Consider the following 56624-nt stretch of genomic DNA (forward strand, 5'->3'; position numbering starts at 1 on the left):
GCAGGCGGCCGCGCGCGGCGACCTGCAGAACATCCGCTCGGTCGCGGGCTTCCAGCGCCGTCTCAACGACGTCACCTGCTCGGGCTGCCACCAGACCCGCGGCATCGGCGGCTTTCACTTTCCGGGCGTCGATTGGCTGGCGGACAAGCCGTCGAATTCCGCCATCGTGCCGGCCTCGCCACACTTTCTCGGTGACCAGCCTCGCCGCCGCGACATCCTGACTGCGTTCGCCGCAGGCAAACGCCCTGATTTCTCACGCGGATTTGCCAGCCGGCCGCAGACCCGCGGCAGCCGGGAGCTCGCCGGGAGCGAGTATCAGGACGGCTGGGGCGCGCATTGTTCCCTGCAGGAGGCGGGATCGGGAACGCGGGATGAGAGTTTTACGTCATGGAGCTGTGCTAACGGTCTCACCTGTCAGGCCGCCGCGGCCTCGCGCCGCATCGGCATGTGCTTCATCAAGACGCGTTAGCGCATGATCCGGAAAAGTGTGTAGCGGTTTTCCGACAAGATCATGCGCAAAACGACAAAGCGATTTGGATGATTCATGACGAATACTGGCGACGCCAACAAGGAGCGCAATCGCGAGATTGCGCGCAATGAGGAAGTCAAGCAGATCACCGGCAGCGCCCGCGTCAGCATCTGGGCAATCGCGATGGCCGTGATCGTCGGCGGCATCCTGTTCACGCTCGGCTGGCTGTCGTTGAGGTAGTTTCCCTTCGCCTCTCCCCGCGTGCGGGGAGAGGGGAAAGAAGGAGTCTTCACTTCGCGTAGTTCGTCATCCGCTTGCCCGGCAGCAGCTCGTACGCCGGCTTCCAGCCAGGTAGCGCGGCCATGCGGCCGAGCCAGGCGTGGATGGATGGATGGCTCGCCGCGAAATCGAAGCCGTGCTCGTCGCTCGGATAATGCAGATAGGCCATCATCGAGATATCAGCGACCGTCGGCTTTGCGCCGATCGCGAATTCGTTGTGCTGGAGATGTCCGTCGAGGATGCCAAGGAAGTCCTCGAGCCGGCGGCGAAAGTGCTTCAGCACCTGCGGATCGTTCTTCTCGGTGAAGGCGCGCATGAAGCGATAGGTCGCCATGTAGCCGGTGAGCTTGTGGTTGTCCCAGAACAGCCAGCGCAACAGCTCGAACTTCTCGTCCTCCGTGTCGGCGCCGAAACGCCCATATTGCTCGGCGAGCTTCAAGAGCAGCGGTGCGGTCTGCGTCATCTTCACGCCGTCGACTTCGAGCACCGGAATCTCGCCCATCTCGTTGACGGCCTTGCGCCATTCCGCCGTGCGCGTGACGCCGCCGCCGAAATCGGTCCAGACCGGCTCGAACCTCTCGCCGCAAAGCGTCAGCATCAGCGCCAGCTTGTAACTGTTGCCGGATTCGGGGAAGTAGTGCAGGCGGTAGCTGGGCATGGGACCTCGCGGCGTTGTTTTGCCGGTAGCTTATAGCGAGATCGCCCGGCATCGTCATTGCGAGTATGTAGCGCTAGCGCCCTCCTATCCCACCGCCCCCGATCCGCGCAGCTGCTTGATCGCCGCTTCGTCGTATCCCGCCTCGCGCAAAATCTCGTCACTGTGCTCGCCGACGGCGGGCGGCTTGCGCGGCTGGACCTTCTTGGTGCCGTCGATCCAGATCGGGCTGGAGATGGTCAGCATGGTGTCGTTCTCGAACGGCACCAGCACCTCGTTGTCGAGCATCTGCTTGTCGTTGGGGATGTCGTCCAGGATGGCGACGACGCCGAACACGAGGCCGTTGCCGTCGAGAATCTTGCGCCATTCGGCAAGATCCCTGGTCGCGAAGGTCTCGTCGAAGATCTTGATCAGCTCCACCGAGCGGGCGTGACGGTCGGGTTTGGTGGCGAAGCGCGGATCGGTGATGAGGTCTTCGCGCCCCAGGCACTTCGCCAGTGTCGGAAACTGCTTCTCTTCGCTCAGCAGCGACAGGATCAGCCAGCGGCCGTCCTTGCATTGATAGTGGTTGGCGACAGCGTTCAGCGCGCGCTCGCGCGGACGCCGCTCGCCGAACTTGGCGCCGCAGAGCTTTGCCTGCGCCAGCACGCTCGCGGCCCACACCCCGTTCGCCATCAGATTGGAGGCGACGTGGGAGCCCTTGCCGGTCTTCTCGCGCTGATAGAGCGCGGTGACGATGGCGCCGTAGAACGCCATGGCGCAGGGATGGTCGCCCATGCCGGCGACCGAGCGGGCCGGCGTGGTGTCGGTGTCGGCGCGGACCAGGTCCATCAGGCCGGAGCGCGCCCAATAGGCATTGCTGTCGAAGCCGGGCTTGTTGGCCTCTTCGCCCTTCTCGCCATAGCCGGTGAAGGAGGCGTAGATCAGCCGGTCGTTGAGATGGGCGAGGTGATCGTGGGTGATGCCGAGCTTGGCGCGCACCGGCGGCGGCATGTTGGTGATGAAGACGTCGGCCTCTGCGACCAGCTTGTAGAGCACGGCCTGCGCTTCCGGCTTGGCGAGGTCGAGCGCGATGCTCTTCTTGTTGCGGGCCTCCAGCAGCCAGGCGAAATTGTGCTCGCCGGTGGGATAGCCAGGCAGGTTCGGCAGATTGCGGTAGGGATCGCCGGCGCCGGGCGGCTCGATCTTGATGACATCGGCGCCGAAATCCGACAGCACGGTCGCGGCCGCGGGCGCTGCGATAAAGCTTGCGCAGTCCAAAACCTTCAGGCCCGCAAAAATGCCTTTTTCCATCGCGGCGTTGCTCCCTCGCTCTTGTCGTTTCCCGCGCGCTGGAATTGGCGCGGGCAGGTGATGGAGCAATTAGACTGATGTTTTGCCGGGATGCAACGGCGCCCGGCGCAGGGCCCATTGCGGCGGTCGGCGTGCGTCCGGTGGGCGCTAATTCCATCCCCGTCACCCTGAGGTGGCCGCTTCTTCAGCGGCCCTCGAAGGGCGACGGCCCGGCTGCATCGGGGCCGTTCATCCTTCGAGGCTCCCGGCGCGATGCCTGGCATCGCGCCACTCGCGCCTCAGGATGACGGAACTGCTATTGCGATACTGTGAGATCCGAATCCGGACTTGCCGCTCACTCCTCCCCCGCAAGCAACGCCGCGTTGCCGCCCGCCGCGGCCGTGTTGATCGTCACGGTCTGCTCGGTCGCGAAGCGGGCGAGGTAGTGCGGGCCGCCGGCCTTGGGGCCGGTTCCGGACAGGCCGTTGCCGCCGAACGGCTGCACGCCGACGACGGCGCCGATCATGTTGCGGTTGACGTAGATGTTGCCGACCTGCACGCGGTCGATGATGGCTTCGATGGTGTCGTCGATGCGGGAATGGACGCCGAGGGTGAGCCCGTAACCGGAGCGCTCGATCGCCTGCAGCACGCGTTCGAGGTTTTCGGCGCGGTAGCGCACGACGTGGAGGATCGGGCCGAACACCTCCTCGGTGAGCTGGCCGGCGTCCCTGAGCTCGAAGATGTGCGGTGCCACGAAGCAGCCTCGCGGCGCATGGCCGGCAAAGTGCAGCCGCGCCTCACTCTTCATCCGCGCAATATGGGCAACGAGGCGCTGCTTGGCCTCCGCGTCGATCACAGGGCCGACATGGGTCGCGGCGTCACAGGGATCGCCGATTTTCAACTCGCGCGCGGCGCCCGCGATCATCTCGATCATGCGGTCGGCGACGTCCTCCTGCACGAACAAGAGCCGCAGCGCCGAGCAACGCTGGCCGGCGGAGCGGAACGCCGAGGTGACGACGTCGTCGGCGACCTGCTCGGGCAGCGCGGTTGCATCCGCGATCATGGCATTGATGCCGCCGGTCTCCGCGATCAGCGGCACGATCGGCCCATCCTTGGCGGCGAGCGTCCGGTTGATGCTGCGGGCGACCTCGGTCGAGCCGGTGAAGACGACGCCGGCGATATCGGCGTGCGCGGTCAGTGCGGCACCGATGCGGCCGTCGCCGACAACGAGATGCAGCGCATCTTTCGGGATGCCGGCTTCGTGCAGCAGGGCGACGGCCTCGCGCGCGATGCGCGGGGTCTGCTCGGCGGGCTTTGCCACCACGCTGTTGCCAGCCATCAGCGCCGCCGTGACCTGGCCGAGGAAGATCGCCAGCGGAAAATTCCACGGCGAGATCGCGACGAAGACGCCGCGGCCGCGCATCGCGAGCGCGTTGCTCTCACCGGTCGGGCCCGGCATCGCGGCATCACCGCCAAACAGCTTGCGGCCTTGCGCAGCATAATAGCGGCAGAAATCGGCGGCCTCGCGCAGCTCCGATAGCGAATCGTCGAGCGTCTTGCCGCCCTCGCTTTGCAGCAGCGCGATGAAACGGGCGCTGCGGCTCTCCAGGAGATGCGCGGCTTGCTCCAGCGCCGCCGCGCGCGTGGCCGCCGGCGTCCGGCTCCAGGCGGCGAAGCCAGCGCGTACCGCGGCCACCGCCGCATTCGCCTGATCCGGAGTGGCGTCCGCAATCGGCTCGAGATCGGTCGCCTCGGCTTTGACGTCAGCGAGCAAATGATCGAGCGCGACGCGCGCACCGAATTCGACGCCGCGCGAATTGCGCCGCTCCGGCGCGAAAAGATCGGCCGGCAACGGGATTTTCGGATGCGCTGCCGCTTGCGGTCGGACGATGGCGTCCGCCGGACGCTGCAATAGCGCCGTAACAGGCACGCGATAATCCGCGGCCTGCGCCACGAACGACGAGTTGGCGCCGTTCTCCAGCAGGCGCCGCACCAGATAGGCGAGCAGGTCGCGATGGCTGCCGACCGGCGCGTAGGTGCGGTAAGCGATTTCGGGGTGATCCTTGGCAAGCTGCTCGTACAGCGCTTCGCCCATGCCGTGCAGGCGCTGGAATTCGAACCCGCCGCTCTTCCCGGCAAGCTCCAGCACGGTCGCGACCGTCAGCGCATTGTGGGTGGCGAATTGCGGGAAGATGCGCGGCCGCAAGCTCAAAAGCTTTGTCGCGCAGGCGACGTAGTTCAGATCCGTCATCGCCTTGCGCGTGAACACGGGATAGCCGTCGAGCCCGCGCTCCTGCGCGCGCTTGATCTCGGTGTCCCAATAGGCGCCCTTGACGAGGCGGACCATCAGCCTGCGGTCATGCGCGCGCGCGAGCGCATCGACATAGTCGATCATCGCGCTGGCGCGCTTCTGATAGGCCTGGATCGCGAGGCCAAATCCGTCCCAGCCGGCCAGCGAGGGATCGGCGAGCGTTGCCGCGATCACGTCGAGCGACAGCTCCAGCCGGTCGGCCTCCTCGGCATCGACGGTGAAGTTGAGGTCATGTGCCTTGGCGCGCTGCGCGAGATCGAGCAGCAGCGGCACCAGTTCGGCCATCACGCGCTCGTGGCTGATTGCCTCGAAGCGCGGATGCAGCGCCGAGAGCTTGACCGAGATGCCGGGCCGGTCGGGCAGGGGATGGGGACCCGCAGCCTTGCCGATCGTCTCGATCGCACTCGCATAGGCATCGAAGTAACGCTTGGCATCCGCCGCCGTGCGCGCGCCTTCGCCGAGCATGTCGAAGGAATAGCGCGGCTTCTGGCCGGAGCGCGGCTTGCCCCGCTCCAGCGCCTGCTCGATGGTCTCGCCCAGCACGAAATGATTGCCCATCAGCCGCATCGCCTGGCGCGTGGCGGTGCGCACCGCAGGCGCCCCCAGCCGCTTCACCAGACGGCCGATCGTGCCGTCGGGCGTCTCGCCGGGCTGGATCACCCGCGCTGACAGGCCGAGCGCCCAGGCCGAGGCGTTGACCAGGAACGCCGTGGACTTGGTCTCGTGGTGGATGAAGTCGCCCTCGCCGAGCTTGTCCTCGATGAACTGGTCGGCAGTGCGCGCATCCGGCACGCGCAGCAGTGCCTCCGCCAGCACCATCAGCGCGAGCCCTTCCTTGGTCGAGAGCGCAAACTCCCGCAGCATGTCCTCGACCCCACCGAGCCGGTCGTCGCGCTTGCGGATCGCCTCGATCAGCCGCGTCGCAGTGCGGTCGATCCGGGCTTCCTGTGGCGGGGACAGATGCGACGCCGGCAACAGCCGCGCGGCGATCTCGGCATCATCGGGCGCGTAGGCGGCGGTGAAGGGCGGTGGGATGTTCGGCATGGCGTGTCCTGTGGCTCAATCCAGGATAAGGCTCGCATGACCGTAGTTCGATAGACAATCTAGCCGATTTGCCTTAGAAAATGAAGATCAGAAGCGATCTGACCTGATAAACTATGGAACTCGATCGAATCGACCGGAAGATCCTCTCGATTTTGCAGGAGGATGGGCGCATCGCCAATGTCGAGCTTGCCGAGCGCATCGGGCTGTCGCCGACCTCGATCGGTGAGCGGCTGAAGCGCTTGCAGCGGGAGGGCTTTGTCGAAGGCTATGGCGCGCGGCTCAACCCGCATCGGCTCGGCCTCGGTTTGTTAGTGTTCGTCGAGGTGCTGCTCGACAAGACCACGCCGGACAATTTCGAACGTTTTGCGCGCGCGGTGAAACTCGCGCCCGAGGTGCTGGAGTGTCACATGGTTGCCGGGGGCTTCGACTATCTTGTGAAGGCGCGGCTAGCCGACATGGCGGCGTATCGACGCTTCCTCGGCGAGACCCTGCTGTCGATGCCGGGCGTGCGCGAGACGCGGACCTATGCGGTGATGGAGGAGATCAAGCGCGACGCACCGTTACCGGTGGGCTGACGAAGTGCCGTCGCGATTGTCATTGCTGAGGCGTTGAACGAGGGTCCTCGCGGGAAATAGCTCTCCGTGTGCAGTCGCAACGCCTGTCGTCGAATGCACTGGCCGTCTTCTAAAATTTTCTTGGCCCGGCTCCCGGAAGGGTCCGGGAGGCAGCAAAAGCTGGCGGGCTTATACTTTGAGGTTCTCTGCGGAGGTCTTGCCCCGGTTTGCGATCTCTTCGTATTCCACCGTCTGTCCTTCGTTCAGGGACGACAGACCGGCTTTCTGCACTGCCGAGATATGCACGAACACATCCTTGCCGCCCGACGCAGGCTGGATAAATCCATAACCCTTCGTCGGGTTGAACCACTTGACCGTACCTTTAGCCATCACGACTTCTCCGCGGGTCTTCCTCCGAGATCTCGAACCGCCAGTCCCCGCCAACCGGCCGGTTCGGTCCTAACAGGATACGCGGAATGTGGCCGGCTTGGTAGCTCAAACCACATCGGCCTTTTGCCGAATTCCGCTCAACTTCGCGGCGTTTTTGCCGGTTTTGCCCGTTTCGCGGTCAAATGGCCGGAGCGCGGCGGATGTACTGTAGACAGGAGGAGCGAGCAGCCACTCTTCCTTACCCTCCCCCTCCAGGGGAGGGTAAAGAGAAAACGCTCCGGTCCTTCAATACGTCGCGGCCAGGTAATCGACGATCTTGCCGACATCGGCATCGTCGATCGGTGCACCATAGACCTTGATCATCTTGGTCACCTCGGCCTGCCAGAAGCCTTTCTTGTCCTTCATCGGCGGCTGCGTCTTGATGTAGTCGGCCGAGTGGCAGGCGCTGCAATTGCCCTGGACCACTTCAAGATTGGGCCCGGGCTTGAATGCGGCGACCTCGTCCGGAAGCTGGTAGTTGACGGGGGCCGCGGTCACGGCGCTGAGACCGGTGGCGAGGGCGAGCGTGATAGCGAGGAGAACGGTACGCTGCATGGTCATTCTCCTTCAGGCCACGGTGACGCGGACGGTTTCGACGACGTTGCGTAGATAACCCGCCGGGTTCCAGCGCGGCGTATCCGGCTGCGTCTCGCCGCCATTGCCGGTGGCACGCACCTTGAGCTCAACGCTGCCTGCCGCGAGCTTCACCGGCAGCTTCCATTCACGGAACGAATATTTGCCGAGATCCTTGCCGAGCTTGGCGCTCGTCCAAATCTTGCCGCCGTCGGTGGAGACCTGGACCTCCTTGATGCCCTTGCCGCCGTCGAAGGCGATGCCGCGTAGCGTCGTCGCGCCCGCCTTGAGCTTGGCGCCATCAGGCACGCTGGTGATGAATGAGCGGATGGTGAAGCGGTTGATCGGGATCGTCGCCTTCGGCGTAGTGCCGGGCTCGATCGCGTTATCAGGCGTATCCGGAATGCGATAGGCCGACTTCATCCAGAAGCCTTCATAGACGTTGTCGATGACGGTGATCTCGTTGAGGTGCTTGACCCAGTAGGTGCCATAATAGCCCGGCACGATCAGGCGCAGCGGGAAGCCGTTGAGGAACGGCAAATCTTCGCCGTTCATGCCATAGGCCAGCATCACCTCGCCGTCTCTGGCGTGATCGATGTCGAGTGCCTTGACGAAGTCAGGCGTCTTGTCGCTGACCGGCCCGTCCATGCCGTTGAAGGTGACCTGCCTGGCGCCGCTCTGCACACCGGCCATCTCCAGCACCGCTTTCAGCGGCACGCCGCGCCAGCGCGCATTGCCCATCGCTCCGTTGGCGAGCTGGCCGCCGGCAACGCGCGGCTCGAAGAAGCCGCGGCTGTTGCCGGAGCACTGGTTGACGGCGACGATCTCGGTCGCCTTCATCTTCCTGATGTCTTTCAGCGAAAGTTTTTGCGGCTTGTCGACCTTGCCCTTGACCTCGAGCGTGAACTTGTCGGGGTCGAGATTGTAGGGCAGGTCCGAGAGGTGATAGCGCACGAAGAACGCATTGTTTGGCGTGATCGGGCCGTCGTTGAAGATCGCGAACGGCGTCTCGAGCTGCGGCGGCCGGCTGGTGAGCCCAATCATCGCTCGCTTCTGCGGATATTTCACCAGCGGCCGTTCGCCATTGGCGAAGGGCAGGGTCACGGTATCGAGTGCCAGTGCCCTGGTGGAATTCAGTGTGGCGGCGAGTGTGGCAAGCCCCGCTCCTTTGAGCAGGTCGCGTCGATCGAACATCTGGTCCCCTCCCGGAGCTTTTCGTTGGCTTGTGGTCATCACCGCGAGCCGCGCTCATCTGTCGCAACGATTGGAACGAAGTCAATTCGTGCTTTCGCAGCAGGCCCATGCCGCTGCGTTGCAGCACGCCGGTGTTACGTGGACGATTTTGGTTGTCTCAATGTCGCCGCGCGCTCGCTGCACCTCTCCCGCTTGCGGGAGAGGTCGCGACCCGGGCGATGCGAAGCATCGTCGCGCGCGCGGGTGAAGGCTTTCTCCTGTAGGGGAGTGTCCCATTGCGGAGACACCCTCTCCCCAACCCTCCCTCGCAAGCGGGGGAGGGAGCTCACCGCCTGCGTCGCTCACAAATCACGCTGCGACGCGCTCGCTGCGATCGACCAGCGCCGCCAGCTCCCGCGCGTCCGCGACGACCCGCACCGCCATCGGCTCGTCGCGGCCGCGGATCGCGACCTCCTGTTGCGGCAGCGTATCGTCGGTGAGGCCCGCCGTGCTGCGGATTTCGTCCGAGACGATCGCCTCGCAGGCCAGCGTCTTGGTCATGTCCTGCAGGCGGGCGGCAACGTTGACGGCATCGCCCAGCGCCGTGAAGACGATGTGATCGCGATAGCCGATGTCGCCGATGATGACCTCGCCGCCGTGAATGCCGATGCCGAAGCGGATCGGCTGGCGCAGATCATGGCTCAACAGCTGGTTCAGTTCGTCGATATGCGTGGCGATGCCGCTGGCAGCCTTCAGCGCCTGCCGGCAGGCGGTTTGCGGATCGGCCGTGAGCCCGAACAGCGCCAGCATGCCGTCGCCGACGAACTGGTTCGGCTGGCCGCCATTCTCGATCACGGCCTGCGAGACCGCGCCGAGGAAGCGGTTGACGATGAACACGGTGTCGAACGGCAGCCGCTTCTCGGCGAGCTGGGTCGAGCCGCGCATGTCCACGAACAGGCTGACGAGATAGCGCTCCTGGCCGATCCGCGCCGGCGCCGAGGCCTGCGCGTTGGCCGACGACGTTTGCGGGGTGAACAGCTGGAAGAAGGAGAGATCCGACGTCGGCCGCAGCTGGCAGGCCAGCCTGATCGAGGGGTCGTTGGTGCCGACGCGGGTCAGCACGAAGGCCTCGCGCTGCGACGGCTCGGGCAGGACGCCATGATCGCCGATGACACGGATGCGGCAGGTCGAGCAGCGGGCGCGGCCGCCGCAGACGCTGGCATGCGGCAGATTATGGCGCAGGCTCGCTTCCAGCACGGAGAGGCCCTTGGGAACCCGCACCGTCCTGCCATTGCCGTAGGACAGCGCGATCATGCCGCCGCGCCGCTCGCGCCAGGCCCGCACGCCGCGTGCCGCCAGCGCCAGGCCAAGCAGCCCAAAATAGGTGATGGTGAAGGCGCCGGTGATGCGATCGAGCGTGTTGCCTTCCGCGACCGTGCCGACCTGGCGTCGGGTGAGATTGTGCGTGCGCCATTCCCCGTCATCGGCCTCGATCGCGACGCTGCGGCCGCCCTGGTAGATGCCGAGCAGCGACAGCGTCGGGACCAGCACCGCGGCGGCGAGCAGATAGGGCGCGGCGCGCGTGAAGAACGGCTTGAGGCGGAGCCAGAAATAGATTCCGATGCAGCCGTGCACCCAGGCAATGAGCAGCAGGATCGTCATCTGCCAGAGCCGGCCGGGCGCCGCGACGAAGAACAGATAGAGCTCCTGCGGATAGAGCTTCTGGTGATCGTACAGCGTATAGCCGAGCCGCACCCCGACCACGTGCGCCATGACCAGTGCTGGGATGCTGAGGCCCAGCACGAGCTGCAGCGGCTCGATCGTCCGCCAGCGGAACTGCCGGCGCTGGTACAGCGCGTAGATGCCGAGCCCCATATGCGTGAGCGCGGCGGTGTAGAACACGATCGAGACGGGGAGAAACTGCCAGAAGGCGGTGTGGTAGTAGACCCCAGCCTCCATGGCCTCAACCGAGATATTGCCGAGCGCGTGGTTGAGGAAATGGCTGATCACATAACAGAACAGGATCACGCCGCAGACGAGCCGCACCTGCCGCACGCTGGTCCCGCGGACGAGTTCGGAGATGGATGCAGCAGCGGTGGCCATGATTCGGTTGTATCAGTTCACCAAGGAGAACAGCCAGCGTAGCGTTTAATTCCCGATGTGGACAGGTTGCGGGATCACATGCGCGGTAAGGTTACGAAATCGTAGGGTGGGCAAAGGCGCGCCCTTGCGCGCCGTGCCCACCGTTTTTCTATCATATCCTGATGGTGGGCACGCTTCGCTTTGCCCACCCTAAGGCGTCCGCGTTGAGGCTGGATCGCCGCTTGCCCATCCCCCCGCATTGACTCCCCCTCCCAGGTTGGCGAAAAGCGCGGCCGTGACGACAGCCCCTGACATCACTATGCCCTCTGGCGGCGCCTCGCGTCGTACCCTTGTCATGGCCGTAGCGATCATCGCCGCAATGACGCTGCTGCGCATCGTCTACGCCTCCGCGATCGAGCTGCGCACCGACGAAGCCTATTATTGGACCTGGTCGAAGGAGGGGGCGCTGAGCTTCCTCGATCATCCCCCGGGCATCGCCTGGCTGATCCGTTTCGGAACCGCGATCTTCGGCGACACCACGCTCGGGGTCCGCTTCGGCGGCATCGTCGCGATGCTCGTCACGCAGCTGCTGCTCGCCGATATTGTCCGCCGCCTCACCCATGATGTGCGCGCCGTATTGTTCGCGGTGCTGATGCCGGAAGCCGCGCTCTATTACGGCCTGCTGATGGCCAAGGTCGCGCCCGATGTCGCCATGATCCCGTTCGCGGTGGCGATGATGTGGTCGCTGGTGCGGCTGGCGCAGAGCGGCGGCGGACGCTGGTGGCTTGCGGCCGGTCTGTTCGCCGGCCTCTCGATGCTGTCGAAATTCACCGCGATCATGTTCGCGCCGGCGGTTGCCGCATTTCTGCTGGTGCCGGATTGGCGCTGGCGCTGGCTGCGCAGCCCATACCCTTATCTCGCGGTGCTGGTCGCAATCGCCGTGTTCTCGCCGGTGCTGATCTGGAACGCGCAGCACGACTGGGCCTCGTTTCGCTTCCAGGGCGTGCGCGCCACCGCCAATTACGGCATCTCGCTGCGGACCATCGGTGACTTCATCGGCCTGCAATTCGGTCTGGTCGGCTTCGTCATGCTGCCGGTGGTGCTGACCGGCCTGGTGCTGACGGCATGGCGCGGCTATCGCACGCGCGAGCCCGTTGGAATTCTCTTGTCGACGGCGGTGCTGGTGCCGTTCGCCTATTTCCTCTTTAAGTCGACCACGCTTCGGGTCGGCGACACCTGGCCGATGTTCATGTGGCCGGTCGGTTTCGCGGCTGCGGCCGTGAACCTCACGGCGATGATGAAGGAGGATTGGTCGCCACGCATGCTGAGGTCGTCGCTGTTCTGGGCTAAGACCGCTGTCGTCTCCGGCATCGCCTTCGTCGTGATCGTGTTCCTCTATTACGTCGCCGCGCCCTGGAATCTGCTCGGCAAGATCGACCCGATCGGCGCGGAAGCCGGCTACGAGCAGGTCGCCGCGCGCGCGCAGGCCGCGCTCGACGAAACCGGCGCGACCTGGATCGCGACCACGGACTACCGCACCTACGCCATGATGCGCTGGCTGTTCCGGGGCCGCGTGCCCGTCATCGAGATCAACGAACGCGGCCGCTTCCAGGATTTCCGCGATCCCGGCATGGACCGGATCAAGGGCCATGCCGGCATCTATGTCGGCCGCGAGCCGGACAATCGGTCTTCGCTGTGGGAGAACATCCCGGCCAAGCGCGAGCATCTCGGCGAAGTCGAGCGCCGCTGGCGCGGTGTTCTCGCGGATACCTATGTGATCGAAAAGCTCACCGATTGGACGCCGGAGTTGTCACCGCCGAAGGATTCGCCGCTGTTTTGGTGGAAGGTGCTGGCGGGGGAGTTTGAAAAGCGAGTGCGCACAGCGCGAGCGGTGTGGGGTGATTTCTCCACACGGGCAGTATCGTAGGGTGGGCAAAGCGAAGCGTGCCCACGCATCTTTGCGATCGAGAGAGATGGTGGGCACGGCGCAAGCGCGCCTTTGCCCACCCTACGATTCCGGTCTTGCGGAGAGAGCCCTCACCCGTCTTGCCGCTACTCCTCCTCGTCCTTCTTCCGCAGCAGATCCGTCGCGAGGACCGACAGCTTCGGCGGCGGCAATGCCGCAAACGGCAGCGGCCTTGTGACGGCGATTGCCGCCAGTCCCAGCCGTGCCGTCAGCAATCCGTTCAGCACGCCTTCGCCCAAGCGCTGCGACAGCTTTGCCGCGATACCGTGGCCGAGCATCTGCTGCACCAGACTGTCGCTCGCGGCCATGCCGCCGGTGATGGCGAGATGGGCGATGACGTGGCGGAGCAGGCGGATCATGCCGAGCGCGCCGGGGCGGCCGCCGTAGAGATAAGCGAGCTGGCGGATCAGGCGCAGTGCGGCGACGAACACGAACAGCACATCGATCGCGGCACGGGGCGAGACCGCGGTCACGATCGAAACCTTTTGCGCCGCCGACGATACCAGCCGCCGTGCCTCCGCATCCAGCGGCGACATCAGCTCGCGCTCGGCGAGGCGGATCATGTCGGCGCCGTCGATGATCTCGCCGGTGTGACTCTCCAGCGTCGCGCGGGCGCGTGCGAGCTGCGGATTCTGGTGCGCGAGCTTGAGCAGATCCTGGACGATGACGCGGCTTTCCTTGCGGTCGTCGCTGGCGAGCACCGCGGCGGCGCGCGCATGCAACTGCTCGATCGTCGCCAGCCGCGCCAGGCCGAGTGCCTCGCGGCCGATCACCACCGCAAGCGCCAGCGCGGTGACGAGCGCAAAGGCGAGACCGAAGTAGCCGAGCGTTTCGCTGCGCGCGAACAGGTCCTCGATCAGATGCACCACGCCGAGCCCGGTGCCGAGCAGCGTCAGCCCGGCGAGGCCTGACCAGAACAGCGTACCCCAGGGAAATCCGCGCCGCGTCGGCCGCGCGGCCTCGATCGGCACCGGCAGTGCCTGCGGATCGTGCTCCGGCGTGATCTGGATCGTGGCGCGGCCAAGCCGTGCCGTCTCGTCGGCTTCGGTGACGACGACGCCGGGATCGTCGAGCCGGAACGTCGCCGGCCGCCGTGGCTTCGATCGGTCGTTCATGCGAGCTTGTCTCCGATCAGGAACTGCAAGGCACGGTCGAGGCGAATGTGAGGCAGCGTCGGCGGCTCGGTGCCTTCGCGGTCGAGTGTGGGCGGACGGAAGCGCAGGAAGCGGAAATCGCTTGTCCCGGCGGTCTCGGTTGCGAGGCCGCGGAACGCGGCATTACCGTTGAACAGCGGCTCGGGATCCAGTGGCAAATCGCCCGGAAAGGTCGCTACTTCCGTGTTGCCGTCGAAGAATTCACCGCCGGCGCTCTCGCCCGCGGCCGGTGTTCCCAGGATCGACGGCAATTTGTCGCGGCCGCGCGCGACTTGAGCTTCTCGTGTGGCACGCACCGCGGCGAGCGCCACCACGTCGATCGCCGCGCCGGTATTTTCCGCGCGCGCAACGGCGCCCGAGACCGCGCGGCGCAGCACGGCCTCGAGCCGGTCGTGGCTGGAATGGTGCAGATGGTCGGCCTTGGTCGCCGCAAACAGGATGCGGTCGATGCGCGGGCGGAACAGGCTGGAGAGAAACGTGCTGCGGCCGATGTTGAAGCAATCGAGAATGCCAGCGAGGGCGGCTTCGAGATCGTGCAGCGCCTCGGGTCCGGAGTTGAACGCGGACAGTGCGTCGGCCAGCACGATCTGGCGATCGAGCCGGGCAAAATGATCCGTGAAGAACGGCCGCACCACGACGTCCTTGTAGGCCTCGAAGCGGCGCACCATCATCGCCCACAGCGATCCCTCCGGCGCCTGCCCGCCGATTGGCACGTCGAGCGGCGCGAAGGTCAGTGCCGGGGAGCCTGCGAGATTGCCGGGCATCAGGAAGCGGCCGGGCGGCAACAGGCTCATCGCAAAGCGCTCGTCGCGGCAGGCGCGCAAATAATCGGTGAAGAGGCTTGCGGCCGTCAGCGTCGCCTGCTCGTCCTCGCGTGCGTCGGGCTTGAGCGTTGCCAGATGCGCGTGCCATTCGCTGGCGAGATGCGCGCGCGGCGCCTCGCGCGACAGCGCAAGGCTCTCCGCCGACCATTGCTCAAAGCTCTTCTGCAGCAGCGGCAGGTCGAGCAACCACTCGCCGGGATAGTCGACGATGTCGAGGGTCAGCGTGCGATCGGCGCCGTTCGGGCGCTGATAGTCGATGACGAGCCTGAGCTCGCTGATGTCGACGGTCGAGTTCGGCCAGCGTCGCTCCTCGACCAGCGCGCGCAGATGGCTCTCATATGCAAAACGCGGCACGGCATCGTCGGGCTGCGGCGCCAGATGCGCGCGCGCGATCCGGCCCGAGGCGTAAGCGTCGAACACCGGAAACCGGCCGCCGCGGGTGAGGCCGTGGATCAGCGCGGTGATGAACACGGTCTTGCCGGCCCGCGACAGGCCGGTAACGCCTAACCGCACCGTCGGGTTGAAGAAGTGCTCGCCATAGTCGATCAGCGCCTGCGCGGACAAGCGCGCTTCTTCGACCATATCCTGGAAACTGAATGCCATATGAACGTTAATGGATCGGGGGCGGCGGGACTGTGTGACCGATCACAAAAGTGGCAATTGCGTGAAGAAAATCAAGCTCCATACTTCCACCGTCTTTGTCGGAAAATCAGCCGTTTGAACGACGCGCCGATCCCGAAAGACCCATACAAGAGGACATTGCCTCATCTTGCGGATTGCCATGACCGTCTTCCAACTGAAAGAGTTCGCATCCACCTCCGTCCACGCCGCAGCCGACGTGATCGGCTGGAATTACGACCGCGCCGAGCTGATCGCCGACGGCGTCATCCACGCGATCGGCGTCCTCTTCGGCATCATCGCCGCGACCGTGCTGGTGGTGCTGACGGTTGTCTATGCCAATACGATCGACATCGTCGGCGTCTCGATCTATGTCGCCGGCCTGCTCTCGATGCTGGTGCTGTCGGCAACTTATAATCTCTGGCCGGTGTCGCCGGCCAAATGGCTGCTGCGGAGGTTCGACCACTCCGCGATCTATCTGCTGATCGCGGCGACCTATACGCCGTTCATCCTCGAGGTGAAGGACAGCGGATTCGCGCTGGTGCTGCTCGCCGGCGTCTGGTGTGTCGCCATCCTCGGCATCGTGCTGAAGCTCTTCTACCCCGGCCGGTTCGACCGCGTCTCGGTCGGCATCTATCTCGCGATGGGCTGGAGCGGTGTGATGCTCTACGACGCCGTGGTCCGGGCGCTGCCCGCGCTGGTGCTGGGCTTCATCCTTGCGGGCGGACTGCTCTACAGCTTTGGCGTGATCTTCCATGCCTGGCGGCGGCTGCGCTTTCAGAATGCGATCTGGCACGGCTTTGTGTTGGCCGGCGCGGCGTGCCATTATACTGCGGTGCTCGACCTCATGTTGAGCTGAGCAAGACCCAAAGGGGTCTTCCAGGAAGCGGTATAAGACAAGAGGAGACGTCGCATGCAGGTGACCGGCAAGGTCGTGGTCGTCACGGGCGGCGCAAACGGCATCGGCAAGGCGCTGTGCGAGGCGTTTTACAATGCGGGCGCAGCCAAGGTCGTCGTCGCGGATATGGACGCCGCCAATGCGAGGGCGGTCGCGGCCATGGTGGATGGCGCGGCTTTCAAATGCGATGTCGCGCAGGAGAAAGACATCTCGCACGTCATCGAGGAGACCGAGCGGCAGTTCGGCCCCATCGCCCTGTTCTGCTCCAATGCCGGCATCGGCGGCGGCTTCGATCCGATGTCGGTCAATGCCGGCGGCGCCTCGGATGAACCGTGGCAGCGCAGCTGGGCGATCCACGTCATGGCCCATGTCTATGCGGCGCGGCATCTGATCCCGCGCATGAAGGCGCGCGGTGGCGGCTATTTCCTCAACACCATCTCGGCCGCGGGCCTGCTGTCCCAAGTCGGCAGCCCCGCTTATTCCACCACCAAGCACGCCGCGGTCGGCTTTGCCGAGAATCTCGCGATCTCGCACAAGGCTGACAACATCAAGGTCTCGATCCTCTGCCCGCAGGGCGTCGACACCAACATGCTGCGCTCGATCCCGAAGGGCCCGCAATCCGGCGACGGCGATCTCACGCCGGAGCAGGTGGCGAAAGACGTGCTCGCCGGCCTCGAGCAGGAGACGTTCCTGATCCTGCCGCATCCGCAAGTGCTCGGCTATATGCGCAAGAAGACCGAGAATTACGATCGCTGGCTCGGCGGCATGGCCAAGATCCAGGCGAAGATGCGGGAGGAGTTCGGGAAGTAGCCGTGAGGTCGGTGCGATTGAGGCACACTCGCGCCAAATCGCTGTCGTCCCTGCGAAAGCAGGGACCCATAACCACAGGGAGAAGTTTGGCGAAGACTGGTAGATGTTCTTGCGCGCGGTACTGACACCTGCGCTTTACGGATAAATCACGCGGTATGGGTCCCTGCGTTCGCAGGGACGACACCGGTGGTTACCGAGGCAACGTCTCATCCTCCCCCCGGCTTGCCCGCAACGCCAGGGCATAGAGCAACATCCCGTCGCGCACGGTGCGCTGCTCCGCCGCCGTCAACGCCGCTAGCGCGCCGCGGACCTGCTGCCGGCCGAACGCGTGCAGCGCCTCCAGCGTGCGCCGGCCCTTCGCCGTCAGCGACAATAGCTTGCTGCGGGCATCATTCTCATCCGGCGTCTCCCTGAGCTCGCCGCAGTCGATCAGCTTGCGCACCAGGCGGCTGACGCTGGACTTCTCCAGCCGCAGGAAATCGCCGAGCTCGGCTGAGGTCATCGGACCGCGGATGCCGATCTCCAGGATGGTGTGCACGGCCGACGGCGGATAGTCCGAGGCCGCCACCGTCGCATCCATGAAGCCGAGCTCGCGCACCATCAACCGCGAGGCGGCGCGAATGTCGTCGATCAGCGCAAGCTCGGCCATCTTGACTCCCGGCATATAGTTGTATCATACAACTATATGCGCGCAGCGGCGCGCGCAAGCGTTTTGGAGTGAGCCATGAGCGGAGCTTTGCCGTCAGGTCAGCGGATGCGGGGCAAGGTCTGCCTCGTCACGGGCGGCGGCAGCGGCATCGGCCGCGCCACGGCGTTGCTGATGGCGACCGAAGGCGCCGAGGCGATGATCGTCGCGGGTCGGCGCGAGGCCGAGATCGAGGCGACCGCCGCTTCATGCCGCGAACTCGGTGCCGAGGCGATCCCGCTCAAGACCGACATCACGCGCGAGGACGACGTCGCGCGCCTCGTCGGCACCGCCATTGAACGTTGCGGCCGGCTCGACGTCGCCTTCAACAATGCCGGCTTCCAGGAGCGCCGCGCGCCGCTGGAAGAGCAGGGCACTGATATTTACGACAGCGTGTTCGACACCAATGTCCGCGCGCTGTTCCTGTGCCTGCGCCATCAGCTGCCGGCGATGCTGGCGCAGGGCCGCGGCAGCATCGTCGTCAACGCTTCCGTCAGCGGCGTGCGCAATCCCAACCCCGGCTTCTCGCTCTATTCGGCCTCCAAGGCCGCCGCGATCTCGCTGACGCGCTCGGCCGCGCTGGAGAACGCCCCGCGCGGCATCCGCATCAACGCTATCGCGCCGGGCCGCGTCGTTACCGACATGATGCTGCGCGCCGGCGTCGGCGATGTCGCAACCGTCAGCGCCGGCCTGCCGCTGCGGCGGATGGGGAATCCGGAGGAGGTGGCGGAGGCCGTGGTGTGGCTGTCGTCGGATGCGTCGTCCTATGTGGTCGGGCACGTGCTCGCGGCGGACGGGGGGTTTTTGGCGTCGTAGTTTTTGGACGGTGGCGCAACAAAGTCAGGTATGGGTCCCTGCGCCCCGTGCGCAATTGCGCACTAGGCAGGGACGACAAGATCAGTGCTTCTGCCCGTACAGCACTGGCACCGCCGAATCCACGATGACCTCGACCAGGCTCGTCCCCTCGAATGCCATCCCGCGCTTGAGCGCCTCGCCGAGCTCCGCTGCCCTCGTCACCCGCACCGCGTGACACCCCATGCCTTCGGCGATCTTCACGAAATCGATCCCCGGCAGCTCCAGCCCGGGCACGTTGCGCACCTGCATGACCTGGCTGAACGAGCGCATCGCGCCGTAGCCGGAATTGTTGATGACGATGATGGTCAGCGGCAGCTTGCGCTGCGCGGCGGTCCACAGCGCCTGGATCGAGTACATCGCCGAGCCATCGCCGATCAGGCACACGGTGCGCTGCTTCGGCTTGCCCAGCGCCATGCCGACGGCGGCGGGCAGGGAGTAGCCGAGGCCGCCGCTCGCCATGGTGTAAAAACTGTCCTGGCCGCGCATCGGCATGAATTTCTGCATCGCCGGCCGGTGCGAGGGAACCTCCTCGACCAGCGACGCACCATCCGGCATCGCCTGCGACAGCGAATGCAGCAGGAACTCGACAGGCAGCGGATCGGCGGCCTGCGGCGCCGGCGGCAGCGTGCGGCCCTTTGGGGCCGCGCGTTTGGTCTCCGGCAGCAGGTCGAGCAGCGTGCTCAGTGCCGGCTTCATCGTCGCGATGATGCTGGTGCCGACCGGCGTGACCGCCGCGGCATCCGCATCATCGGTGATCTGAAAAATCGTCGCACCACCGTCGAAGATCGCGGCATGGCCCTCGACATGGAAGGTGAACACCGGCGCGCCGATGACGACGACGAGATCGTGCTCGCGTAGCGCGTCGGAGAGCTGCGCCGGCGAGGCGTGCAGGAAACCGGCGAATTGCGGGTGCCGCTCGGGGAACGAGCAGCGCGCCGAGAACGGGCTGACCCAGACGCTGGCCTTGGCCTTCTCGGCGACGCGCACCATCAGATCGACCGCACCGGCGCGGTCGATTCCGGGACCGACGACGAGGGCTGGGTGCTTTGCGCTAGCGAGCGCAGCGACCAGTGCCTTCATTGGCTCAAGCTCGGGCCCGATCTCCCGGCTGACCTTGCGCGACTCGATCGGCGCGCAGGCATGCGCCCAGTCGTCGATCGGGATCGACACAAAGGTCGGCCCGCACGGCGGCTGCATCGCGGTGTAATGGGCGCGCGCGATCGCGGCCGGCACGTCCTCGGGCCGCGCCGGTTCGACGCTGTATTTCACGTAAGGCCGCGGAAATTCCGATGCGCGCTCGGCATAGAGGAACGCCTGCAGCGGCAGGATCGATCGCGCCTGCTGGCCCGCGGTGATCACGAGCGGCGTCTGGTTACGATGCGCGGTGTAGATGTTGCCGAGCGCATTGCCGACGCCGGCGGCCGAATGCAGATTGACGAAGCCGGCATTGCGGGTTGCCTGCGCGTAGCCGTCGGCCATGCCGACGGCGGAGGCTTCCTGCAGCGCCAGCACGTAGTCGATGTCGTCGGGCCAGTCGCTGAGGAACGGCAGCTCGGTCGAGCCGGGATTGCCGAACACCCTGTCGATGCCGAACGAGCGCAGCAGGTCGAGCGTCGCCTGCTTGACGGTGACGGACTTGCTGCCGGTCTTGCTGCCGGGCTTGCCGTTCTTGGCCATGGTTTACGTCCCTTCTCAATTCCTCATCCTGAGGAGCGCGTCTTCGCGCGTCTCGAAGGATGAAGGCCCGGCTGGTGGCCTCGCCCTTCGAGACGCGCGCGAAGAGGCGCGCTCCTCAGGCTGAGGGTCTAACTTCCTACATCGTCATTACATTCGCAATGACGAGGAGAGGCCGTCACCACACCGCCGTCCCCTTCATCGTCGGCTGCCCCTCCGCATTCGCGGTCCACAGCTCCATGCCATCCGCGGTCTCGTTGGCGTTGACCGAAAACTCCGTGCCCTCGAACAGCGGCTGCAGGCCGCGATACGAAAACTTCTTCGGCGCCTTGCCGCCGTGCAGCTTCGCAGCCATCTCGATGATCAGCGCCGCCTGTAGCGGGCCGTGGAAGATCAGGCCCGGATAACCCTCGACCTTGGTGACGTAGTCGCGGTCGTAATGGATGCGGTGGCCGTTGAAGGTCAGCGCCGAATAACGAAACAGCAGCACGGGATCGGAGACATGGGTCTCGCGATGCTGCGCCGTCGGCGGCGGAGGCGGGGCCTTGGCGCCAGCGGGCGCGTTGCTCGTCATCTCGCGATAGACGATGTCCTGCCGCTCGCGGATGGCAACGCCGCGCGGCGAGGAGATACTGTGCTCGACCGAGACGAAGCACAGCGTGCCGGTCGAGCCCGTTTTCACCTGTACGTCGGCGATGCGCGAGGTCCGCGTCGATTCATCGCCGACCTGCAGCGGCTGCAGGAACTCGATCTCGCCGCCGGCCCACATCCGGCGCGGCAGCGGCACCGGCGGCAGGAAGCCGCCGCGGGTCGGGTGGCCGTCGGGCCCTAGCATCGACATCGGAAACACCGGCTGCGCCAGGCACCAATGCACCGTGAACGGCGCGGCGTCACCCTTTTTGGGCTCGCCGACGTCCTGGAACAGCGTCGCGCGCAGGCCCATGACGAGTTGCGCGGTGACGATGTCGGTAGCCTCGGTGCTGCGGCCGATCCATTGCCGCAAATGATCGATGTCGAGCTTCTCGGTCATGACGCCTCGCTCTTTTTACTTCTTGGGATTTTCGCCGATGGCGGGCACAGCGCCGTAAGCGCGCGTCTCGCCGACGACGATCGGCGCCGGTGCGGGATAGCTGACGCGGCCGTTCGGCGTGTCGACCTCGATGCGGCGCAGATGCGGATGCTTGGCGAGATCGGCCATGGTGTTGACCTCGGCAAAGGCGATATCGGCGTCCGAGAGGCGCTTGAGCAGCTCGTCGCGCGTCATCCTGGCGAAGATATCCGCCACCGTCGTATCGGTGAAGTCGCGGTTGCGCACGCGCTCGACCATATTGGCGACGCGGGGATCGGCCGGCAGATCAGGCTGGTCCAGCACCTTCGCGCACAGCGTCTTCCACTCGCGCTCGCTCTGGATCGAGATCAGGATGTTCTTGCCGTCCTTCGAGGTGAACACGCCATAGGGCGCGATCGAGGGATGGCGCAGGCCCATGCGCTTGGGTGGATTCCCGGCCTCGGAGTTGAGCAGCGGCACTGTGCACCAATCCGCCATCACGTCGAACATGGAGATGCGGATGTCACAGCCCTTGCCGGTGCGCCCACGTCCGATCAGCGCTTCCAGGATCGCCGCATGCGCGGTGGCACCGGTCGCGACGTCGACGATCGACATGCCGACGCGCGAGGCGCCATCGGGATTGCCGGTGATCGAGGCAAGGCCACTCTCGGCCTGGATCAAGAGATCATAGGCTTTGCGATGCGCGTAGGGGCCTTCGTCGCCATAGCCGGTGATGGTGCAGGAGATCAGCCTTGGATAGTCCTTCAAGAGCCGCTCGCGCGAGAAGCCGAGCTTGTCCATCGAGCCCGGCTTGAGGTTCTGGATCAGCACGTCGGCGCTGGCGATCAGCTTCTCCAGCTCGGCGCAGCCTTCCTTCGTCGCGAGATCGACCACGGCCGATTGCTTGCCGCGGTTGAGCCAGACGAAATAGCTGCTCTGGCCTTTGGCCGCCGCGTCATAGCCGCGAGCGAAATCGCCCTCGGGCCGCTCGATCTTGATCACCTCCGCGCCGGCATCCGCCAGGCGCGAGGAGCAGAACGGTGCCGCCACCGCCTGCTCGACCGCAATCACCCTGATCCCGTCCAATGCTCCCATGATGGTGGCCTCAGTACGAGCGCGGCATGCCGAGTACATGCTCGGCGACGAAGGACAGCACGAGGTTGGTCGAGATCGGCGCCACCTGATAGAGCCGCGTCTCGCGGAATTTGCGCTCGACGTCGTATTCCTCGGCAAAGCCAAAGCCGCCGTGGGTCTGGATGCAGGCGTTGGCCGCTTCCCAGGACGCATCGGCCGCCAGCATCTTGGCCATGTTGGCTTCCGCGCCGCAGTCGAGCCCGGCCTCGTATTTGCGAGTGGCTTCCTTCACCATCAGTTCGGCCGCGCGCATCGAGGCATAGGCCTTGGCGATCGGGAACTGGATGCCCTGGTTCTGGCCGATCGGCCGGCCGAACACGCTGCGCTCCTTGGCGTAGTTGGTGGCCTTGGCGATGAACCATTTGGCGTCACCCACGCATTCCGCCGCAATCAAAATGCGCTCGGCATTCATGCCGGAGAGGATGTAGCGAAACCCCTTGCCTTCCTCGCCGATCAGATTCTCCGCCGGCACCTTCATGTCGGTAAAGAACACTTCGGTGGTGGCATGGTTCATCATGGTGCGGATCGGACGGATCTCGAGGCCGTTGTTCTTGGCCTCGCGCATGTCGACGATGAACACCGACAGTCCGTCGGTGCGCTTCTTGGCCTGCTCCTTCGGCGTGGTCCGCGCCAGCAGAACCATCAGGTCGGAATGCTCGGCGCGGCTGGTCCAGATCTTCTGGCCGTTGACGATGTAGCTGTCGTTGCCGTCCTTGCGCGCGAAGGTTTTCAGCGAGGAGGTGTCGGTGCCGCTGGTCGGCTCGGTGACGCCGAAGGCCTGCAGGCGCAATTCGCCGCTGGCGATCTTCGGCAAATATTTCGCCTTCTGCTCCGCATTGCCGTGCCGCAGCACGGTGCCCATCGTGTACATCTGGGCGTGGCAGCCGCCGCCGTTGCAGCCCGCGCGCTGGATCTCTTCGAGGATCGCGGCCGCAGCGGACAGCTTCAGCCCCGCGCCGCCATATTCCTCGGGGATCAGCACCGAGAGATAACCGGCCGCTGTCAGCGCGTCGACGAAGGCCTTGGGATAGGCCATCTCGCGATCGAGCTTGCGCCAATATTCGCCGGGGAACTGGGCGCAGAGCTTGGCGACGGCTTCACGGATGTCGGCGTAGTCTTCGGTGTGGTGTTCTTCACTCATGGCGTTTCCAGTTCTTAGCGGCAGTTAAGATAACGCCGGCCGATCCTCAGGCGTTGTGAAAACAACGCCAGCCTCCTATGCTCATTTGTTATAGCGTATGGAGTAGCCTTCCAGGATTGGCAAGCATGGATTTCCGGCAGCTCAGGACCTTCAGTTGCGTGGCGGAGCTCGGCAGCCTCTCCAAGGCCTCCGACACGCTGCGCGTGGCGCAGCCGGCGCTCTCCCGGCAGATCAAGCTGCTGGAACATGAGCTGCGAACTGAACTCTTCACCCGCAACGGCCGCGGCATGGTGTTGACCGAAGCCGGCCGGCTGCTGCTGGCGCGCACCTCCGGCATCGTGCGGCAGATCGACCAGATCCGCGACGACATCCAGTCGTCCAAGGGGCCGCCGTCGGGCCAGGTCGTGCTTGGCCTCGTTCCAACCGTGAGCTGCGTGCTGTCGGCACGCTTTGCGCGGCGCTGCGTCGAAAAATTCCCCGGCATCTCGCTGCGCATCGTCGAGAGCTACAGCGGCCATCTCGTCGAATGGCTGCATCGCGGCGAGATGGATCTCGCCATCCTCTACGGCCGCTCCGCCGATCTGCATCTCAACGTCGAGAGCCTGGGGCGCGACAACATCGTGGCGGTGGGCCCGCGCGGCTGCGGCCTCGCGCGCAAGAAGAGCGTCGACATCGGCTGGCTGCTCCGGCAACGTTTGGTGCTGCCCAGTCATTCCCACGGCCTCCGCGCGCTGATCGAGCACGCGGCCGCCCAGCGCAAGATCAAGCTCGACGTCCAGCTCGAGGCGGATTCGTTTCGCGTGCTGACCAGCCTGGTCGAGGAGGGCCTCGGCTTCGCGCTGCTGCCGCCGTCGTCGGTCCACGGCGAGGTCGCGGACGGGCGGCTGGAAACCGCGCCGGTATCCAAGCCGATGACACGCGAGCTCATTTTCGCTTCTCCGATCGACCGCCCGGTCTCGACGGCCTCGCTCGCCGTCACGGCGCTGCTGCGCGAGGAAGTCGCGGCCTGCCGCAAGGAAGGCGTCTGGGACATCAAATTGAGTTAGATGCGCTGACGTCGTAGAACAGTCAGGCGCCGCCTTGCCTTCGCATCTGGCGCGAGCTGTCATGCCGAAATTTTATAGCTGCGGTGCGAGCTCTAGGGGCGTTCGGAGCGCGCTCTTTATTCACACTCGGTGTCATTGCCCGCGAAGGCGGGCAATCCAGTATTCCAGAGGCCGCGCGGCTAGAATCGAGAAGCCGCGGCGTACTGGATGCCCCGCCTTCGCGGGGCATGACAGTGGAGATTGAGGAGATCGATTGCCCCAGGGCAGTCGATTAGCAGCCTACCCCGGAATCCTGACCGGCAGCGTCTCGTACCCCTTGATGAAGCTCGAATAGATCCGCTTCGGCTCGCCGACCACCTCGATGCGGTCGAAGCGCTTCAGCATCTCTTCCCAGACGATGCGCAGCTGCAGCTCGGCGAGGCGCATGCCGACGCAGCGGTGGATGCCGAAGCCGAAGGAGAGATGGGTGCGCGGGCGCGGGCGGTCGATGATGAAATCGTTCGGCTTGTCGAACATTTCCTCGTCGCGGTTGCCGGAGACGTACCACATCACGACGCGGTCGCCCTTCCTGATGTGCTTGCCGCCGACCTCGGTGTCTTGCAACGCGGTGCGGCGCATATGCGCCAGCGGCGTCTGCCAGCGGATCACTTCGGGCACCATGGAGTCGATCAGCTCCGGATTGGCGCGTAGCCTGTCGTATTGCTCCGGGTTCTCGTTCAGCGCCAGCACCGAGCCGGTCATGGTGTTGCGCGTGGTATCGTTGCCGCCGACGATGAGCAGGATGATATTGCCCATGAGGTTGTCGGGGTCCATGTGCCGCGTGGCGTCGTTGTGGGCCATCAGCGACAGCAGATCGTTGCGCGGCGCCGAGTTGACGCGCTCGTTCCACAGCTTGGACATGTAGGCGTAGCACTCGTCCATCTCGCGGCGGCGTTCCTCGGCGGAGGCGACGATGCCGCTCTTGGGCAGCGCGGTCGAAACATCCGACCAGCGCGTCAGCTTGCGCCGCTCCTCCCAGGGGAAGTCGAACAGGGTCGCCAGCATCTGCGTCGTCAGCTCGATCGAGACGCGCTCGACGAAATTGAAGGTCTCGTTGCGCGGCAGATTGTCGAGCACCGTCTGCGAGCGCTGGCGGATCAGCTTTGCCAGCTCGTCCAGATGTGTCGGCGTGAACATCGGCGACACCGTCTTGCGCTGCGACGAATGCCTGGGCTGGTCCATCGCGATGAAGCTCGGATAGTCGTAGCCTTCCGGCACGTCGCGGATCGAGATGCCGCCGAGCGTAGAGTCCGAGGAGAAGATGCCGTGATTGGTGTCGACATGCATGATGTCGTTGTACTTCACCACCGACCAGTACGGTTCGATCGGCGCGTTGGTGCAGTAATGCACCGGCTCTTCCTTGCGCAGCCGCTCGAACCACGGCCACAGCGTGTCGTCCTGGAACAGCCGGGGCGCGCCGGGGTGGAATTGGGACAACGGCGTCGCATAGGCCTCCTCGCGGGCCCTGCGCATGCGTTCGGCCTTGTCCACTTTAACCGGCGCTTGGATGTTCATCGTCGTGGCTCCAATTGGTTGTCGGACCTCTCCCGCTTGCGGGAGAGGTCGGCGCGTAGCGGCGGGTGAGGGTTTTCTCCTCTAGGGGATTGTCCCGTTGCGGAGATGCCCTCTCCCCAACCCTCTCCCGCAAGCGGGAGAGGGGGCGCAGCATTGTCGTGGCATAGTTCGCAACTCACGCCGCGATCTTCACCGGCAGCTCTTCCAGACCCTTCACGAAACTCGAATAGACCCGCTTGGGTTCGCCGACCACATCAATATGGTCGAACCGCCTGAGAATTTCTTCCCAAATAATCTTGAGCTGGAGTTCGGCGAGCCTGAGGCCGACGCAGCGGTGAATGCCGAAGCCGAAGGACAGATGCGTGCGCGGGAGGGCGCGGTCAATGATGAAGTCGTAGGGCTTCTCAATCGCCTCCTCGTCGCGGTTACCCGAGACGTACCACATCACGACCTTGTCACCTTTCTTGATCTCTTTGCCGCGGAACTCGAAGTCGGCGAGCGCGGTGCGCCGCATATGCGCCAGCGGCGTCTGCCAGCGGATCACTTCGGGGACGAAACTGTCGAGCAATGCGGGGTTCTCGCGCAGCTTGCGATACTGTTCCGGATGCTGGCTCAGCGCGAGCAGCGAGCCCGACATGGTGTTGCGCGTGGTGTCGTTGCCGCCGACGATCAAAAGCACGAGATTGCCGAGGAAGTTCTTGGCGTCCATGTCGCGCGTCGCGGCGCCATGCGCCATCATCGACAACAGATCGCTCTTCGGCGGCTGCGCGATGCGCTCCTTCCACAGCCGCGCGAAATAGCCGGCGCATTCGGTCAGCTCGGCCTGACGCTCGTCTTCGGTGGCGACAAGGCCGTCGGGGCCGGGGATGGTGGTGGCGATGTCGGACCAGCGCGTCAGCTTGCGGCGGTCCTCCCAGGGAAAGTCGAACAGCACCGCGAGCATCTGCGTGGTGAGCTCGATCGAGACGCGGTCGACCCAGTCGAACACCTCGCCGCGGGGCAGGTTGTCCAGGCACTCGGCCGAGCGCTTGCGGATGTTGAGGGCGAGATTGTCCAGATGCGTCGGCGTGAACATCGGCGCCACGGTCTTGCGCTGCGCCGCATGGCGCGGCGGATCCATCGAGATGAAGCTCTCGCGGCGCAGGTCCGGATCTATGTCGCGGATGGTGATGCCGCCGAGCGCGGAGGCCGAGGAGAACACCGAATGGTTGGTCTCGATCTCCATGATGTCGTTGTAGCGCGTCACCGACCAGTACGGCCCGAACATCGAGTCCTTGCAATAGTGCACGGGATCTTCCCGGCGCAGCCGATCGAAATACGGCCAGAACGTATCGGTCCTGAACAATTCCGGGTCGCCCGGATCGTACTGCTCCAGCGGCAGTGAGTTGGCGCGCTCGCGCAATGCGTCGAGCTTTGCCGCGCTCTCCATGGTCCCATGCATGACCGCTCTCCCTGGCATGAACCGCGCGTTCTCGTTGAATTCTGCGCTGCGGTATTTGGTTTGCAATTACAGCCGGTTGTCTGCGCCGGAGCAAGGGAGAGTTTTGTCACATCCAACCTTTGGGCGTGGCCGGGCGCGTAGCCCGGATGGAGCCAACGGGTCGGCGCAAAGCGCCGCCCGATGACAGGCTCCGCGTAATCCGGGGCCGGCGTCACTTGGGGCACGATCCCGGATTGCGCTGACGGGATCTCGATCAACGTGACCCGCCGCACACCATTTGTCGTGAAATCGTGCCAGAAACCGACTGGAATCAAGGTAAATCGAACCCCGCCATCTTGGGGACCGACCAAGCTCTGATCTATAGTTTGACCCGATCAAGACCGCATCCCGAGGTTGCCGCCGTGAACGACATGCAATGGACCCCCATCGGCTCCGAGCCCTTACCGCCGCCGCTGCCGCCCACGCGGGTCGATTTCAGCGGTGACCGCTCCGAGTTCCGGAAAATGGTCACCAAGGGGGCCATGCTGGAGCTCGTCACCTTCGGCTTCTACCGGTTCTGGCTCGTCACCGACATCCGTCGTCATCTGTGGGCGAACACCGCGATCGACGGCGATGCCGCCGAATATACCGGGCGGGCCAAGGAGCTCCTGGTCGGCTTCCTGTTCGCGCTCGCGATTCTGGTGCCGATCTATCTCGCCTACTTCCTGATCGGCATCGAGTTCGAGCGCTGGCAGGGTTTTGCCTCGACGCCGCTGTTCATCGGCTTCTACGCCTTCGGCCAGTTCGCGATTTTTCGCGCGCGACGTTACCGGTTGACGCGCACCGTTTGGCGCGGCGTCCGATTCTGGATGGACGGCTCGGGCTGGGCCTATTCGTTCCGCGCCATGGCGTGGGGCTTGCTCGTATTCCTGACGCTCGGCCTGGCGCTGCCCTGGCGCGAGGCCGCGCTCGAACGCTACAAGATGCAGCACACCCATTACGGCGATCTTCGCGGCGATTTCGAGGGCAACGGCTGGACCTTCTTCAAGCGTGGCTGGTGGCTGTGGCTGCTCAGCCCGATCGCGTTGGTGATCTTCCCGCTCGCGCCGTTCTTCTATGCGGAGTTCAAGGCGCGCGAATGGCGCTGGTGGCTCGACGGCATCCGCATCGGCGGCGTCAGCCTGTCCTCGGACCTGCCGCACGATGCCTTCTACGGCCTGTACTGGAAGGTGATCGGCTGGTGGACGCTGCTCTCGATGGTATTCTCCGCCTATCTCGGCGGCTCCGCCTTGCTGGTCGTCCAGCTGAGCGGCGTTCCGGCCGATCAGGTGTTCGGCTCCGACAATGCCGCCAGGAGCATCCCGATGGTGGTGATGATGGTAGCAGGCTATCTCGCGCTGGCGCTTGCGATCAACATCGTCATGCGGGTCTATCTTCAGCGTGATCTCTGGGCCAAGGTGCTGGAGACGGTCAAGGTGCACGACATCGGCGCGGCGTCGGATGTGCAGGGGCGCGGCGTACTTGCCAGTGCGCTCGGCGAAGGTTTTGCTGACGGGCTCGATGTCGCGGGATTCTGAGCTGTGAGTGACGTATTTGCCGAGGCGCCGGCGCAGGCCGCCAAGCCGACCATCTTCTTCGACGGCACGTCGAGCCGCCGGCGGCAGGTGACGCTGACGTTCGCTGATGCGCTCGAGATCCTCGAGGAGGGCGGAACGCCGGTTCGCTGGTCCTATGCCGACATTCGCCGCGCCGACAGTCCGCCGGGAATCCTGCGTCTTGCCTGCATCGCCGCGCCGCCGCTAGCGCGGCTGGAAATCCGCGACGCTGTACTCGCGGCGGACGTGACCGTCCGCTGCACCCATCTCGACGAGCACCGAACCTCGCGCCGCGGCGTCGCAAAGATCGTCGGCTGGTCGGTGGCCGCCACCGTCTCCATCGTCTGCGTCGTGCTATTCGGCGTGCCGCTCGCCGCCGACCGCCTCGCACCGCTGGTGCCGAAACCGATCGAGCGGCGCATCGGCGATGCCTCCGAAGTCCAGGTGAAGACCATCTTCGGCCGCAGCGTGTGCGAAGACCCCGCGGGCAAGGCCGCGTTCACAAAGCTGGTCAACCGCCTGCGCGATGCCGCCAGCCTCGATGACGATTCCATGACAGCGGGCGTGCTGCCAACCGCGGTGCCGAACGCGTTCGCGCTGCCCGGCGGCAAGGTCTACGTGCTGAGGGGCCTGCTCGACAAGGCGCAGAACCCCGACGAGCTCGCCGGCATCCTCGCGCACGAGCTCGGCCATCTCAAGCATTACGACAACATGCGCGGGCTGATCTACAACGGCGGCACCTCATTCCTGATCGGCCTGTTGTTCGGCGACGTCACCGGCTCATCCGCCGTGATCTTTGCCTCGCGCACCGTCGTCGAAGCCTCCTATTCGCGCGAGGCCGAGACTGCTGCCGATACGTTCGCGATCGAGATCATGCACAAGCTCGGCCGCTCGCCGAAGCCCGCTTTTGAGCTGATGTACCGCATCACCGGCAAGGAAGGCGGCTCCACGCTCACGTCGATCCTCGCCAGCCACCCGCTGACCGAGGACCGCCTCGCCCGCATGACCAGGGAAGATCGCCCGGCTAGCGGCCCGCCGCTGCTGACGGACAAGGAATGGCAGTCGCTGAAGGGAATTTGCGGCAGCGGGAAGATCTGAAGGTTGATCGCTGCAACGGCGGAGGTGCGCTCCCTCTCCCGCTTGCGGGAGAGGTGCATTAGAGCGCGCCTACCGCGTCCCGTAGGCGCGGTCGCCGGCATCGCCGAGGCCCGGCAGGATGAACCCGTTCTCGTCGAGACCTTCGTCCACCGCCGCGGTCCAGATCGGCACGTCCGGATGCAAGCCGCGCAGCCGTTCGAGCCCTTCGGGCGCTGCGATCAGGCAGGCGAGGCGAATGTCCCTGGCGCCGCGCTCCTTCAGCCGGTCGATGGCGGCGACGGCCGTGTTGGCGGTGGCGACCACCGGGGTCACCACGATTGCCAGGCGCTCGCCGAGGTCGGACGGCGATTTGAAGAAATACTCCACCGCCGCAAAGCTGTGCGGCTCGCGGTAGAGCCCGATATGGGCGACGCGCGCAGTCGGCACCAGGTCCATCATGCCGTCGACGAAGGTGGTGCCGGCGCGCAGCATCGGCACGAACACCAGCTTCTTGCCGGCGATCTTGGCCGAGTGCATCGTCGCCAGCGGCGTCTCGATCACGGTATCCGCGAGCGGCAAATCGCGCGTCACCTCGTAGCAAAGCAGCATGCCGATCTCCTTGATCAGCTCGCGGAATGACTTTGTGGAGATCGATTTGTCCCGCACCAGCGTCAGCTTGTGCTGCACCAGCGGATGATCGACGATCGTGACGCCTTCCATGATGGGATGCTCTTCTTCTTCCCTTCTCCCCTTGTGGGAGAAGGTGGCGCGAAGCGCCGGATGAGGGGTATCTTTCCGCGTATTCCAATTGAGAGACCCCCGCGGAGAGAGACCCCTCACCCGGCTTCGCTTTTGCGAAGCCACCCTCTCCCGTAAGGGGAGAGGGTTTAGAAAACCGTGCCGTCGCTGATCACCTTGAGCGGCGGTGAACCATCAGGACGGCGCGCAAAGGCAATGGCGCGGCCGGCGGCCCAGGTGCCGCCTTCCAGAATGCTGGCGAGCGGTAATGTCTCGGGCGTGCGGCCGAGCTTGGCGCGAACCCGTTCGGCAAGCCGGTCCAGCAGCGCGACCGTCAGCGCACGCCATTCCACGACAAGCAGCGAGTCCACCGCATGCGCGCGCTCGCCATCGGCGGCATCGCGCAGGCGCAGCACCTCGTAATCGACGAACAGTCCGCCGTTGCGATATTCCGCGAGCCCCGTCAGGCCGTCGATGTCGGTGACGTCGAGGCCAGCGCGCTGCAGCGGTTCGATCAGCGAATAGCTCAGCCATTGCGACAGCTTGTGCAGCGGCACGAGGCCCGCGGTCGCATCATCCGCCCCAAGCGCCGGATGGCGCCAGCAATCGCCGAGCGGAATCTTTGCAAGCTCCAGCCGCGACGGCCAGATCGGTCCGAGCTGGTTCAGCACCGCCGACAGGATCGCAGGCGCGGCAATGGCGCCGCCCTTCGCCTGTGCCGCGATGTGATCAAAAAGCCCGCCCGGCCGCGGTGTATCTTGCAGGCCGAAAATCTCGGCGCGCTCCGCGACCAGCTTGCCCAGACGCCGCAACAGATCCGTGCGCCCCTCGAGCCCGAGCAGCGCATTGGTGTCGCTGACCTGAAAAGCGGAGGTGAGTGCGGCGAGCGGCAGCTGCGCGAGCACGTTCGCATCGGCCCTGAATGGCGAGCCGGCGTCGCGCGAAAAAAGACCGCTCGCAAACATGTCGAGGCTGGCGATCGCGAGCCCCTCGGACCGGCCGATGCTTTCGCCGCTCATGGCATCGCGGTAGCGCCAGGCGGCGCCCGCGCCGGCATCGAGCAGCACGCTGACGATGGCGAGGTCGAACTCCGCGCGCGCCCGCGCGGCGCGGTCCGGCCACGAAGCAGCGTCGGCAAGCTTCGCCCAGCGGTCGACGCCGCCAAGCACAAAATGCCGCCAGCGCGCATGGAATGGAATGTCCAGCGCCGGATAGGCTTTGCGGGTCACCGCGAGCACGGCCTCCGCGACACCATCCATCCGGTCGAGATCGATCGTGAAGTGGCGGAGGCCGCCGGCAAGGCCGATCTCCAGCATCTGCGCGGCCCGCGCGCGCACCGCATCTGCGGTGAGCAGCGAGCGTGCTTGCAATTCCAAAGCCTCCGGCATCGCGCGATCAGTATTTTTCCAGCGAACGCCCGACCACGCCGTCCACGTCCTTCTCGGGCGCGATGTCGGTCGAGTAATAGCCGGCGGCTTTCTTCGCGGCGATCTCGACATAGGCGTCGGCGGGAATCAGCTCCGGCGGGATCGGCACGCGCTCGACGATGTCGATGCCCTGCGAGGTCAGCGCGTCGTATTTCATGTCGCTCATCGACAGGAAGCGGTCGATGCGCTTCAGGCCGAGCCAGTGGATCGTATCCGGCATCAATTGCTGGAAGCGGGCATCCTGCACGCCGGCGACGCATTCGGTGCGCTCGAAATAGGCGGCGGCCGCATCGCCGTCCTCCTGGCGCTTGCGCGCGTTGTAGACCAGGAATTTGGTGACCTCGCCGAGCGCGCGGCCTTCCTTGCGATTGTAGACGACGAGCCCGAGCCCGCCTTCCTGCGCGCCGCGCGCGGATTCCTCGATGCCGTGGATGAGATACGGACGGCAGGTGCAGATGTCGGAGCCGAACACATCGGACCCGTTGCACTCGTCATGCACGCGGCAGGTGATCTTGGTGCGATGGTCCGGCAGTTTCGTCACATCGCCGAACATGTAGACGGTGGTACCGCCGATCGGCGGCAAAAACACCTTCATGTCCGGCCGCGTCACCAGCTCGGGGAACATGCCGGCGGTCTGCTCGAACAGCGTGCGCCGCAGCTCGGTCTCGGCGGTGCCGAAGCGCGCCGCAAGCCCCGGCAGGTACCAGACCGGATCGATCGCGATTTTCACGACGGAGACGCTGCCATTGGCATGCACGACCTCGCCGTCGGCGCGTAGCCGTTTTGCGGCCAGCGCCTCGCGGATCTCCGGCAGGTCGAGCCGCGCTCGCGTCACGGCGATGCTCGGGCGGATGTCGGAGCCTTCTGCGATCTCCTTACCGAAATTCTCCGCGACCAGATGCCCCCAGGGATCGAGCGCGACGATCTTGGCGGGATCGCGCCATTGCTCGAACGGTCCGATGGTCGCCGCCGGAAACGTATTGGTGAGGTCGGGCCTGCGAATCGGATCGAGCGCGCCTGCGGACACCGCGAGCGCACGGTACATCGCGTAGGACCCGCCATGGCTGCCGATCACGTTGCGATCCCCGGCGCGCGAGACCGTGCCGATGATCGGTCCGCGGGCGCGCGCGTCAGCGGCGCCCCAGTGGATCGGGAAGGCGGACTTCCGGCCCGGCTCCGGATGCGAAGTCAGGCGGATGTGGTCGGTACGGTTCGCGCGGCTCATGACCAAACTCCCAAAAAGCCAACGGCCCGCCGCTCGGACGGGCCTGGCTCGGTCGCGTTGCCGACGCGGAACATCGGCGACGCAAGCTCAATCCAACATATTGTAGCGGCAAGACGCGACAGACAAGTTAATCGTGCTGCGCGCGCAGGGCCTCCGCTGCCGATGCCGGTCACCAGCCATTGCCATGCCCAGCTGAATGGCGCACGGCACCGGTATACAGGCTATATCTATGTAGTTATTTGTGTTTTTGAAGGGGCCACCGGCCGGCGAGGCCGGCTAGACCAGCTGCCGGTCGCCTCCCGGCGTCCGGATCACCGCGCGAAACGAGGGCGCGGAATCGTGACTGAAGCGGATGCGCGGATCGTCCAGAAAGCCCGCCAGCGACGCGGCGATCGTGTCCGCCTCGGGGTGCCGTATCTCGAATTCCACCAGGGAGCAGCCGAGATCGGCCATGCGCGACGCTGGATGCGGTCCGGCCGGCCACTCGATCACGGTCGGAAACGCGCCGTCGAACGGCATCGAGCCGTCGGGCGGGACGGAGATCAGCCATTCGAGATGGCCGCGCGTCACCGTGATGGCGGGTTTTGCGACATGCGGGATCGTCGCGAGCGCGGACGTGATGTCGGACGTGCTCACGACCCAGGTCATGAGCCGCGGCGAAACCGCGAGCGCCGCGCGCGTCCGTGCATCGTCCAGCGCGAACCAGCGCGGCCGGGTGGGCGCGGGAGCCGACGGGTTCGGCGCGATGACTTCGAGGAACGCTGTCTCGCTCAGTCGCAGCAGATGATTATGCGTGCCCATCAGCGGATGCGCGCCGCCGGCCGGCGGCGCAATGCCGAGCGCGGTCTCGACATAAGCGACGCCCTCGGCAAGGTCGTTCGCGGCGACGGTGATGTGGTCAAGACGAAGCATGGCTAGCGATCCGATTTCTTCTCGAGCTCTTCCAGGCTATGGCCATATCGTGCGACGAGGTTGAATCTGCGCACGGTCGAGCTCGCGCTGACTGTAACCTTTGGTCCATCGAACTGCCATCGCCTGTCCGCGCTCCCTGCAAGGAGACGGCGTATCGTGCACAAATCGGGCTGCGTCCACACCCTTGCAAACGCGTGACTGGATAAAGCCCATATATTCAGACATATCGACTGGATCGGTTGACCGCCCCGGAGACCCCCATGCCCGCCCGCTACATCGACCCCCGCAACGGAAAGCTCTATGCGCTCGACCAGCCGCGCTGGTGCTCGGACGAGCGCACGCCGCTTCTGGTGACGCCGGGGGCGGGGATCTCGCGTGAGGACATCGACGGCCGCACGCGCTCGCTCTGGCGCTACCGCGCGGCGCTGCCGGTCGAGATCAAGACTCCGATCACGCTCGGCGAAGGCTGCACGCCGCTGGTGCAGCAGGGCTGGGGCGATCTGCGGCCGTTGTTCAAGCTCGAATGGTTCAACCCGACCGGCAGCTTCAAGGACCGCGGCTCGGCCGTGATGCTGTCCTTCCTGCGCCAGATCGGCGTCGACGCCATTCTCGAAGACTCTTCCGGCAATGGCGGCTCGTCGATGGCGGGGCTGGGGGCCGCCGGCGCCATGCGCGTGAAGATTTTGGCGCCGGCCTCGACCTCGCCGGCGAAGATCGCGCAGGTGCGCGCTTACGGCGCCGAGGTGCAGCTCGTCGAGGGCCCGCGCGAGGAGTCAGAGGCCGAGGCGATCCGCCAGTCGCAACAGACCTTCTATGCCAGCCACAATTGGCAGCCGTTCTTCCTCGAAGGCACCAAGTCGCTCGCCTATGAAATCTGGGAAGATCTCGGCTTCCGCGCCCCCGATAACATCATCGTCCCCGTTGGCGCCGGCAGCTCTCTTCTCGGCTGCGCCTTCGGCTTCCGCGAGCTGTTGAGGGCCGGCCAGATCGCGAGGTTGCCGCGGCTGTTCGCGGCGCAGCCACTCAACTGTTCGCCGATCGATGCGAGCTTTCAGGCCGGCGTCGATAGGCCTGTCGCGCGCGAGGTCAACAAGACCATCGCCGAAGGCACCGCCATCAAGCACCCGCTGCGCCTGCGCGAGATCATCGCGGCCTTGCGCGAGAGCGGCGGCGGCACCGTCGCGCTCACCGAGGACGAGATCGTCGCCGCCCTGCGGCGACTGGCACGGCAGGGCCTGTTCGCCGAGCCGACCAGCGCCAGCGCGGCTGCGGCGCTGGACAAACTCTCGGCCACCGGCGCCATCAAGGCGACCGACACCACGGTCGCCGTCCTCACCGGCACCGGCCTGAAGGCCGCAACCACCGTCGCCGATCTCGTCCAGTAGGGTCCGATCTGTTGGGCCGTGTTGCGGCGCGGCCGCCGCGGGACGAGGGCGTTGCAGAAGGCCCGGGCATCCGCGTTGCCGCGGAGCCATGCGGCCGCGTTGAACCTTCGGCGCCCGTCGCCAGCCTCATGAAGATCCAGCTCGCGCAAAGGGGAGAGTTCCATGACCGCGCAGGATCCGTTTGCAGGTTTCAAGGCAGTCCAGAAGGAAGCCTGGTCGCTGTTCACGCCGATGGAAGTTTTCACGACACCGACCGCCGCCAAGCTCGTCGGTTTTGCCGGCGTTGCCGCCGGCCAAAGGCTGCTTGACGTCGGATGCGGCACCGGCGTTGTCGCGATCACGGCGGCGCGCCGCGGTGCGAAGGTCAGGGGTCTCGATCTGTCGCCGGTCCTGATCGAACGCGCCCGCGAGCATGCGCAATTGATGAACCTCGATGTCGACTTCAAGGACGGCGACGCCGAAAGCCTGCCCTATGGCGACAACGAGTTCGACGTGGTGCTCAGCCAGTTCGGCCACATGTTCGCGCCGCGCCCGGACGTCGCGATCGGCGAGATGCTGCGCGTGCTGAAGCCCGGCGGTACCATCGCCTTCTCCACCTGGCCGCCGCATCTGTATGTCGGGCGGATGTTCGCGCTGATCGGCCGCCATCTGCCGCCGCCCGAGGGCGTGGCATCGCCGGTGTTGTGGGGCGATCCGAAGATCGTCGCCGAGCGTCTCGCGGGGAAAGCGAAGGACCTCTCCTTCGAGATGGACATGATGACACCGTCCGCCCTCAGCCCGCAGCATTTCCGCCGCACCATGGAAACGACGATCGGGCCTTTGATCAAGCTCGTCGCCCAGTACAAGGACGAGCCGGACAAGCTCAAGAGCTTCCGAGCCGAATTCGAGGCGCTGATCTCGGAATATTTCGACCCCGGCCACAATGTGATGCGCCAGCAGTTCCTGATGTCGAAGGCAAGCAAGGTGTGAGGCTGAAGCGATAAGCCGCCGCGATTGCACGTGCTTTTCCTTCTCCCCTTGTGGGAGAAGGTGGCGCGAAGCGCCGGATGAGGAGTCTCTCTCCACTCAATGAAATTGAACTTGCGGAGAGAGACCCTCACCCGTCTCGCCGCTATGCGGCGAGCCACCCTCTCCCACAGGGGGAGAGGGTGCAGCGAGCAAGCGCCTTCACTCCTTCAGATCATTCACCTGCTTGACCCAGCCGCGCACGTCGGCGAGCACGGCGGGCAGCACCGCCTTGACCTCGGCCACGGTCATGCCGGGCTTGATGCGGGGATCGTACAGCAGATTGAGGATGTACTGGTCGTAGACGTCGAAATAGCCCATCGAGACGTTGTCGTTGAACATCGTCCACGGCACGCTCGCGGTGTCGTTGATGGGCCCGAGCGATTGCAGCAGCTCCTCATAGGCGCAGTCGAGAAAGACGAAGTCGCCGTTGTCGACGGTGAGGATGACGTCGGAATGCTCGATCTCGAAATTGTCGTTCTTGCGGAAGCCGGACAGGCATTGCGGGTCGAGCGAGGTGCGGATCTCGCGCGCCTTCTCGGCGCCGTAGAAGCTGGAGATGGTGCGGAAGAGGTCGCGGTCGCGCACCAGCTTCACCCGCACATTGGCCGCTTCGGCGGTCGCGATCATGGCGATGTCGAGATGCTGCACGCGATGGGCGATGTCGGCCACGACCTTGGCGAGCTGCGTCTTGCGGTCGGCGCGGTCGCTCTCGGCGTACACGCGCACCGGCCCGTCGAATTTGCGAATGCGGTCGACGCGGCCGGCGAGGTGATATTCGGCGCCGAACGCCGTCTTCAGGAAGCCCTCGACGATCTCTCCGTCGGTAAAATTCTTCTTCTCGGAGCGCTGGCGCGAGGAGACCGCGGGCAACTCGCCCGCCACCGCGGTGGTCGCGGGATCGGGCGCGCATGTGAGCGCGGCGAGCGCCAGCAGGGCGATGCGAAGGGCAGCCGAGGACGGATTGAGTGCGCTCATCGTCGTGCGACGCTGCCGTATTCACGTCGCGCGCACAAGGCCGCAGATTCACGCGGCCTGCGGGTTCCCGGCATTGTCTGTAACAAGAGAGTTACAGTGTCGTAGGGTGGGCAAAGGCGCGAAAGCGCCGTGCCCACCATCGCGCCGCAACCGCAGTCAGTGGTGGGCATGCCTCCGGCTTTGCCCACCCTACGGAAGCGTGCGTCAGTTGTTCAGCACCACCACCGTGGTACCGACCGAGACGCGGCCGTAGAGATCGCTGACGTCGTCATTGGTCATGCGGAAGCAGCCCGAGGAGACCGCCTGGCCGATCGTCTCCGGCTCGTTGGAGCCGTGGATGCGGTAGAGCGTCGAGCCCAGATACATCGCGCGCGCGCCGAGCGGATTCTCGACGCCGCCCTTCATGTGGCGCGGCAGGTCCGGCCGGCGGGCCAGCATCTGCGACGGCGGCGTCCAGTCCGGCCATTCCTTCTTGGCGGTGATCCTGTGGACCCCGCCCCAGCGGAAGCCGTCGCGGCCGACGCCGATGCCGTAGCGCAGCGCCTGGCCGTTCTGCAGCACCAGATACAGCCGCCGCTCGCTCGTGTTCACCACGATCGTGCCGGGGGCGTAATTGCCGTTATACATGACGGTGGTGCGGGGGATCGGATTGGCGCCGGAACGGAAGAAGTTCGGTCCGCCGCCCATGATGTCGCGCGAGTCGAACTCTTCGGCGAACGCGCCGCCCGCCATGGCCGACAGCAGTGCGATGGCGGCAATCGGCGCGGCAAAAAACCGGATCATTGTTTCCCCCAGCAAAAAATCGATTCAACAAGGGCCACAGGCCATATTTGCGGGCTTTTCGCAAGCCACGGCCCCGTGAGGGATGCCATGCTTAACGATTGACGTCACCAGATCCGCAACCGCGCCAATTTGACGAAAAGCATTATCCAAGCCAGCGCATCCTCGCGCGGGGCAGGGCCGCGATGGCCCCTATTGCTTTGACGGGGCCTGCGAACAATGATTGGTCGGATACCTCACTCGAAATCGGCGGTTGCGGGAGCAAGAAGAATGAACGGTGCGGAAAGCCTGGTGCGGACGATGGTCAAGGGCGGGGTGGACATTTGCTTCTCCAACCCGGGAACCTCCGAGATGCATTTTGTCGCAGCGCTCGACCGGGTCCCCGGCATGCGCTGCGTGCTCGGCCTCTTCGAGGGCGTGGTGACGGGCGCGGCCGACGGCTACTATCGCATGAAGGGTACGCCGGCCTCGACCCTGCTGCATCTCGGCCCCGGCCTCGCCAACGGTCTTGCCAACCTGCACAACGCCAAGAAGGCCAATTCCGGCATCGTCAACATCGTCGGTCAGCATGCCGTCTATCACATCGACTACAACGCGCCGCTGACCTCCGACATCGAGGGGTTGGCCCGGCCGATGTCGTCCTGGGTCCGGACCTCGCCGAACTCCAAATCGGTGGCCGCCGACGGCGCCGCCGCGATCGCCGCCGCCAAGAGCGCGCCGGGTCAGATCGCGACCCTGATCCTGCCCGCCGACACCGCCTGGAACGAGGCCGACGGCATCGCCGAGGTTCCGGCCGAGCAGCAGCGCGCGAGCTATTCGCCGCAGGCGGTCGAGCGGGCCGCGAAGATCCTGCACGGTGACGGCGAGGGCACGCTGCTGCTGATGACCGGCAGCGCGCTGAGCGAGCAGGGCCTGGCGCTGGCCGAGCGCATCGCCTCCAAGACCGGCTGCACCGTGATGGGCCCGACCTTCCGCCCCAAGATGGCGCGCGGCCGCGGCCGCTACTCGATCGACCGCATCCATTACGTGATCGAGAACGCGCTGCCGATGCTGGCCAAGTTCCGTCACATCGTGCTGGTCGAGTCTGACGATCCCGTGGCGTTCTTCGCCTATCCGAACAAGCCGAGCATGCTCAAGCCCGAGGGCTGCGACGTCCATCGCATGACCTCCTGGGGCGAGAACTCGGTCGCAGCGCTCGAGGCGCTTGCGGGTGCGGTGAAGGCCAGCGCCAAGGACGTCAAGCCGCATGCCGTGCAGGAGCTGATCAAGCCGACCGGCGCGCTCACCTTCGCCTCGATCGCGCAGGCGATCGCCTGTGCGATCCCCGAGAACGCGATCATGGTCGACGAATCCCTCACCACAGGCCGCGGCTTCTTCCCGCCGACGGCCGCTGCCGCGCCGCACGACTGGCTGCAGAACATGGGCGGCTCGATCGGCTTCTCGACGCCGCTCTCGATCGGCGCTGCGATCGCCTGCCCGGCCCGCAAGGTCATCACCATGGTCGGCGACGGCAGCGCGATGTACACGATCCAGTCGCTGTGGACCCAGGCGCGCGAGAACCTTGATATCGTCACCATCGTGTTCGCCAACCGGATCTACCAGATCCTGCGCGGCGAGTTCGACAATGTCGGCGCCGGCGAGCCCGGCCAGCGCGCCAACGACATGCTCCGCCTCGACCGGCCCACGCTGGATTTCGTGGCGCTGGCCAAGGGCATGGGCGTGCCCGGCCGTGCCGTCACCAATGCCGACGAGTTCAACAAGGCGCTGGCCGAAGCCGTCGCCGAGCCGGGGCCACGGCTGATCGAAGTTCAGATGTAGGGGTTGATTGAACAAGCTCTCTCCCCACGTCGTCCCGGCGAACGCCGGGACCCATAACCCCAGGGAGAGGTTTGGCGAAGACTCGGAGTTCGGTACGTGCGCCGTGTACACTCGATAGACCTCGCGGTATGGGTCCCGGCGTTCGCCGGGACGACACCGAACCAGGTGCGCGAGATGGGCCCGGAGGCACGATGCAGACCGAGCTGAACAAGGTAATCGCGGCGCTGCGGGACTTCTACGCCCACGAAGGCTTCCTGTTCGAGAAGGACATCGGCGAACGCGCGGTCACGCACCGCTTCGCCGTGCATCTGGAAAAGCAGTTCTCCGGCTGGTCGGTCGACTGCAACTACGACCGGCTCGGCGAGCGCACGCTGCATCTGCCGCACGGCACCATCATCTCGACCGACGACCATCTCGGCAAGTCGATCTACCCTGACGTCGTCGTGCATCAGCGCGAGATCCCGAACAATCTGCTCAGCTTGGAGATCCGCAAGGCGAGCAATCACACCCCGCTTGAGCACGACCAGCACAAGCTGAGGGCGCTGACCGATGTCCACGTCTGGTTTCCCTACTGGATCGGCGTGCTGCTGGTGCTGGACAAGGACCAGGTGACGACGTCGGAGGTCTATGTCAGCGGCGCCGTCGACGACCCGCTGTCGCGCTGGTTCGCGGCGCGGCTCGAGGAGATCGGCCTTGGAGCTCGCGCATAGAGACGTGCGGCGTGCGCGATCGCCGCGCACGCCGCAACGGGGTCAGTAGGCGTAGGGCTGCGAGTAGGCGTAGCGCGGGTTGATGCCGCAATAGGCCGATGTGCCGGAGGCCGTCGCCGCACATTGCTGGTAGCTGGCGAACTGGCAGTTGCCGGGATAACCCCAGTTGCGGCCTTGCAGGCAGTATCTGTCGCTTCCGGCCTGGGCCGGGGCCGCCGACAACGATGCGGCGATCAAGGTTGCGAACGATGCAAGCGTGAGGATGGTGCGACGCATTTCGATCTCCTTCATGGTAGGTGGAACGGCCGAGCCTTGGCGTTCCCGTGGCTTGTCTGACGCGGGGTCATGCTGTGTTGGTCTCCCCGGCGCCGGATGCGTTCGAAGTGAGGACCATCGTGACGCAGCCGGCGCCTTGCACTGTGATCTCGGCCACAGTTCGCACACGGGTTCCGACCTATCCTCAGCGAACTTGCACGCCTCGATCCGGTGGGACTAGGCTTGCCTCGTTCGGATCAAGGCATTTGGAGGTTCTCATGCAGAAATCATATTTGCTGGCTGCGGTGGCAGCACTGGCGCTCATGACGCAAACGCCGCATGCCCTGGCCCAAAGCGCGCCGGCCGCCGGCGGAACAGCTGCGCCTGCGGCGACAACCGCTGCGCCGGCAACGACGGCGGCGCCGGCCGCGACCACCGACACTTCCAGCCAGCCGACCGACTCCAAGAAGAGTGTGTCGAAGAAGCCGGCGAAGAAGAAGATGACGCGGCAGCAGGAAATCGATCACTCCGTCGACACCGGCACCGTGCCTGCGCGCTATCGCAGTTCGGTGCCCAAGCAGTACCAGCAATATATTCCGTTCGCTAAGCAGTGACGGATCGCATGGCGGCGCGGGATGCTCAGCTTCGCGCCGCCGGTGCTTTCGAAGAACCGGCGCTTCGACGAACGGCCTGCGACCAACCGCCTCTGCCGGGCGGCTTCCGGTCAATCCCCGATGGCGATCTGCGAGCGCAGTGCTAGAGTAGGCCGAATCCCGGGGGGAGTGATGAGTGACGACGTGAAGGATGCTGGCCTTGTGGCCATGATCAGCAGCATCCTTGGAGGCAACAAGCGCGCAGACAGTGTTGCACCGCCGCCGCTCACCGAGGGTCCGCCGACAGTGCCGTCGAACGGAGCGGACGCCGTCGCGGCGCCCGTCCCTGAGGCGACGTCGACCGGGCAGGAGGATGCGGCCAACGCTGCGCCGGCCGCCGTGGAACCGGTCGAGCCGACTGCGAAAATCGTCACGACCCGGGATGGCAAGCAGTTGTTGCCGGCAGAAGCGATCGCCGATCTCGTGCTTGGCGAGCTCCGCAAGCTGGAGAATTTCCCGGCGACCGGCGCCTCGGTCACGGTCTACGGTTACAGGCACTGGAACGCCATGATCACCTTCGCGCCGTTCTCGACCAATTTCCAGAACGCGACGCGGTTCCGCCAGGCCATGCCGGACCTCGTCTTCAAGCTCCGTCGTTTTGTCGAACTTGAGATATAGTCCAGGGCAATCGGCGGCGCGCGGCGCCGCCACCCCGGACAGTTCGACAGGATCTTTGAATTGAGCGTCGCCTTTACCAAGGAAGAAAGCGCCGAAACCGCGTCCGAGATGCTGTTGCCGGATCGCCCGATCTCGCCGCATCCCAACCTCGTGACGGAAGCAGGGCTGCAGGCGTTGCAGACGCAGCTTCAGCAAGCCCGCGAGGCCTATGAAGCCGCGCAGGCCATCGAGGACGTCAACGAAAAGCGCCGGCAGTCGGCGGTGCCGTTGCGCGACGCCCGCTATCTCACCGAACGGCTGCGCACGGCGCAGCTCGTTCCCGATCCGACCTCGACCGAAACAGTCGCCTTCGGCAGCACCGTGACCTTCAGCCGCAGCGACGGCCGCGTGCAAACCTACCGCATCGTCGGCGAGGACGAAGCCGACCCTAAGGCGGGGACGATCTCGTTCGTCGCGCCGGTCGCGCGGTCGCTGATGGGGAAGGCGGTGGGTGACGTCGTAGGGACGGGCGCGCAGGAGATCGAGATCCTGTCGATCGGGTAGGGGGCGGAGCCCGTATTGGTCTGCCTAGAGCCTGATCCGGAAAAGTGCGAAGCGGTTTTCCGGAAGGATCATGCGCAAACAACAACCCAAAGCGCGATGATGATTCATCCAAATCGCATCGCGCTTTAGGCCTGCGGAAGCGGAACTCCGGTCAGCCTGCCCAATCTTTCGATGAGTGCGTCCTGAAAATCCGGATCGGTCGCCTCACCGGCCGGCTCCTCCCGCCGGAGATGATGCCAGTAGCGCCCGCTGGCCAGAGCGGCGGGCTCCTCGCTCACCGCGAGCCAGGCTTGGGTCTGTTGTCCGGTGTGGAGATCGACCGGGGCGCCCGAGCCACCCATCTTGGTGCGTACCCATCCGGGATCGACGGCGTTGCTCAGGACCTTGGGCCAGCGTCGTGCCAGACCGAACGCCAGCGCGACAACGTGCAGCTTGCTCTCGGCATAGGCCTTGGCCGAATCCCAGGCCCGCTGTGTCCAATCGAGGTCGTCGAGCGAGCCCTCTCCACCGCGGTGCAATCCGCTGCTGAGATACACCAATCGGTCGGGCCGCTCGATCAGGGCCGTCAGCATGTACGGCGCAAGCGTGTTGATCGCCAGGGTTTCGGCATGGCCTTCCGGCGTCGCGCCACGGCTAGGCCGTGTGTAGACGCCGGCGTTGTGGATGATCGCATCCATGCGCCCGATTGCGTTGACCTGATCTGCGATGCTTCTTGCATCTGCGGCACTGCGGAGATCGCCGACCACGATCCCGGCGCAACGCGACGCGAACGCGCCGATATCGGCGGCGCGATCCGCCGACCGCGCGTGCAGCACCACGCGGTGACCTTGATCGACGAGCGATTGCGCCGCTGCCCGGCCGAGGCCGTCCGTGCTGCCGGTGATGAAGATGATCGCCATGCGCTGCTTCTCCGGATGTTTCAGAACGCACTCTACAGCGCCCGCCATCACTTCCGATATTGTTCGTCGCTCACTTTCTCCATCCAGTCGACGTTCTTGCCGCCGGAGGATTCCTGGATGGCAATATGGGTCATCGCCGTCGTCGGCGAGGCGCCATGCCAATGCTTCAGTCCCGGCGGAAACCACACGACGTCGCCCGGCCGGATCTCCTCGATGGTTCCGCCTTCGCGCTGAACCCAACCCAGTCCTGCGGTGACGATGAGCGTCTGTCCGAGCGGATGCGTATGCCAGGCGGTGCGGGCACCCGGCTCGAACGTGACCTGGCCCGCGCCCACCCGAGCCGGATCAGGGGCCTGGAACAGCGGGTCGATGCGTACCGTGCCGGTGAACCAGTCCTGCGGACCCTTCTGGGACGGGCGCGATCCGTTTCGCTTGATGTCGATGTCCAAGTCCATGGTCATGTGCGTCTCCTGTGCGTCCGACGCGCGCGCCTGCGCGCGGCGAATTCCGATGATAACGGCGGTGCTGCCGCCAATGAGCACGTCCCTGCGCCTGATCACGGCACGTCTCCGCTCAGCGCGGCCGCTTTTCGACGACGTCCTTGATCACCGGCGCCGCGGAGAATGCGTTGGGCCAGCCGGCATAGAAGGCGAGATGGCCGAGCACCTCGCCGGCTTCCTCCCGCGTCAACCCGTTGTCCATCGCGCGGTTCAAATGATAGGTGATCTGCGCGACCTGACCGGTCGCGATGAGAGCGCTCACGGTGACCAGGCTGCGGTCGCGTGGCGCCAGCGCCGGCCTCAGCCAGAGATCGCGAAACAGCACGTCGGTCGTGTACTGGACGAGGCTTGGCGTGATCTGCCCGAACTGCTCGCCGACGCGGGTCGCCCGCTGCTTCTCCGCGGCTTCGTCGAGCGGCAGTTGCGGCCCAGAGGCCGGCGGGAGCTGATCAGCCCCGATGTTGCGGCTCTTGAAGACGTCGCGCGCCGCCGGGATCGCATCCACCGCGTTCGCCCAGCCGGTGTAGAAGGCGAGGTGCGTGATGATCTCCGATATCTCCGCCGGCTTCACCCCGTTGTCGAGCGCGCGTGCGAAATAGTCGGGCAGCTCCACGGTCTGGTTGCGCGCGATCAGCGCCGCGACCGTGACGATGCTGCGGTCTCGCGGCGAGACCGGGACGCTTCCAGAGATCGCCGATGACGAACTTTTGCTCGTAGGCTTCGAGCGCCGGCGCAACCGCGCGGATGTCTGCCGATGTCGACATGGGATTTGCTCCTTTGACGGCTGCCGTGTCCGCGGCGACCGGGCCGCCGGCGATGAGCCAGAATGACAACAAGGTGGTTGCGAGCGTTCTCATTGCGGATGTCCTTCGACGGTGAACGGGTGCGCCAGCAGCCACCAGGCGACCAGCGCGGCGCAGAGCACGGTGACGGCGCTGGCGAAAAACAAAACGTTCAGCCTTGCTCCGGTGGCGATCAATCCAAGCGTCGGGCTCGCGATCCCCTGGGCCAAGTCGAGAAAGGCGGTGTAGGCGCCCATGGCCAGGCCGCGGTTCTGCACGGGGACGCGGCGCACGGCCTCGACGCCGAAGCCGGGATAGATCAGCGAAAAGCCGAATCCGGTGAGCGCGGCACCGGCCAGCGCCATCTCGGGTCGTGCCGCAAGCCAGATCAGGGCCTGCCCGGCGGCTTCGACCAGGGCACAGAGAAGCGCAACCCTGGCGCCGCCGATCGCATCGGCCAGATGACTGAACAAGACGCGCGCCAGGATGAAGGCGAGGGCATAGGCCGTGTAAGCAAGCCATCCATTGGCCCATCCGCGGCTGGCAAACAGCAAGGCGACGAACGTCGTCACCGCGCCGAAGCCGACGCTGCCGAGGGCCGATCCGAGGCCCGGCACCCATACCGCGCCGAGCACTTTGGCGAACGACAGGCGGACTTGCTGCACCGGCGCCACCGCGGGAAGCTGCACCACGAACAGCAGAGCCAGCAGCGGCGCTGCCGTCGCCGCGAGCGCGATCGCGGCAAAGCCGTAGGCGGCGTAAAGCGCTGAGCCTGCGGGGGCGCCGATAGCGAAGGCGGCGAACATCGCCGAACCGACCCAGGCGATGACCTTGCCGGTGTTGCCGCTCTCGACGAGGACCAGCCCCCAACTGACCGCGGCCGTGATGATGAAGCTCTCGGCGGCGCCGAGCAGGCCGCGGCCCAGCAGCAGAATGGTCACCGAGGCCAGTGGAGCCTCGGTGAAGCCGAGCGAGAGCAGGTAGAACAGCCCGGACGCCGCGGCCGCGATGAGGCCGGCGATGACACCGCGCTTCGCCCCGCTCCTGTCCGAGACGTGACCGGCCCATGGCCGCGAGACCAGGGATGCCGCGAACTGGCTGCCGGCGACCAGGCCGACCACGAACGTGCCGAACCCCAATCCGTCGTGCACATGAAGCGGAAGCACGGGCATCGCCATGCCGATGACGAGGAAGGCTGCAAAGACGACCGCCATGATCGGCAGCAAATTCGCCGTGACGCGAAACGAGGCGACGGGCTGCATGGCTGTCATGGGCATGCTGATTCAGGGCTCCTGGTGGCTGCTCCGAACCTAGGACCTTCGCCGTGCCTTGATTAGGTGATAGATTTCGAATGAAGTTATTAGGGCCGCTAATCAATGCATCGGGACGACGCGAGCGACCTTCTTGCCTTCCTGGCCGTGGCGCGGGAGCGCAACTTCACGCGCGCGGCGGCGAAGCTTGGCATGACTCAGTCCGCGCTGAGCCAGATCATCCGGAATCTGGAGGAGCGGCTGGGTGTCAGGCTGCTCAATCGAACGACGCGGAGCGTCACTCCGACCCAGGCCGGCGAGCGGCTGTTCCAGAGCATCGGCCCCAAGTTCACCGAGATGGACAACGATCTCGCTGCGCTCGGCGAGTTTCGCGAAAAGCCTGCCGGAACCGTGCGGCTGACCGCGACGGAATATGCCGCCAGCGAAATCCTGCTGCCGGCGCTGGGAAAGCTCCTGCCGAAATACCCCGACATCCATGTCGAGATCATCATCGACTACGGGCTCACCAACATCGTCGCGCAGCAGGTCGATGCGGGCATCCGTCCCGGCGAGCTTGTCGCCAAGGACATGATCGCCGTGCGCGTCAGCCCCGATCTCCGGATGGCCGTCGTCGGCTCTCCGTCCTACTTTGCTGGCCGCAAGCGCCCGAAGACGCCGCAGGATCTGACCCAGCATAATTGCCTCAATCTGCGCCTGCCCACGCATGGCGGTAGCCTCTATGCCTGGGAATTCGAGAAGAACGGGCGGGAGCTCAATGTGCGGGTGGAGGGCCAGCTCGTGTTCAACAGCGCGGGGCTTCTCTTGAACGGAGCGTTGAAGGGCCTCGGCCTTGCCTACCTCACCGAGGGACATGTGCAGCCGTATTTGTCAGAGGGACGTCTTGTCCGCGTGCTCTCGGATTGGTGTCCGCCGTTCTCGGGATACCATCTCTACTATGCCAGCCGGCGCCAGCCTTCGCCGGCCTTCTCGCTGCTGGTAGAGGCGCTGCGATACCGCGGCAAGTAGAACGGCAAGTCGAATCGGCGAGTCGAACGGAATGACCCGCGTCCGGCACTTCAGGCGCGCAGAACATGGAGATTTGATCGATTGCATGGGGTGTGCAGGGTGAGGCGAGGATTGCGGGAGCAATCCCATTCGCCTAAAGCATGAGCCATGCGTTTCCGTTGCCTTGTCCTGATATCGATGGTCTCCGCCGTGTCCGCGAAACAAAGCCCGATGGTTGGATGAGACGGTTTCTGTCGGGAGCGTTGCCGTTCTACGCGCTGGCTGTACTGGCCATGTGCATGTACCTCGTCCTGTACAGGACGAACCTTTTCGATCTGAACGCCATCGTCCATGGCGCGACAGGGTCGTCATGGTTTCTGGTCTTCATGTTCGTCTGCGTGCTGCTGGAAGCGGTCTTCCCGTATTTCGGCTATTTTCCCGGAACCGCCCTCATCCTGATGTCCGTGGCGCTCAATCCGAAGTCGGCGGATGCTTCCGTCTTTGTCGTGGCGTGGCTCGCCATCATCCTGGGCGCCGTCTTGAGTTACGGACAGGCTCGGTTCTTCAGGCCGTTCCTGCAGCGGGTGGCCTCGAAGGCGGCCCTGCGCCGATGTGAGTCCCTGTTCGACGCCTATGGCGCTTACGCCCGCATCGCCTTGTTCGTTCATCCCAACGCCTGCGCGATGTATTTCACGGCGCTCGGACTTCTCGGCCGCAGCCTGACGCGGGAGCTCGCCTATCTCTGTGTGGGTGCAGCCGCCGCCGTGGGCATTCTGTTCGTGATCGTGACCAGACTGGTGTCGTCGGTAGGCCCCACCGATGATGGGGAATTGCAGGTGCTGCTGGCGGCAGCGCTGGCCGCCATGGGGACGCTTGTTGGTCTCTACGCGGCCTGGCGGCCGGAGCGGGTCGCCTGAAGCTTGCTCCGTCTTACACCTCCGCCGGCGGGCGTCGTGATCGCCTGCGATCGACAGGCTTCAGGGCGACGGCGCTGATCTAGCCACACGCTAATAATGCGCCTTTACCCGCCAAGCTTAGTGCAATACGCGAGCGGCTTCTGCTAGCCGGACTTTCTCTCTGAGGCCCTCGAGATCCTGTATTGCCTTAAGCAATCTCACCAAATCGGAAGCTATGTGTGCCAGAGTAGGCCTTTGCGGCTTTGGGGTTCGAGATTTCTGTTTCATCGCGAAACGGCTCCCTGCCAGGACCGGTAAAGATAGGCCGGGATTGGCAAGGACCGTGCCAGGGAAGCGGAACCGGCATTTCAGGCCAGAGAGCGCGCAGGAGGCAAGTGAAAGGGTTATCTGGCCGGTGCCGCTTTCCATCCATACGACTGGCGTGCGATCTGGCCAGTGATGTCGGTGTCGTTTTCGTCAGAGAGGCGCCAGGCCGCCACCCCGAAGCAGACGGTTAGAACCACGGCTGTTGTTAGAAGCAGCATTGATAGAAACTGGCTCACACCTACACCCCCGAATACGACGCATGAGCCAGCGACCATGGAACGTCGATTCGGAAAATGCAGATGCGTTGACCTAGTAGCAGGTATCCCCAAGCTACGCACAATGCGCAATATCCTTGGTTGCAATTGTTATTCGCTCAAGCCGTTGAGATTGAATCAGGTTCTGATCGACCAGCGGAGTGCCGTTCCATGGTTTGGAAAACAGCCGCTCAAGAACGCACGCTCAAACCCGCCCGCGGCCTGGGGGCGAAAGTGCAGGCAGCATTTGGTGCTGGCGCGAACCGCGTTGAGATCGTTGCGGACTTCGCATCCCGCGTTGCCGAAAGAGCGGCCGAAACAAAAGATGAAGATCCGATCGTTGCTAGCGCTACGAGCACTACCCCGAAAATTAGGCTGCGCATTTAATCCTCCCTCACTCCATCTCAGCATCGGACGGCGATGTTTCAGCGCCGCTTCGTTTGGCCGCCAAAATGGTTTCGTGCACGCGACCGTGAAGTGTGGATTTCCTTTGCTCTGGCCCATGGGCTCTCTAAGCAGAAGCAGAGCCCAGCCGGCCTCAGCCGCCCAGACTGCTCCAAGAACGCGCGCGGCCAGGGCTGCTGTGGACCGATAGCGCTTACAAGTCCGATGACTATTGGGACGAGCCCCGATAGGACAGGTGAGCTGAATGAATGGTCGGGAATGCAGCGGCCCCGGCACCCGTTCGCTGAGGCCGCTTTTATTTGCTCGGTAAGCGGAACGACTTTCCCAATTCCGAGTCGAATCCAAGCTCCCGGCAAGTCCCCAAATCAAAAGCCCCCGTCGGGAGCAAACCTTCCCCAAGGTTGGCGACCTCGGCCCCAAACCGAGGTCGCTTGTCATAAATGTGGAAAAAGGCGTCGGCAAGGCGTGTGCGAGCAACGCAAATCGCGCGCTTCTTGCTTTGAATGCGCCCGTTGCAGTCGCGTGAGAGCGGAATTAAATCAAACCTGATTTCCGTGGCAAAGTGCTTTTAATTCAGTCATTTAAAGCTGGAGTGTCGCGGCAGAGACTTTCGGCTGCCGTGCCATGATTGCCGCAGCAGGAAGCTTAAAGGTCATATCAACCGTTTCCAGTAAGCTTTGGGCTTGACCGACGCATAATGCGAGTTCCCATTTAAATCTCCAGTTCGAGATGAGTCGGGATTTGCCGTGGGTATTTACTTGCTCTCGCTCGCGGCGTGCGTTGTCGGGGTTCTTCTATTCATGGCATTCCATCGATAGGGCCGACAACGGACGCAACAGTTACATTGAATCCTCAACCCAAGCCGAAATTAATGATTTTGGCCGGTTGTTTTTGACTGTGCACAGTTGCTCGCGTTCAATTCCAAAGGTGGAGGCGAACGTGTTTTTGAACTGGGTCCTCGTTATTCTTATCGGCGTCAGCGTTGCGGTCCTGATAGCCCACGCGATTGACGCGATGCGCTCCTGACGTGCGCTTCTGGCGATGATCTCTGATGGACCTTGTCGGTACGGGCAGCGCACAGCCCAGCGCGATGAAGTTCTTCAAGATCGATGAACTCCACGGCTCGCTGTCTTAATGAAACCCTGGCCGCAAAGCCGGCATGGAGCCAAGCCATAGATTGCGTGTGCCCAGCTTTGCGCAAACTGTTTCCCCACCAGGCATTGAACTTGTACGCTGACGGCGGCAACGGTCTGCCGAGAATTGCTTCAATTTCCGAGAACGTGAGCCGAATCGTTTGCGCTCCTGTGCGCTGTAGCTCTTCCCGTAGTGGATCGTAAACGGACATAACATTTGGCTCGTCGCGTTGGCCCGTAGGCGTCCCTGCCATGCTCCGGGTATCTGGTGCAGCTGATTGATCGCTCCGCTTCGCCCAGCATGAGTCGGCTCGCATCACCAGATTCAATTGCTCCTGGATCAGCGACGATAGCGCAGCGAGTATCGATTAGTGCACTTTTTGCTCAAGGTCTCTCAGTAGCGAGTGCAGAAAGTCGCTGGCATGGTCATATTGAGCGTTGCCGTTCGTGATTTGACGGACGCGCGGGCTCACCAAGCGACCAACAGTTTCGGAGCGGAGCAGCTCAGCTCTGTCCGAACACTGCAGCAGTAAAGCATCGGGTAAATCTTCCGCAGATCCGAACAGCTTCAAGAGACAATGTTCGCCCTCGGTCTTACGGTCGTGATGCGCCCTCGCAGCATATAAAGCAAACAGCCCACGGAAAGCATCGCGGGAAACGGCAGGTTTTCCCATCGGAACGCCCTTAAAATTAAATCCATAATAAAGGCAAGTCTGAAGCATTGGTGCGGAAAAAGCTAGCGCAAAATTAAATCAACCCGTATCTCGCATTGGGAGATTAGAAGCGGTCCGAAATCAGCCGCCGCAATAGCCGCACCTGGATCCGGCGATCTGCCACCATGTGGACCCAAAGCAGCGCGACTTGTGGAGCTCGCTGCTTCGGTAGATCGAGGAGGCGAATTGACGCGTGGTCGATTGAAAATCAACTAACGATACGTCTGGTCGGAGGCACCTGATGGTGGAATAATTCCGACGCTTTCTTGATTGGATTTTGACGTCGGCCGCGAACCGGCTGGCGACCTGGATTTTCATCATGGCCGCGCTTCCTCAGGGCGTTGTGGCGGAATTGCAGCACGAGAACGCGCGGCTCCTGGCCGAATTGCGCGCCGCACAAGATCGCGAGACCGCCACCGCGGACATCCTCAAAATCATTGCCAGTTCGCCATCGGAGGTAAGGCCGGTATTCGATGCGATCGCGAGGCGCGCCAATGCCCTGCTCGGCGGCTTTTCGACGACCGTATTCCGCTTCATCGACGGCACTGCCCATTTGGCGGCCTTCACGCCGACCAATTCTGCCGCCGATCATGCTTTGCAGCAGATGTTTCCGCGGCCGATTGCCGATTTCGAGAGTTTTGAAAGGACGCGGGCCGGTAAGGTGGTGCCGACCCCCGATACCGAAGCGCTGACAAACGACATCAAATTCATCGCGCGCGCCCGCGGCTTTCGCAGCATGTTGTTCGTTCCGCTCGCGACCGGAGGCGTGGTGATCGGCATGATCAGCGTAACGCGGGTCGAGCCCGGTAACTTCGCTCCACATCATGTGCAACTTCTGCAGACTTTCGCCGATCAGGCCGTTATCGCCATCGAGAATGCGCGGCTGTTCGATGAGGTGCAGGCGCGCACTGACGACTTGCGGGAATCGCTGCAGCAGCAGACGGCGACCGCCGATGTGTTGAAGGTCATCAGCCGCTCCGCGTTTGATTTGCAAACCGTCCTCGACACGCTCACGGAATCGGCGGCGTGGCTGAGTGGTGCCGACATGGCGGCAATCGTCCGGCAGGACGCCGACGGCTACTATCATGCAACTCGGTACAATTTCTCGCCCGAGTGGGCCGAAGTCTCGGCGGGCATTCGACTCAATGCTGGACGCGGCAGCGTCGTTGGGCGCGTCCTGCTGTCCGGCAAGGCTGTCCAGATCCAGGATGTCGTGGCCGATCCCGAATACGCTTATCCCGAGCAGCAGAGGGCCGGCGGTTACCGGACCCTCCTGGGCGTACCTTTGCTTCGATCCGGAGAAACGATCGGCGTGCTGTTCCTGGGTCGCAAGGCCGTGAACTCGTTCACGGACAAGCAGATCGACCTGGTCTCCACTTTCGCCGATCAGGCCGTGATCGCGATTGAGAATGTCCGGCTGTTCGATGAGGTCCAAGCGAAGACCCGCGATCTCGCCGAATCGCTCCAGCAGCAGACCGCGACTTCCGACGTGCTGAAGGTGATCAGCCGCTCGACCTTCGATCTGCAGACCGTGCTCAACACGCTGGTCGATTCGGCGGCACGGCTGTGCGAAGCGGAGATGGCGTTCATCATGCGTCGCGAGGGCGATGAATACCAGGCCGGAGCAGCGGTGGGGTTTTCGGAGGAATACATCGCGTTCCTGCAGGGTCACCCGATTACGCCCGGCCGGAGCACGGTTACAGGCCGGGCCGTACTCGAGCGCCGCCCGGTGCAGATCCTCGATGTCGCTGCCGACCCCGAATACAGGCTGCGCGAGTCGACGACCATGGCTGGTCAGCGCACGGCGCTCGGTGTTCCCCTCATGCGCGAAAATGAGCCGATCGGCGCGCTCGTGATCGCTCGCAAGCGCGTGCAGCCCTTCACGGAAAAACAGATCGAGCTGGTCGCCACCTTCGCCGACCAGGCCGTGATCGCCATCGAGAATGCGCGGTTGCTCAAGGAGTTGCGCCAACGCAGTGAGGATCTCAGCGAGTCGCTGCGCCAGCAGACCGCAACGGCCGACGTACTCAAGGTAATCAGCCGTTCGGCGTTCGACTTGCCCAATGTTCTCGAAACGCTTGTCAGTTCGGCCGCACGGCTCTGCGGCGACCCCAGAGCGGCGATCTATCTCATTCGCGATGGTCTGCTGCACCTGGAGGCCGCCCATAACAACCCACCGGAATGGGTCGCGCTACGCAAGAGCCAACCGCTTGCGCCGAGCCGCGACACGCCGAGCGGCCGGGCTGCGCTCACTGGCCGGGTCGACCATGTCGCCGATCTCATGAAAGACCCCGACTTCTCGCGGCATGACCTCGCGAGAATCGGCGGCTATCGCGCGACCCTCAACATACCTCTGGTACGCGAGGGCGCCGCGATCGGGGTGCTCAGTCTGGCGCGACCGGAGCCGGGCCCGTTTACCTCGCGACAGATTGAGATCGTGCAGACCTTTGCCGACCAGGCCGTGATCGCCATCGAGAATGTACGGCTGTTCGAACAATTGCAGACCAGAACGCGAGACCTGTCCGAGGCACTGACGTACCAGACCGGCAGCGCCAATATCTTGCGGGTTATCGCTTCCTCGCCGACCGAGGTCGGTCCGGTGCTCAAGGCGATCGTGGAAAGCGCATGCGGGCTTTGCGAGGCATATGATGCACTGGTGGTTCTGAGGGACGGCGACGACATCGTCATCCAGGCGCACCATGGACAAGTTCCCGTGGTGTGGAGCCGGCGGGCGATCAGTGTCAAGTCGCCCACCGGCCGGGCGATTATCGATCGTCGCACCGTTCAAGTACGCGACTTGCTTGGGCCCGATGGAGAGGAATACCCGATAGGACGCGAATATGCGGTTCGCTCCAACGTTCGGACTGTTTTGAGTGTGCCGCTCTTGCGCGAAGGCGAGAGCATGGGGGCGATCGTACTGCGTCGCATGGAGGTACGCCCATTCGACGACAAGCAGATCACCCTGCTTCAGACTTTTGCTGATCAAGCTGTCATCGCCATCGGCAACGTGCGTCTGTTCGAGCAGTTGAACGAATCGTTAGAGCGGCAGACGGCAACGTCGGAGGTGCTGGAGATCATAAGCGCTTCATCGGGCGCATTGACTCCGGTGTTCGACAAAATGCTGGAGAACGCGACGCGAATTTGCGGCGCCGGCTTCGGCACCATGAATCTCTATGAGGACGGCGGCTTTCGCACGGTCGCATTGCATAACGCGCCACAGGCTTATGTTGATACCCGGCTGTACCAGAGCATCCGCCCACATCCGGCGAGCGGGCTCGGCACCGTCGAGAAAACCCATCAGACGGTTCATATCGACGATATCAGGACTCAGTCGCCCTATGTCGAAGGCAACCCGAACGTTCGCGCGCTTGCCGACCTTGCCGGCGCAAGGACGCTCGTCATCGTGCCGATGCTCAGGGAAGATGAGCTGATCGGGACCATCACGATCTTTCGCCAGGAAGTGAAACCCTTCACAGACAAGCAGATCGAGCTCGTGTCCAATTTCGCGCACCAGGGCGTGATCGCGATCGAGAATGCACGCCTGCTGAACGAGCTGCGCGAGCGCACTATGGAACTGTCGCAATCGCTCGAGGAATTGCGAAATGCGCAGGATCGGTTGATCCAGACCGAGAAGCTTGCCTCGCTCGGGCAACTCACCGCCGGCATTGCGCATGAGATCAAGAACCCGCTCAATTTCGTCAACAATTTCGCTGCGCTTTCCTCCGAACTCATCGACGAACTCGGCGACGCGCTGCGCTCGGCCGGGCTCGGCGAGGCAGCAAGGCTGGACATCGACGCGCTGATACACATGCTGCAAGGCAACCTGGAAAAGATCGTGCAGCACGGAACGCGCGCCGATTCCATTGTCAAGAATATGCTTCTGCACTCTCGCGAAGGGTCTGGCGAACGCCGCGCGGCCGATATCAACGCCATCCTCGAGGAAAGCCTCAACCTTGCTTATCACGGAGCGCGCGCCGAGAAAGCAGGCTTCAATATCACGCTTGAAAGGGACCTCGATCCGTCTGCGGGCGCGCTCGATCTGTATCCGCAGGAAATCACGCGGGTGTTCCTCAATCTCGTTTCAAACGGCTTCTACGCGGCGAGCAAACAAAAGGACGCCGCCGGCGACGGCTTCGAGCCAAGGCTGCGCGCGACGACCACAAACCTCGGCGGCGCCGTCGAGATCCGGATTCGCGACAATGGCGCCGGCATCCCGGCCGACGTGAGAGAGAAGATATTCAACCCATTCTTCACGACCAAGCCCGCAGGCGAAGGAACTGGCCTTGGCCTTTCAATCTGCCACGACATCATCGTGAAACAGCACGGCGGCAGCATCGAGGTCGATACCGAGCCCGGCGATTATACGGAGTTCATCATCAGGCTGCCGCGTAGGCTGGCGGCGCCATTGCAGACCGGAGGCAGAAGTTGAGCGTCTTCATAATGGTGGTTGACGACGAGCCCGATGTAGAGGTGCTGTTCCGCCAGCAGTTTCGGCGCGATCTGCGCTGCGGTCGTTTTCGCATGGAATTTGTACCGTCGGCACCGCTGGCGTTGCAGCGCGCGGCCGAGACAGAGGATGCAACCCTGATTCTGATCCTGTCCGACATCAACATGCCCGGAATGAGCGGGCTGGAGCTGCTGCCTATCGTGCGCTCGGCCCGCCCCGATGTACCGGTCATCATGATCACGGCCTATGGTGACGCCGAGACCAGGCGCAAGGCGCTGGCGAACGGCGCAGCCGACCTGTTGACCAAGCCAATCGACTTCGCGGCGCTTCGCCAGGAGATCGATGCGAGGCTTGAGCAGGTCGCATGACCGCAAGCATTGTTGATGACAACCGGAACGACGCGAAGTGAAATTATCGTAGGCATCAATTCAAGCGAAACTAGGCATCCTGCGTCACTGCTCACTGCAAACACCGGAGGTCGAAAATGAAGACGCTCTTGGTCCCGCTTCAGAATATTCCGATGATGACATCCACGCTCGATGTCGCCGTACGCCTTGCGCAACGTACCGGCGCCTATATCGAAGGCTTTCCGCTCCGGTTCGGCATCCCGCAATATCTAGCCGCGG

Annotated in this window: 51 protein-coding genes and 1 pseudogene (2 of these 52 running past the window's edge); 23 read left to right on the forward strand and 29 right to left on the reverse strand. The window is 64.5% G+C overall.

The genetic code is table 11. The features are described from left to right. Both GGD62_RS28620 and GGD62_RS28625 read left to right on the forward strand, forming a co-directional pair. On the forward strand, positions 1–469 hold the 3' portion of the coding sequence (locus GGD62_RS28620; RefSeq protein WP_183711490.1) for a hypothetical protein. The gene continues 1043 nt to the left of window position 1, outside the view; the window shows 469 of its 1512 coding nt (coding positions 1044–1512); its start codon lies beyond the left edge, outside the window; the stop codon is at positions 467–469. A gap of 75 nt (positions 470–544) precedes the next feature. Then, positions 545–709: a hypothetical protein gene (locus GGD62_RS28625; protein ID WP_183711492.1), complete on the forward strand. Its 165-nt coding sequence runs from the start codon at positions 545–547 to the stop codon at positions 707–709. A 49-nt stretch (positions 710–758) separates the two neighbouring features. Here GGD62_RS28625 and GGD62_RS28630 read toward each other — a convergent pair whose 3' ends face one another. The 3 genes from GGD62_RS28630 to putA all read right to left on the reverse strand — a co-directional run bounded on the left by GGD62_RS28630 (position 759) and on the right by putA (position 6030). Beyond that, entirely contained in the window at positions 759–1406 is a 648-nt protein-coding gene (locus tag GGD62_RS28630) for a glutathione S-transferase family protein (protein WP_183711494.1), read from the reverse strand. Between the two features lie 84 nt (positions 1407–1490). Next, positions 1491–2696, reverse strand: a complete 1206-nt coding sequence (locus GGD62_RS28635; RefSeq protein ID WP_183230386.1) for a CaiB/BaiF CoA-transferase family protein — start codon at positions 2694–2696, stop codon at positions 1491–1493. A 334-nt stretch (positions 2697–3030) separates the two neighbouring features. Beyond that, positions 3031–6030 carry a bifunctional proline dehydrogenase/L-glutamate gamma-semialdehyde dehydrogenase PutA gene (putA, locus tag GGD62_RS28640; RefSeq protein WP_183711496.1) on the reverse strand — a complete coding sequence of 1000 codons (3000 nt, stop codon included), beginning with the start codon at positions 6028–6030 and terminating at the stop codon, positions 3031–3033. A 113-nt stretch (positions 6031–6143) separates the two neighbouring features. Here putA and GGD62_RS28645 point away from each other — a divergent pair, with 113 nt between their 5' ends. Further along, a complete protein-coding gene (locus tag GGD62_RS28645; RefSeq protein ID WP_018317238.1) occupies positions 6144–6605 on the forward strand; it encodes an Lrp/AsnC ligand binding domain-containing protein in 462 nt (153 codons plus the stop codon). A 168-nt stretch (positions 6606–6773) separates the two neighbouring features. Here GGD62_RS28645 and GGD62_RS28650 read toward each other — a convergent pair whose 3' ends face one another. From GGD62_RS28650 to GGD62_RS28665, 4 genes are all read right to left on the reverse strand, one after another. Continuing rightward, complete coding sequence (locus GGD62_RS28650) at positions 6774–6974, reverse strand: cold-shock protein (protein ID WP_008134691.1); 201 nt, start codon at positions 6972–6974, stop codon at positions 6774–6776. 285 nt (positions 6975–7259) lie between these two features. Beyond that, entirely contained in the window at positions 7260–7568 is a 309-nt protein-coding gene (locus GGD62_RS28655; RefSeq protein WP_183711498.1) for a cytochrome c, read from the reverse strand. A 12-nt stretch (positions 7569–7580) separates the two neighbouring features. Next, positions 7581–8780, reverse strand: coding sequence for a molybdopterin-dependent oxidoreductase (locus GGD62_RS28660; protein WP_183711500.1), 1200 nt, complete (start codon positions 8778–8780; stop codon positions 7581–7583). A gap of 348 nt (positions 8781–9128) precedes the next feature. Beyond that, the gene (locus GGD62_RS28665) at positions 9129–10862 is read right to left on the reverse strand and encodes an adenylate/guanylate cyclase domain-containing protein (protein WP_183711502.1); all 1734 of its coding nucleotides are present in this window, start codon (positions 10860–10862) and stop codon (positions 9129–9131) included. 298 nt (positions 10863–11160) lie between these two features. Between GGD62_RS28665 and GGD62_RS28670 the strand changes: the two genes are divergently transcribed. Then, entirely contained in the window at positions 11161–12768 is a 1608-nt protein-coding gene (locus GGD62_RS28670) for a glycosyltransferase family 39 protein (protein ID WP_183711561.1), read from the forward strand. Between the two features lie 125 nt (positions 12769–12893). Here the strand turns inward: GGD62_RS28670 and GGD62_RS28675 are convergent, their stop codons facing one another. Both GGD62_RS28675 and GGD62_RS28680 read right to left on the reverse strand, forming a co-directional pair. Continuing rightward, a complete protein-coding gene (locus GGD62_RS28675) occupies positions 12894–13922 on the reverse strand; it encodes a YcjF family protein (RefSeq protein WP_183711504.1) in 1029 nt (342 codons plus the stop codon). Continuing rightward, positions 13919–15388: a YcjX family protein gene (locus tag GGD62_RS28680; RefSeq protein ID WP_183711506.1), complete on the reverse strand. Its 1470-nt coding sequence runs from the start codon at positions 15386–15388 to the stop codon at positions 13919–13921. Before GGD62_RS28680 ends, GGD62_RS28675 begins: the two co-directional genes overlap by 4 nt. Positions 15389–15566: 178 nt before the next feature. Here GGD62_RS28680 and trhA point away from each other — a divergent pair, with 178 nt between their 5' ends. Then, entirely contained in the window at positions 15567–16262 is a 696-nt protein-coding gene (trhA, locus tag GGD62_RS28685; protein WP_018317231.1) for a PAQR family membrane homeostasis protein TrhA, read from the forward strand. 54 nt (positions 16263–16316) lie between these two features. After that, positions 16317–17111, forward strand: coding sequence for an SDR family oxidoreductase (locus GGD62_RS28690; RefSeq protein ID WP_183236913.1), 795 nt, complete (start codon positions 16317–16319; stop codon positions 17109–17111). Between the two features lie 190 nt (positions 17112–17301). Here GGD62_RS28690 and GGD62_RS28695 read toward each other — a convergent pair whose 3' ends face one another. Then, a complete protein-coding gene (locus GGD62_RS28695) occupies positions 17302–17760 on the reverse strand; it encodes a MarR family winged helix-turn-helix transcriptional regulator (protein WP_183711563.1) in 459 nt (152 codons plus the stop codon). A 75-nt stretch (positions 17761–17835) separates the two neighbouring features. Between GGD62_RS28695 and GGD62_RS28700 the strand changes: the two genes are divergently transcribed. Next, complete coding sequence (locus tag GGD62_RS28700) at positions 17836–18612, forward strand: SDR family NAD(P)-dependent oxidoreductase (protein ID WP_183711508.1); 777 nt, start codon at positions 17836–17838, stop codon at positions 18610–18612. An 81-nt stretch (positions 18613–18693) separates the two neighbouring features. Here the strand turns inward: GGD62_RS28700 and mdlC are convergent, their stop codons facing one another. The 4 genes from mdlC to GGD62_RS28720 all read right to left on the reverse strand — a co-directional run bounded on the left by mdlC (position 18694) and on the right by GGD62_RS28720 (position 23648). Then, a complete protein-coding gene (gene mdlC, locus GGD62_RS28705; protein WP_183711510.1) occupies positions 18694–20328 on the reverse strand; it encodes a benzoylformate decarboxylase in 1635 nt (544 codons plus the stop codon). 175 nt (positions 20329–20503) lie between these two features. Continuing rightward, positions 20504–21355 carry a MaoC family dehydratase N-terminal domain-containing protein gene (locus GGD62_RS28710; protein WP_018317226.1) on the reverse strand — a complete coding sequence of 284 codons (852 nt, stop codon included), beginning with the start codon at positions 21353–21355 and terminating at the stop codon, positions 20504–20506. A 15-nt stretch (positions 21356–21370) separates the two neighbouring features. Next, complete coding sequence (locus tag GGD62_RS28715; protein WP_183711512.1) at positions 21371–22468, reverse strand: CaiB/BaiF CoA-transferase family protein; 1098 nt, start codon at positions 22466–22468, stop codon at positions 21371–21373. Positions 22469–22478: 10 nt separating this feature from the next. After that, positions 22479–23648, reverse strand: coding sequence for an acyl-CoA dehydrogenase family protein (locus GGD62_RS28720; RefSeq protein WP_018317224.1), 1170 nt, complete (start codon positions 23646–23648; stop codon positions 22479–22481). A 125-nt stretch (positions 23649–23773) separates the two neighbouring features. Here GGD62_RS28720 and GGD62_RS28725 point away from each other — a divergent pair, with 125 nt between their 5' ends. Further along, positions 23774–24694 carry a LysR substrate-binding domain-containing protein gene (locus tag GGD62_RS28725; RefSeq protein WP_183711514.1) on the forward strand — a complete coding sequence of 307 codons (921 nt, stop codon included), beginning with the start codon at positions 23774–23776 and terminating at the stop codon, positions 24692–24694. Positions 24695–24973: 279 nt separating this feature from the next. Here the strand turns inward: GGD62_RS28725 and GGD62_RS28730 are convergent, their stop codons facing one another. Both GGD62_RS28730 and GGD62_RS28735 read right to left on the reverse strand, forming a co-directional pair. Further along, the gene (locus tag GGD62_RS28730) at positions 24974–26248 is read right to left on the reverse strand and encodes a cytochrome P450 (RefSeq protein ID WP_018317222.1); all 1275 of its coding nucleotides are present in this window, start codon (positions 26246–26248) and stop codon (positions 24974–24976) included. A 175-nt stretch (positions 26249–26423) separates the two neighbouring features. After that, positions 26424–27689, reverse strand: a complete 1266-nt coding sequence (locus tag GGD62_RS28735) for a cytochrome P450 (RefSeq protein ID WP_183711516.1) — start codon at positions 27687–27689, stop codon at positions 26424–26426. A 410-nt stretch (positions 27690–28099) separates the two neighbouring features. On the opposite strand from GGD62_RS28735, the gene GGD62_RS28740 reads away from it, so the two are divergent. After that, positions 28100–29245 (forward strand): YjgN family protein, encoded by a 1146-nt coding sequence (locus GGD62_RS28740; protein ID WP_026201813.1) that lies wholly within the window; start codon positions 28100–28102, stop codon positions 29243–29245. A gap of 3 nt (positions 29246–29248) precedes the next feature. Next, positions 29249–30361: a M48 family metallopeptidase gene (locus GGD62_RS28745; RefSeq protein ID WP_183711518.1), complete on the forward strand. Its 1113-nt coding sequence runs from the start codon at positions 29249–29251 to the stop codon at positions 30359–30361. A gap of 69 nt (positions 30362–30430) precedes the next feature. Here GGD62_RS28745 and upp read toward each other — a convergent pair whose 3' ends face one another. From upp to GGD62_RS28765, 4 genes are all read right to left on the reverse strand, one after another. After that, positions 30431–31060: a uracil phosphoribosyltransferase gene (gene upp, locus GGD62_RS28750; RefSeq protein WP_018317218.1), complete on the reverse strand. Its 630-nt coding sequence runs from the start codon at positions 31058–31060 to the stop codon at positions 30431–30433. A gap of 167 nt (positions 31061–31227) precedes the next feature. Continuing rightward, positions 31228–32466, reverse strand: a complete 1239-nt coding sequence (locus GGD62_RS28755) for a URC4/urg3 family protein (protein WP_183711520.1) — start codon at positions 32464–32466, stop codon at positions 31228–31230. A 7-nt stretch (positions 32467–32473) separates the two neighbouring features. Beyond that, on the reverse strand, positions 32474–33730 hold the full coding sequence (locus GGD62_RS28760) for a GTP cyclohydrolase II (protein WP_018317216.1): 1257 nt from the start codon (positions 33728–33730) through the stop codon (positions 32474–32476). 276 nt (positions 33731–34006) lie between these two features. Then, positions 34007–34642 carry a VOC family protein gene (locus GGD62_RS28765; protein WP_018317215.1) on the reverse strand — a complete coding sequence of 212 codons (636 nt, stop codon included), beginning with the start codon at positions 34640–34642 and terminating at the stop codon, positions 34007–34009. Positions 34643–34902: 260 nt separating this feature from the next. On the opposite strand from GGD62_RS28765, the gene GGD62_RS28770 reads away from it, so the two are divergent. Together GGD62_RS28770 and GGD62_RS28775 are read left to right on the forward strand one after the other, a co-directional pair. Beyond that, on the forward strand, positions 34903–36027 hold the full coding sequence (locus GGD62_RS28770) for a threonine synthase (RefSeq protein ID WP_183711521.1): 1125 nt from the start codon (positions 34903–34905) through the stop codon (positions 36025–36027). 162 nt (positions 36028–36189) lie between these two features. Further along, on the forward strand, positions 36190–36996 hold the full coding sequence (locus tag GGD62_RS28775) for a class I SAM-dependent methyltransferase (RefSeq protein WP_092260762.1): 807 nt from the start codon (positions 36190–36192) through the stop codon (positions 36994–36996). A gap of 198 nt (positions 36997–37194) precedes the next feature. Here GGD62_RS28775 and GGD62_RS28780 read toward each other — a convergent pair whose 3' ends face one another. Both GGD62_RS28780 and GGD62_RS28785 read right to left on the reverse strand, forming a co-directional pair. Then, complete coding sequence (locus tag GGD62_RS28780) at positions 37195–38010, reverse strand: DUF2927 domain-containing protein (protein WP_018317213.1); 816 nt, start codon at positions 38008–38010, stop codon at positions 37195–37197. Between the two features lie 204 nt (positions 38011–38214). Further along, a complete protein-coding gene (locus GGD62_RS28785; RefSeq protein ID WP_018317212.1) occupies positions 38215–38793 on the reverse strand; it encodes a L,D-transpeptidase in 579 nt (192 codons plus the stop codon). A gap of 267 nt (positions 38794–39060) precedes the next feature. Between GGD62_RS28785 and GGD62_RS28790 the strand changes: the two genes are divergently transcribed. Further along, on the forward strand, positions 39061–40608 hold the full coding sequence (locus tag GGD62_RS28790) for an acetolactate synthase large subunit (protein WP_183711522.1): 1548 nt from the start codon (positions 39061–39063) through the stop codon (positions 40606–40608). A 191-nt stretch (positions 40609–40799) separates the two neighbouring features. Then, entirely contained in the window at positions 40800–41318 is a 519-nt protein-coding gene (locus GGD62_RS28795; protein WP_183711523.1) for a hypothetical protein, read from the forward strand. A gap of 42 nt (positions 41319–41360) precedes the next feature. Here the strand turns inward: GGD62_RS28795 and GGD62_RS28800 are convergent, their stop codons facing one another. Further along, complete coding sequence (locus GGD62_RS28800) at positions 41361–41594, reverse strand: DUF3551 domain-containing protein (RefSeq protein ID WP_018317209.1); 234 nt, start codon at positions 41592–41594, stop codon at positions 41361–41363. 257 nt (positions 41595–41851) lie between these two features. Here GGD62_RS28800 and GGD62_RS28805 point away from each other — a divergent pair, with 257 nt between their 5' ends. The 3 genes from GGD62_RS28805 to greA all read left to right on the forward strand — a co-directional run bounded on the left by GGD62_RS28805 (position 41852) and on the right by greA (position 43387). Beyond that, positions 41852–42187, forward strand: coding sequence for a hypothetical protein (locus GGD62_RS28805; protein ID WP_183711524.1), 336 nt, complete (start codon positions 41852–41854; stop codon positions 42185–42187). A gap of 171 nt (positions 42188–42358) precedes the next feature. After that, the gene (locus tag GGD62_RS28810) at positions 42359–42844 is read left to right on the forward strand and encodes a hypothetical protein (protein ID WP_183711565.1); all 486 of its coding nucleotides are present in this window, start codon (positions 42359–42361) and stop codon (positions 42842–42844) included. Between the two features lie 60 nt (positions 42845–42904). After that, positions 42905–43387, forward strand: coding sequence for a transcription elongation factor GreA (greA, locus tag GGD62_RS28815; protein WP_183711525.1), 483 nt, complete (start codon positions 42905–42907; stop codon positions 43385–43387). A gap of 125 nt (positions 43388–43512) precedes the next feature. On the opposite strand, the gene GGD62_RS28820 is transcribed toward greA, so the two are convergent. The 4 genes and pseudogenes from GGD62_RS28820 to GGD62_RS28835 all read right to left on the reverse strand — a co-directional run bounded on the left by GGD62_RS28820 (position 43513) and on the right by GGD62_RS28835 (position 46845). After that, positions 43513–44286, reverse strand: coding sequence for an SDR family NAD(P)-dependent oxidoreductase (locus GGD62_RS28820; protein ID WP_183711526.1), 774 nt, complete (start codon positions 44284–44286; stop codon positions 43513–43515). A gap of 47 nt (positions 44287–44333) precedes the next feature. Further along, on the reverse strand, positions 44334–44729 hold the full coding sequence (locus tag GGD62_RS28825; RefSeq protein ID WP_198293688.1) for a cupin domain-containing protein: 396 nt from the start codon (positions 44727–44729) through the stop codon (positions 44334–44336). A 130-nt stretch (positions 44730–44859) separates the two neighbouring features. Beyond that, positions 44860–45643, reverse strand: a pseudogene (locus GGD62_RS28830) (carboxymuconolactone decarboxylase family protein). Continuing rightward, the gene (locus tag GGD62_RS28835; protein ID WP_246800335.1) at positions 45640–46845 is read right to left on the reverse strand and encodes an arabinose transporter; all 1206 of its coding nucleotides are present in this window, start codon (positions 46843–46845) and stop codon (positions 45640–45642) included. The pseudogene GGD62_RS28830 and the gene GGD62_RS28835 overlap by 4 nt, the downstream one beginning before the upstream one ends. A 99-nt stretch (positions 46846–46944) precedes the next feature. On the opposite strand from GGD62_RS28835, the gene GGD62_RS28840 reads away from it, so the two are divergent. The 3 genes from GGD62_RS28840 (at position 46945) to GGD62_RS28850 (ending at position 49687) form a co-directional block, all read left to right on the forward strand. Further along, the gene (locus GGD62_RS28840) at positions 46945–47844 is read left to right on the forward strand and encodes a LysR family transcriptional regulator (protein ID WP_179734915.1); all 900 of its coding nucleotides are present in this window, start codon (positions 46945–46947) and stop codon (positions 47842–47844) included. Between the two features lie 218 nt (positions 47845–48062). Continuing rightward, positions 48063–48740, forward strand: coding sequence for a hypothetical protein (locus tag GGD62_RS28845; RefSeq protein ID WP_183711569.1), 678 nt, complete (start codon positions 48063–48065; stop codon positions 48738–48740). A 731-nt stretch (positions 48741–49471) separates the two neighbouring features. Continuing rightward, positions 49472–49687, forward strand: coding sequence for a hypothetical protein (locus GGD62_RS28850; RefSeq protein ID WP_183711529.1), 216 nt, complete (start codon positions 49472–49474; stop codon positions 49685–49687). 933 nt (positions 49688–50620) lie between these two features. Here the strand turns inward: GGD62_RS28850 and GGD62_RS28855 are convergent. Both GGD62_RS28855 and GGD62_RS28860 read right to left on the reverse strand, forming a co-directional pair. Beyond that, positions 50621–50809, reverse strand: a complete 189-nt coding sequence (locus GGD62_RS28855; RefSeq protein WP_183711531.1) for a hypothetical protein — start codon at positions 50807–50809, stop codon at positions 50621–50623. A 397-nt stretch (positions 50810–51206) separates the two neighbouring features. After that, positions 51207–51512 (reverse strand): hypothetical protein, encoded by a 306-nt coding sequence (locus GGD62_RS28860; RefSeq protein WP_026201808.1) that lies wholly within the window; start codon positions 51510–51512, stop codon positions 51207–51209. A gap of 358 nt (positions 51513–51870) precedes the next feature. Here GGD62_RS28860 and GGD62_RS28865 point away from each other — a divergent pair, with 358 nt between their 5' ends. The 3 genes from GGD62_RS28865 to GGD62_RS28875 all read left to right on the forward strand — a co-directional run. Further along, complete coding sequence (locus GGD62_RS28865; RefSeq protein ID WP_246800336.1) at positions 51871–55980, forward strand: GAF domain-containing protein; 4110 nt, start codon at positions 51871–51873, stop codon at positions 55978–55980. Then, positions 55977–56366 carry a response regulator gene (locus GGD62_RS28870; protein WP_092260790.1) on the forward strand — a complete coding sequence of 130 codons (390 nt, stop codon included), beginning with the start codon at positions 55977–55979 and terminating at the stop codon, positions 56364–56366. The genes GGD62_RS28865 and GGD62_RS28870 overlap by 4 nt, the downstream gene beginning before the upstream one ends. Positions 56367–56482: 116 nt before the next feature. After that, positions 56483–56624, forward strand: the beginning of a protein-coding gene (locus GGD62_RS28875) for a universal stress protein (RefSeq protein WP_183711535.1). The gene runs 698 nt beyond the window's last position; the window shows 142 of its 840 coding nt (coding positions 1–142); the start codon lies at positions 56483–56485; its stop codon lies off the right edge, out of view.

This window comes from Bradyrhizobium sp. ERR14, assembly GCF_014198235.1.
GTDB lineage: Bacteria > Pseudomonadota > Alphaproteobacteria > Rhizobiales > Xanthobacteraceae > Bradyrhizobium.

Bases quoted from the DNA above. Each gene is read 5' to 3' on its own strand.
- GGD62_RS28740 (WP_026201813.1), top strand. From the start codon at position 28,100: ATGCAATGGACCCCCATCGGCTCCGAGCCCTTACCGCCGCCGCTGCCG.
- GGD62_RS28780 (WP_018317213.1), bottom strand. From the start codon at position 38,010: ATGAGCGCACTCAATCCGTCCTCGGCTGCCCTTCGCATCGCCCTGCTG.
- GGD62_RS28820 (WP_183711526.1), bottom strand. From the start codon at position 44,286: ATGGCGATCATCTTCATCACCGGCAGCACGGACGGCCTCGGCCGGGCA.
- GGD62_RS28715 (WP_183711512.1), bottom strand. From the start codon at position 22,468: ATGGGAGCATTGGACGGGATCAGGGTGATTGCGGTCGAGCAGGCGGTG.
- GGD62_RS28670 (WP_183711561.1), top strand. From the start codon at position 11,161: ATGCCCTCTGGCGGCGCCTCGCGTCGTACCCTTGTCATGGCCGTAGCG.
- GGD62_RS28835 (WP_246800335.1), bottom strand. From the start codon at position 46,845: ATGCCCATGACAGCCATGCAGCCCGTCGCCTCGTTTCGCGTCACGGCG.
- GGD62_RS28865 (WP_246800336.1), top strand. From the start codon at position 51,871: ATGGCCGCGCTTCCTCAGGGCGTTGTGGCGGAATTGCAGCACGAGAAC.
- GGD62_RS28800 (WP_018317209.1), bottom strand. From the start codon at position 41,594: ATGCGTCGCACCATCCTCACGCTTGCATCGTTCGCAACCTTGATCGCC.
- GGD62_RS28770 (WP_183711521.1), top strand. From the start codon at position 34,903: ATGCCCGCCCGCTACATCGACCCCCGCAACGGAAAGCTCTATGCGCTC.
- GGD62_RS28645 (WP_018317238.1), top strand. From the start codon at position 6,144: ATGGAACTCGATCGAATCGACCGGAAGATCCTCTCGATTTTGCAGGAG.
- putA (WP_183711496.1), bottom strand. From the start codon at position 6,030: ATGCCGAACATCCCACCGCCCTTCACCGCCGCCTACGCGCCCGATGAT.
- GGD62_RS28860 (WP_026201808.1), bottom strand. From the start codon at position 51,512: ATGGGAAAACCTGCCGTTTCCCGCGATGCTTTCCGTGGGCTGTTTGCT.
- GGD62_RS28720 (WP_018317224.1), bottom strand. From the start codon at position 23,648: ATGAGTGAAGAACACCACACCGAAGACTACGCCGACATCCGTGAAGCC.
- GGD62_RS28665 (WP_183711502.1), bottom strand. From the start codon at position 10,862: ATGGCCACCGCTGCTGCATCCATCTCCGAACTCGTCCGCGGGACCAGC.
- GGD62_RS28655 (WP_183711498.1), bottom strand. From the start codon at position 7,568: ATGCAGCGTACCGTTCTCCTCGCTATCACGCTCGCCCTCGCCACCGGT.
- GGD62_RS28845 (WP_183711569.1), top strand. From the start codon at position 48,063: ATGAGACGGTTTCTGTCGGGAGCGTTGCCGTTCTACGCGCTGGCTGTA.
- GGD62_RS28805 (WP_183711524.1), top strand. From the start codon at position 41,852: ATGCAGAAATCATATTTGCTGGCTGCGGTGGCAGCACTGGCGCTCATG.
- GGD62_RS28725 (WP_183711514.1), top strand. From the start codon at position 23,774: ATGGATTTCCGGCAGCTCAGGACCTTCAGTTGCGTGGCGGAGCTCGGC.
- mdlC (WP_183711510.1), bottom strand. From the start codon at position 20,328: ATGGCCAAGAACGGCAAGCCCGGCAGCAAGACCGGCAGCAAGTCCGTC.
- GGD62_RS28795 (WP_183711523.1), top strand. From the start codon at position 40,800: ATGCAGACCGAGCTGAACAAGGTAATCGCGGCGCTGCGGGACTTCTAC.
- GGD62_RS28700 (WP_183711508.1), top strand. From the start codon at position 17,836: ATGAGCGGAGCTTTGCCGTCAGGTCAGCGGATGCGGGGCAAGGTCTGC.
- GGD62_RS28785 (WP_018317212.1), bottom strand. From the start codon at position 38,793: ATGATCCGGTTTTTTGCCGCGCCGATTGCCGCCATCGCACTGCTGTCG.
- GGD62_RS28635 (WP_183230386.1), bottom strand. From the start codon at position 2,696: ATGGAAAAAGGCATTTTTGCGGGCCTGAAGGTTTTGGACTGCGCAAGC.
- GGD62_RS28810 (WP_183711565.1), top strand. From the start codon at position 42,359: ATGAGTGACGACGTGAAGGATGCTGGCCTTGTGGCCATGATCAGCAGC.
- GGD62_RS28730 (WP_018317222.1), bottom strand. From the start codon at position 26,248: ATGAACATCCAAGCGCCGGTTAAAGTGGACAAGGCCGAACGCATGCGC.
- GGD62_RS28790 (WP_183711522.1), top strand. From the start codon at position 39,061: ATGAACGGTGCGGAAAGCCTGGTGCGGACGATGGTCAAGGGCGGGGTG.
- GGD62_RS28840 (WP_179734915.1), top strand. From the start codon at position 46,945: ATGCATCGGGACGACGCGAGCGACCTTCTTGCCTTCCTGGCCGTGGCG.
- GGD62_RS28850 (WP_183711529.1), top strand. From the start codon at position 49,472: ATGGTTTGGAAAACAGCCGCTCAAGAACGCACGCTCAAACCCGCCCGC.
- GGD62_RS28660 (WP_183711500.1), bottom strand. From the start codon at position 8,780: ATGTTCGATCGACGCGACCTGCTCAAAGGAGCGGGGCTTGCCACACTC.
- GGD62_RS28760 (WP_018317216.1), bottom strand. From the start codon at position 33,730: ATGAGCCGCGCGAACCGTACCGACCACATCCGCCTGACTTCGCATCCG.
- GGD62_RS28775 (WP_092260762.1), top strand. From the start codon at position 36,190: ATGACCGCGCAGGATCCGTTTGCAGGTTTCAAGGCAGTCCAGAAGGAA.
- trhA (WP_018317231.1), top strand. From the start codon at position 15,567: ATGACCGTCTTCCAACTGAAAGAGTTCGCATCCACCTCCGTCCACGCC.
- GGD62_RS28765 (WP_018317215.1), bottom strand. From the start codon at position 34,642: ATGCTTCGTCTTGACCACATCACCGTCGCCGCGAACGACCTTGCCGAG.
- GGD62_RS28630 (WP_183711494.1), bottom strand. From the start codon at position 1,406: ATGCCCAGCTACCGCCTGCACTACTTCCCCGAATCCGGCAACAGTTAC.
- GGD62_RS28680 (WP_183711506.1), bottom strand. From the start codon at position 15,388: ATGGCATTCAGTTTCCAGGATATGGTCGAAGAAGCGCGCTTGTCCGCG.
- GGD62_RS28695 (WP_183711563.1), bottom strand. From the start codon at position 17,760: ATGGCCGAGCTTGCGCTGATCGACGACATTCGCGCCGCCTCGCGGTTG.
- GGD62_RS28625 (WP_183711492.1), top strand. From the start codon at position 545: ATGACGAATACTGGCGACGCCAACAAGGAGCGCAATCGCGAGATTGCG.
- GGD62_RS28710 (WP_018317226.1), bottom strand. From the start codon at position 21,355: ATGACCGAGAAGCTCGACATCGATCATTTGCGGCAATGGATCGGCCGC.
- GGD62_RS28735 (WP_183711516.1), bottom strand. From the start codon at position 27,689: ATGCATGGGACCATGGAGAGCGCGGCAAAGCTCGACGCATTGCGCGAG.
- GGD62_RS28755 (WP_183711520.1), bottom strand. From the start codon at position 32,466: ATGCCGGAGGCTTTGGAATTGCAAGCACGCTCGCTGCTCACCGCAGAT.
- GGD62_RS28690 (WP_183236913.1), top strand. From the start codon at position 16,317: ATGCAGGTGACCGGCAAGGTCGTGGTCGTCACGGGCGGCGCAAACGGC.
- GGD62_RS28675 (WP_183711504.1), bottom strand. From the start codon at position 13,922: ATGAACGACCGATCGAAGCCACGGCGGCCGGCGACGTTCCGGCTCGAC.
- GGD62_RS28650 (WP_008134691.1), bottom strand. From the start codon at position 6,974: ATGGCTAAAGGTACGGTCAAGTGGTTCAACCCGACGAAGGGTTATGGA.
- upp (WP_018317218.1), bottom strand. From the start codon at position 31,060: ATGGAAGGCGTCACGATCGTCGATCATCCGCTGGTGCAGCACAAGCTG.